Below are 46743 nucleotides of genomic sequence, written 5' to 3' on the forward strand. Positions count from 1 at the left end.
GTGGTGGCGAGCATGAGGGCGAGAGGGATCGCGAGGCGGCGCACGCCGGTTTCCTTCCAGAGGGACGAACGGGGGCGGATCATGCTTTCGGACCCCTGTCGGCCGGTCAAGTCGGGTGCGGGATTGTTATGGGAGGCTTGCCGCCATGCGCGTTGACGTCCCCGACACCCCCGCCTGCCGCCGCTCCTACGAGATCGCGGCGGAGTACCACTCGCCCTCGCTGCTCAACCACTCCGTGCGCGCCTACCTGTTCGCGGCGGCGTACGCGGACGAGCGCGGCATCGCCTTCGACGCCGAACTCCTGTACGTCGCCGCGATGCTGCACGACCTCGGCCTGACCAGGGAGTTCGACAACCACAGCCTCGGTTACGAGACGGCGGCCGGGCACGTGGCCTGGGCCTTCGCCGCCGGCGCCGGTTGGCCCGTGGCGCGCAGGGAGCGGGTGGCCGAGGTGATCGTCCGCCACATGTGGGCCGAGGTGGACCTCGCCGAGGACCCGGAGGGTCACCTGCTGGAGCTGTCCACCGCCATGGACATCTCCGGCCGGTCCACCGACCTGATCCCGCCCGCCGTCCGTGAGGAGACCCTCGCCCGTTACCCGCGCCTGGACCTCGCGGCCGAGTTCACCGCGTGCGTGCTCGACCAGGGCGCGCGCAAGCCGGACAGCTTCGCGGCCGGGTTCGTCCGGTCGGGCATCGCCGACCGGATCGCCGCGAACCCGCTGAACGCCTAGACCGCGCCTAGATCTGGGGGCCCGCGCTCTGGACGACCTCGAAGGACCACAGCGAGGAGTCGGTCGCCGCGGGCCCCTGGCCGTGGCCATGACCGGGGGCGCCCTGCTGGGCCGCCGCCTGGGCGTGGCCGCGCTGGAACGCCTGGCTCTGCTGCCAGTTCTGGAAGTCCTCCTCGCTGCGCCAGCGGGTGTAGACGAGGTACTGGTCGGTGCCCTCCACCGGACGCAGCAACTCGAACCACTCGAAACCATCTGAAGACTCCACCATCCCGGCCCGGTTGGCGAAGCGCGTCTCCAGCGCCGCCCGCATCTCGGCGGGAACGGTCAGCACGTTGATCTTCACAATGGACATGCCGCCAGCCTACGGCGCGACCTGCCCGGGGCGCAGTGTGACCCTCGCGACCGCCGGCACCCGGTCGGTCTCCAGCGCGTCGCGCACATGCGGGATCGCGACCCCGCTCAGTTGCCGCCTGATCTCGCTCATCGGCGTCCGCTCGTCGGCCACCAGGCGCAGCCGTACCGTCGGATGACGGGGCGAACCACCCAGGTCGGCGCTGGCCCCGAGTACGGCGGGGCTCGCGGCCACCTCCGCCGCGACGGCCTGCGCGACGCCGCCCGCCGCGACCTCCGTGCCGCCGCCCGGCCCGTGCCCCAGCCGCAGCGTGCTCAGCCTGGTGCTGCGTCCCTGGGCGTACAGCCAGCACAGCGCCAGCAGCGCCAGGACGATCGCCGCCGCCGCGACCACCCACCAGATCCACGGCGCGAAGCGGTGGAACACCTCGCGCACCGGACCGTTCACCAGCGGCTCGTGTGCGGGCGCGAACTCCTGAGGCAGCGCGCCCAGCCCCCTCACCAGCGTGAATCCGCCGAGCGCCAGCAGCGCCAGGCCGACCACCGCGAGCCAGAACCGGTTCACCGCAGCTCCCTCAGTCTGACCAGCACCTGGTACGGCTCGACCGGGCCGATGTCGGCCAGCCGCCGGTTGACGGCCTCCTCGACGGCCGCGCCGGTGTTCTCGTCGTCCCAGCCGGAGGTGGTCGCGGTGACGGTGACCGTACGGGCGCGTAGTCTCGCCTCCGCCGCGCGTACGCCGGGCACCTCGGAGGCGGCGTGCGCGAGAGCGTCCGCGACGCTCTTGGGGCGCATCCCGATGATCAGCCCCGGATCGCCCGTCGTCACCGGGACCAGCCGGGGACGCCCCGGTTTGACCGCCAGCACCAGCAGGAACAGCCCCGCCAGCGCGATCACGGCCGCGCCCAGCAGCACGGGCGGGCTCTGCCACGACGTCGCCGACGCCCAGTCGAGCATGCGGCCGACCGGCAGCCAGCCGAGCGGGCGGCCGGCCAGCGAGGAGATCACCTGTCCCGCCACCAGCACTCCCAGCAGCAGGAGCAGCAGCGCCACGATCGTCGCGGGGACCGTCCGGCGCGGGCGGAACTCCCGTACCGCAGCCCGGTCGGCCGCGCTCCTCACGTCTCCGCCCCGCGCAACGCCGTGATCACCACGTCCACGTACGCCACCTGGAGCCCGGTCAGCGCGCTCACCCGCTCGGCGACCTGCTCGCGGATGCGGGCGGCGGTCGCGCGCAGCGGCACCGGGTAGGCGGTGGTCACGAACAGCCTGATGCCTACCAGGTCGTGCTCCACGCGCGCGCCCGAGGTGTGCGTCCACGGCAGGCCGTCGCCCTCGCGCAGTTCCACGACCTCGGGCAGTTCGCGCGCCACCCGGCACACGATGCGGGTCGCGGCCCGGTCCGTGACGGCGGTACGGCCCCGCAACTCGGCCAGCGCCGTCATCTCTTCCTCAGCGTCACGTGCGCGAGGTTCACCTCGCCGCCCTCCGCGACGCGGCCCACCACGAAGCCGATCGCGCCGAGCACCAGCACGAGCAGGAACGCCCCGAAGCCGCCGAACGCCCAGGCCAGCCCGAGCACGATGCCGACCGTCATGCCGACCAGCGTCAGCGGTGGGTTGGTGGTCATCAGCTCTCCTCCAGATCCACGTCGTCGATCCTGATGTCGACCAGGCGCTCGCCGGTCAGCTCGGCCACGGCGTGCCGGATCTCCTCGGCCAGCGCGGGCAGCGGGCGGCCGCCGCGCGCCACGATCGCGATCTCGACCTCGTGCTCGCGGACGGCCACGCCCACGAGCCGGTCGCCGGGCAGGTAGGTGGAGACGGTGCCGAACGGCCCGCCGGACAGCGCGGCCACCCCCGGGCACTCGCGCACCTTGCGCGCGATGGCCTGGGCGTCCGTCATTGGACCCGGGGTTCCTTCTCGGTGGCGGCGCCGCCGTCGTCCCGCTTCTGGCCGGGCAGGTGGACGTCGTCCACCTTGATGTTGACCTCGGTGACCTCCAGGCCGCACATGCGCTCGACGGCGCTGATCACGTTCTTGCGCACGGCGCCGGCGAGGTCGGGGATGGCGGTGCCGTACTCGACGACCAGCTCCAGGTCGACGGCGGCCTGCCGTTCGCCGACCTCCACCGACACCCCCTGGTCGATGTTCTTGTCGGCGCCGACGATGCCTCTCACGGTGCCGAGCGCCCGCGCGGCGCCCGCCCCCATGTCGTAGACGCCGGACACCTCCCGCGCGGCCAGGCCCGCGATCTTCGCGACCACCCCGTCGTCGATGGTGGTGGTCCCCATGTCGCTGCTGAGCGCCCCGTCCTGGGCCCGTGTCCTGGGTACGGTCCCCGTGTCCTTGACCATCGTGTCCGCCACGACCGTCACCCCCGGTAGTCGGTGTCACACTCCATAGACTCAATAACCGTCAAACACCAGAAAATGCGTACCGATCACTATAAATGGACAAATCCTGACTTTCGGTGGGCGTCAGCGCAGCCCGAAACGATCGGCGAAGGCGGTCAGCTCCCTGCGCTGCTCGTCCGGCTCGGTGGCTCCGGCGTTGACCACGACGCGGGTCACCCCCTGCGCGGCCATCGCCTCCACCCGGTCGACGGACATGTCGATCGACCCGAAGCGCGTGTACTCCAGCAGATCGGGGTCGCGTCCCGCCTCGGCCGCGCTCTCGCGGACCAGTTCCCACTGCAGGGCCCGCTCGTCCGGGAGGAGGGCGCCGCCGGGGAAGAAACCGTCTCCGCGCCGCCCGGCGCGGCGGGCGGCCGCGCGGCTCGATCCGCCCACGTGGATGGGCAGGCTGGTGGCCTCGTACGGTTTCGGGAAGCTCACCAGGTTCTCGAAGGAGAAGAACTCCCCGGAGAAGCCGACGCCTTCCTCGCCGCCCGCCCACAGCAGGCGCAGCACATCGATCGCCTCGTCGGCGCGGCGGCCTCGGGTGGCGAAGTCGACACCGACCGCGGCGGCCTCGCCGGGCAGGCTGCCGACGCCGACCGTGAGCACGCGCATCCTGCCCTTGGACAGGATGTCCACGGTGGCCAGGCGCTTGGCGAGGATCACCGGGTGGTGGTAGGGCACCAGCAGTACCCCGGTGCCGAGCAGGATCCGCTCGGTCGCCGAGGCGACGAAGGCCAGGCAGTCGAGGGGGTCCAGGTACGGCAGCGACGGCGGCATCTCGTACGGCCCGATCGTCGCACCCGGGTAGAGCGCGATGTGCTCGGGCAGGTGGAACGAATCGAAACCGCACTCCTCGGCGAGCCGGGCGAAGGCCGCCATCCTGTCGGGGGAGGTCCCGTAGTAGGGCGTGTTGTAGCTGATACCGAACCTCATCGCCGAGCCTTCCGTCCACGCGCCTGACATGTCATGACATGGGCGCCAACATCGGGAAAGCCGGATTCCCTTCCCGGTGACCGAAGAAGGGGAGGGGCCGGCAGCAACCCCCGGCGGCGGGCCTCGCCTCCAGGTCCGTGGCGATGCGGCCCCGGACCACGCGTTCCACGACCTCCGGCTAGGACGGGAGTTTCATCGCGGCGGAGAAGTCCTTGAGGAACTCCAGCGCCGACAGCGCGCCGTAGCCGTTGTTCCACAGGTCGTTGCGCACGATCCGCACCCGGTCCTCCTTCACCGCCTTCAGCGCCCGCCACGTGGGCGACGCCTTGGCCTCCTCCAGCGCCGTCTCCGCCTCGGGGTTGAGCGAGCTGATGAAGATGTGGTCGACGTCGATCTCGTCGAGGCGCTCCATGCTCAGCGTCTGGCCGTGGCCGCCCTTCTCGACGTCGACGAGCTGCGGGAACCCGTACCCCATCTCCTTCATGAGCTGCCCGGCCTGCATCCCCCGGTACATCGGCGTCGGCCCGTCCGCGCCCCAGCGGACCAGCACGACCTTGGCGCCCTTGACGTCTCCGGCCGCCTTCTTGACCTCGCCGAGCCGCGCCTCCACCTCGCCGATGAGCCGGGTAGCGACCTCCGGCTTGCCGAACGCGTCGCCGGACTTGGTGATCACCTCGCGCCAGGCCCAGAACTCGGCCGCCGGGTCGCCGACGACGACGGTGGGGGCGATGCGGGTGAGCTCCTGGTAGGCGGCCTGGTCCACGCCACCGGCGGAGCCGACGATCAGGTCGGGCGCGGTCTTGGCCAGCGTCTCGTAGTCGATCTCGCGGATGGCGCCGACGACGGGGATGCCCGCGACCTTGTCGGCGACGTACCGGTTCGGGGTGTTGAGGCCGCGGGTGGTGGTGACGCCGACGGGCTTGATGCCCGCGGCGAGCGCGAAGTCGAGTGTCTCGTCACCGAGTACGGCGATGCGCTGCGGCGCGGCGGGGACCGGGGTGCTGCCGTAGGCGTGGGCGACCTGCCGGGTGGACCCGGCGGTTGCGGCGGGGGAGGCGGCGGATCCGGTGCCGCACGCGCTCAGGGTCAGCGCCGCCAGCGCGGCGGCGGCGGTCAGCCAGGTTCTCATGGTTCTCTCTTTCCGTTCGATGTCCGGGTGGCCAGCAGGTAGATGAGCCAGGGGCCGCCGGCGAGGGCGGTGACGATGCCGACGGGGACGTCCGCGCCCGCCAGCACGTGCCGTCCGGCGAGGTCGGCGGCGGCGGTGAGCAGCGCGCCGAGGATCGCGGCGGTGACCAGGCCGCCGTCGGGCCGCCGTACCAGCCGCCGGGCGAGTTGCGGGGCGACGAGCGCGACGAAGCCGACCGGCCCGGCCACCGCGACGGCGGAGGCGGCCGAGAGGACGCCGACGGCGATCAACGCGAGGCGGGAACGTTCCAGGGTGAGACCGGTGGAGCGGGCCACGTCGTCGCCGAGGGCGAGTGTGCGCAGGCGGGGCGCGAGGCAGGCGGCGAGCGGCAGCACCACCGCCAGTGCGGTGGCGAGCACGCCGACCTGCTCCCAGCCGAGCCCGTTGAAGCTGCCGAGCATCCAGTTGTGGGCGCGCTCCGCGGCGTGGACGTCGGAGAGCATCAACGCGTACGTCGTGGCGGACACCGCGCAGGCGTTGATCCCGATGCCGACGAGGATGAGCCGCACGCCGTTCAGCCCGCTTCGGTAGGCCAGCAGGTAGACGGCCGTGGTCGCGAGTGCGGCCCCGGCGAAGGCCCCGCCGATGAGCGGTGCGGTGGCGGCCACCCCGGACAGCATCATGATCACCGCTGTCAGGGCCGCTCCGGACTCGACGCCGAGGACGTCCGGGCTGGCCAGGACGTTCCTGGCGAGCGTCTGGAAGATCGCGCCGGACAGCCCGAGCAGTGCCCCGACGAGCACGGCGGCGACCGCCCGGGGCAGCCGGAAGCGCTGCACGATGTACGCCTGGCCGCCGGACCCGCCGGTCAGCGCGTCCACGACCTGGCCGAACGCCAGCGGGTAGTCGCCGAAGCAGACCGCCGCGACGAGCAGTGCGAGCAGCCCGAGCAGGGCGGCGGCCGAGACCAGCAGCGCGCGCGGGAAGTACCGGAAGGAGAACCCGGGGCCGCGTACGGCCCGGCCGAGCGCCCGGTTCACAGGGCGTGCACCGCCCTTCTGCGGACGAACCAGATGAAGATCGGCGCCCCGATCGCGGCGGTGATCGCGCCCGCCTGCACCTCGGAGGGGATCGCGACGACCCGCCCGGCGAGGTCGGCGGCGAGCAGCACCAGCGGCCCGAGCAGCGCCGAGTACGGCAGTACCCACCGGTAGTCGGGTCCGGCCAGCGCCCTGGCCACGTGCGGGACGGTCAGGCCGATGAAGCCGATCGGCCCGACGGCGGCGACCGCCGTACCGGACAGCAGGACGACGGCGAGCGCGGCCCCGGCCCTGACCAGGCCGACCCGCTGTCCGAGCGAGCGGGCCAGGTCACCGCCCATGGCCAGCATGTTGAGACCCCTGGTGAGGCCGAAGGCGAGCAGCGCCCCCGCGAGGAGGAACGGCGCGACGGCGGGGAGCAGGCCGCCCTTGACGGCGGCGAGCGAGCCGACGCTCCAGAAGCGGAACTCGTCGAAGGCCGTGGAGTCGGCGAACAGCACGAGCGAGGTGGCCGAGCCGACGAAGGCGCTGACGGCGGCTCCGGCGAGGGCGAGTCTGACCGGTCCGGCGCCGTCGCGGCCGCGTGATCCGATCAGCCAGACGGCGCCGCTGACGAGCGCGGCCCCGGCGAAGGCGAACAGGACGTAGGCGTGAAAGTGCGTGAGCCCGAACCCGTAGACGGCGGCGACGACGCCGAAGGCGGCTCCGGCGTGGACGCCGAGGATGCCGGGGTCGGCGATGGGGTTGCGGGTCAGGCCCTGCATGACGGCGCCGGCCAGGCCGAGTGCCGCGCCGACGAGCAGTCCCGCGGCGGTGCGGGGGATCCGTAGTTCCCACACGACGTTGTCGGCGAATCCGGTTCCGGGGGTGATCAGCGCGCCGATCACGTCGGCAGGGGGGATGAACCGGCTCCCGATTCCGACCGACAGGACGGAGACGGCCGCGACGGAGACGCCGAGAACGACGAGTCCGGAGATCAGCCCGCGTTTGGGCACGCCAAAATCACCCCAATGCACGCAAAAGCGACGAGAAGTAAGGGAAGGCTAGCCTAACTTAAGATCTGAGGGGTATCCGCAGACGCTCGCTTGGCCGGCCCCCGGGTAGGTCACCGTCCACGGAGAGGAGCCCGACATGAGCACCACATGGACCACCGACGAACTCACCAGGATCCAGGGCGCCGACGAACTCCAGATCGCCGCGCGCGGAGACGACGGCGCGCTCCGGGACCCCGTGACGATCTGGGTCGTCCGCGACGGCGACGACCTGTTCGTTCGCTCCTTCAGGGGGAGCGGCGGCCGCTGGTTCCGGGCCGCGAGCGCCAGCCACGCCGGACACGTACAGGCCGGTGGCGTGGACAAGGACGTCACCTTCAGCGAGGAGAACGACCGGGGCGTCAACGAGCGCGTCGACGCCGCCTACCGCGCCAAGTACGGCCGCTACGACGCCGCCTACGTCGACCCCATGGTCGGGCCGGAGGCCCGCGCGACCACCTTGCGCCTCGTGCCGAACTGATGATCAAGGTCTTCCTGGTGGACGACCACGAAGTCGTACGGCGCGGCGTCGCCGCCCTCCTGGAGGCCGAGGACGACATCGAGGTCATCGGCGAGGCGGGCACGGCCGAGTCCGCCGTCGCCCGCATCCCGGCGCTGCGCCCCGACGTCGCCGTCCTGGACGTGCGGCTGCCGGACGGCAGCGGCGTCGAGGTGTGCCGCGAGGTGCGTTCGCGGCTGCCGGACCTCGCCTGCCTCATGCTCACCTCGTACGCCGACGACGACGCCCTGTTCGAGGCCGTGATGGCGGGCGCGGCGGGCTACGTGCTCAAGCAGATCCACGGCTCCGACCTGGTCGGCGCCGTCCGCACGCTGGCCGCCGGGCAGTCGCTGCTCGACCCGCAGACCACCTCCGCGATGCTGGCCCGGCTGCGCGAACAGGCTTCGAAACCGGACCCGCTCGCCGCCCTGTCCGAGCAGGAGCGGCACATTCTGGACCTGATCGGAGAAGGGCTCACCAACCGGCAGATCGGCGAGCGGATGTTCCTGGCGGAGAAGACCGTCAAGAACTACGTCTCCAACCTGCTGGCCAAGCTCGACCTGCGGCGCCGTACCCAGGCCGCGGCCCTTGCCGCACGGCTGCGAAGTAAGGACCAAAGCCTCTAACCGCCGAGCGTGCCGCGCCGGATGCTGGCTGTATGCAACGGGATGCGTCCGGCCTGCAGGTGCTCACGCGTGGGGAATGCCTGGACCTGCTGAGGACGGCGCAGATCGGCCGGATCGTCTTCACCGACCGTGCCCTGCCCGCCGTCCAGCCGGTGAACTACTGCCTGTACGGCGAGCACATCGTGATCCGTACGGCCGGCGACTCCAGGCTGGCGGCGGCGACGCGCCGCAGCGTGGTCGCCTTCGAGACCGACGAGTTCGACCCCGGCGAGCGGACCGGCTGGTCGGTGATGGCGGTCGGGCACGCGCGCGCCTCGCTGGAGCCGGAGGAGCGCGCCCGGCTGGCCCGGCTGCCGCTGTCGCCGTGGACCTCCGGCGGCGACCACTACATCGTGGTGGCGATCGAGATGCTGTCCGGCCGCCGCATCACAGCGGCACTGACCAGCTGAGCCGGGTGCCGCCCGCCGGAGGGGACTCGACCGCGAAGGTGCCGCCGAGCTGGCGTGCCCGATCCTCCAGATTGGCCAGGCCGCTGCGCCTGCCGTCGGGCGAGACGCCCACGCCGTTGTCGGAGACCACCACCGTCACCCGTCCGCCGGACGCCTCGACGGCCACGTCCGCCCGGCTGGCCCTCGCGTGCCTGACGACGTTCGACAGCGCCTCGCGCAGCACCGCCAGCAACTGCTCGGACACGGGCGGCTCGACCACGGTGTCCAGGCCGCCCTCCATCAGCAGGCCGGGACGGAAGCCCAGATGCCCGCCCGCGCTCTCGACGATCTCGGCGATCCGGCCGCGCAGGCTGTCGCCGCCGATGCCCTGGAGGGCGAAGATGCTGGAGCGGATCTGCCTGATCGTCTCGTCCAGCTCGTCCACCGCGTGCCGGATCCGCTCGCCCGCCTCGGGCCGCTCGACCAGCCGCATCGCCCCCATCAGCGTCATCGCCACCGCGAACAGCCGCTGGATGACCACGTCGTGCAGGTCCTTGGCGATCCGGTCGCGATCCTCCAGCAGGCTGAGCCGTTCGGCGTCCATACGCGCCTCGGCCAGCTTCAGCGCGATCGTCGCGTGCCCGGCGAACGCCTCCAGCATGCGCTCGTCGGCGGTGCTGAACGGCAGCCGCCCGGAGCGCCTGGTCATCGCCAGCACCCCGCGTACGGCGGGCGGCGCCCCCAGCGGCACCAGCAGCCGCATGTCTCCCTCGGTCAGCGAGCGCCCCGACGTGAACACCGCACCGGCGGGCGAGGTCCCCACCTCGCACGAGGTGCCGACCAGCGCGCCGGACCGCTGCCCTTCCGCGATCTCCACCACCAGGCGGCCGGCGTCGTCCGGCAGCATCAGCTCGACCACGTCGGCGTCGGTCATCTCCATCGCCCGGCCGGTCAACATGGCCAGCACGTCGTGCGGGTCGGCGCCGGACAGCAGGCTCGTGGTGATCTCGGAGGAGGCCCGCAGCCACATCTCCCGCCGCCGCGTCTGCTCGTACAGGCGGGCGTTCTCCACCGCCACACCCGCCGCCGTCGCCAGGGTGACCACGATCGCCTCGTCGTCCTCGTCGAACTCACCGCCGCCGCGTTTCTCCGTGAGGTACAGGTTGCCGAACACCTCCTCGCGCACCCGGATCGGCACCCCGAGGAAGGTGCCCATCGGGGGATGGCCGGGCGGGAAACCGTAGGAGTCCGGGTGGTCGGCGATCCGGGCCAGGCGAAGCGGCCGGGCGTCCTTGATCAGCGACCCGAGGAGGCCGAGGCCGTGCGGCCAGTGCTCGATCTTGGCGATCTCCTCCTCGGTCAACCCGACCGGGACGAACTCGATCAGCCCGCCGCCGCGGCCGATGACGCCGAGCGCGCCGTAACTGGCGTCCACCAGGTCGGTGGCGGTCTCGACGATGCGCCGCAGCACCGTCTCCAGGTCGAGCTCACTGCCCATCGACACGACGGCGTCGAGCAGCGCGTGCACCCGGTCGCGGGAGGCGACCACCGCGGCCAGCCGCACCTGCAGCTCGGACAGCAGCTCGTCCAGCCTCATACCAGCAGTTTCTGCCCCCCGAGCCGGTACGGCAAAAGCTACAGCAGGGCGGCGAGCGACAGCATGGCGGAAAGGACGACGAACAGGAACAGCAATACGGCCACCCGGTGCCTGCGCACCCAGACGGTGGCCCGCGCCCGGTGCGTCGGTTCCTGAAGGGCCAGGCCGCTGATGGCGTTGACCCGGCGGACGAACGCCGGATCGTCCCGGTTCAGCCCCTCCTCGATGCGGGCCAGGGCGCGCCGTTCACTCCACGTCAGGTCGTCCATAGCCGTCACCGCCTCCTCTCTTCCGAGGAGCCACCTACTCCGACCGTAAACCCGCAGGTACCCGGTGGTGAAGGGCCGGAAGGTCCGTGACCGGTGGGACGAAGGTCCCTGCCCGTCCGGAAGGCGGGGAAATAGGGACCTTCGACCCTGGCAGCTGCGATCCGGCCGGGCCTGCAATGGGAGGACGAGCCACAGGAGGACGTCATGCACACCAAGCAATGGACCGTTCAGGTCATCATCAACGAGGACGACGAGGGCAGGACCTCGGCCCGCGCGGTGCTGTCGGCTCCGGGCAGCAGATGGCACGAGAGCGAGGGCGTCGCCAGACGGCATCCGGACGACATGTCCATCCCGGAGATCGGCGACGAACTGGCCGCCGGCCGGGCGCTCATGGCCCTGGCGCAGGAACTGCTGTCCGATGCCGCCAGCGACGTCGCCATGGGCGGTGCGGGGCAGTGGGCCGGGCGGGTGTGACGCTCACCCGGCGTGGATCCGCCGGCCGCTGACCCGGTGGGGGACGATCGTGACGTAAAGGTCGCGCTCGCCGCCCGCCCACGGGGTGATCTCGATCTCGGGCGCCTCGGTCAGGTGGTGGGCCGGACCCTGGACGAGCACGCTCCAGCCCTGCCTGTGCGCCTCGTCGAACCGGTCGACCTCGAAGGCGATCATCACGTCCACGCCTTCGAGGCCGGACCGCAGCTCACTGTCCATCGGCCCGCCGTCGGCCGTCCTGAACACGATCGTGCCCGCGTCCAGCCGGTAGTTCACCGGCAGCACCGTGACGCCGCGCAGCCCCTCGTAGGCGATGCGCCCGATGCCACCCGGCTCGATCAGCCGCAGGCACTCCTCCTTCTCAAGCTTCTCCAGCACGGGGTGCGCCATCGCGGGGGCGCCGCCCGGCGGACGGTCGCCGCCACCGCCGAGCAGGTCCTCGACCGTCGTCCGCAGGGCGCCCGCGAGCCGCGTCAGCGACGCACAGCTCGGCGTGCCCGTCTGCTCCTCCAGATAGCGCAGGTATCCGGGCGACATACCGGCCAGCTCGGCGACCTCCTCGTGGGTGAGCCCGAGTCTCTCGCGGTGGTGGATGATGCGGCGTCCCAGATCGCTACCGGCTGTCATGATGTGTCACTCCTCGTTCAGGCCCGTACGACGGCGACCGCGCAGTGGGCGCGGTGCAACACCCCGTGGCCGACGGAGCCGAGCAGCGCCGAGCGCAGGCCGCCGCGCCCGTGGGAGCCGACCACGACCATGACCGCCGACTCGGAGGCGTCCGTGAGCGCCTCCGCCGGGTTCGCGTTCCGGACGTCCTCGACCACCTTGACGCGGGGATGGGCCAGGCGGAACCGGTCGAGCCGCGCGGTCGCCGCCTCCGTGCGCGCCGAGGTGATGTCGTCGGGGTCGTAGGCGACCTGGGGCGCGTACAGGTGCATGGGCGCCTCCCAGGCGTGCAGCGCGCGCAGGGTGGTGTCGCGCAGTTCGGCCTGGCGGAAGGCGTACTCCAGCGCGGGGTCCGAGGCGGGCGTGTCGTCGAGACCGACCACCACCTCGCCGCTCTGCGAGTCCTGCTCCGGCCGTACGACGACGACCGGGCAGCGTGCGTGCCCGGCGACGTGCGTGCTCACCGAGCCGACCATCACCCCGGCGAGCGCGCCGGCGCCCCGGCTGCCGAGCACGATCTCGGCGGCGCCCGCGGCCTGGTCGCGCAGCGTCCTGGCGGGCGCCCCCTCGACGACGGCCGTGGTCACCTCGACGCCCGGCTGGCGCTCGACGACCAGTTCCACGGCCTCCTTGACCATGCGCTGGGCGGTGAGCACGGGCAGGTCGGGTTCGAGCGGGTCCAGAGAACGGGAGATCAGGTACGGCTCGCGGTCGAGGACGTGCACGACCAGCAGCGGCTGGGCCATCCGCACCGCGTCGTCGGCCGCCCACACGGCGGCGGCGCGTGCGGCGACGGATCCGTCGACACCCACGACGATCATGGCGGCTCCTTTCCTCCACCTTCCAGGCAAGCGCCCCGGTGGAGGGCGGGCCAAGAGCCGAAGGTCCCGGGTGCCGGGGTCCAACGTCCGGAATCAGGTTTTCCCAGGTGAAAGGCCGGAAATTTACGTAATGGAGAGGCGGGGGATGTGAACGGCGGACGCGAGGGGGAGACCCGCGAGATGCGGGCCGACCGTAACTTCATGGAACTGCTCCAAGGCGCCCGCGTCGCCGTCACCGGCGTCCAGGTGTTGTTCGCCTTCCTGCTCACCGTGCCGTTCTCGGCCGCCTTCCCCCGGCTCGCCACCCTGGACCGCTGGCTGTACTTCACCGCCCTGGTCGCCGCCGCCGTCGCCTCCGTCTGCTACATCGCCCCTGCCGCCCAGCACCGGGTCGTCTTCAGGAGGGGGCTCAAGGAGACGCTGGTCCGTCGCGCCAACCTGTACGCCATCGCCGGGGCGCTGGCCCTGCTCGTGTCCATGACCGCGGCCACCGCACTGGTGGTGAAGTACCTGTTCGGCGGCTGGACGGCGGTGGTCACGGCTGGGGCGGTCGCGCTCCTCGGGCTGTGGACCTGGTTCGGTCAGGCGTTCATGATGCGCCGCCAGGGTCCCTGACCCTGCTCACGCGGCCGAGCGCACCGATCTCCAGCGCCGTCCACAGGGCGCCGTCGAGGCCGAGGGCGATGCCGTGCGGCTGGGAGTCGGGCGTGGGCAGCGGGTGGACCTCGATGTCGCTGTCGGAGCCGATCGAGCCCACCCGGTTGGCGCCCCACTCGGTGAACCACAGGTGGCCGTCGGGGCCGGTGGTGAGCCCGTACGGCCCGCTCTCCGGGCCGCAGAGGCGGTGCTCTTCGATGCGGATGTCGGTCATATATGGTCCCTTCACCAGGCCGGGGCCGATCAAGTCCGGCCGTCCAATGATCACATCGACCGGCGAAGCGGAGCGACCATGGCCGAGGTACTGCTGTTCCACCATGCCCACGGGCTGACCCCCGGGGTCCTGGAGTTCGCCGGGGAGCTCAGGCGGGCCGGGCACGTCGTTCACGCGCCCGATCTGTACGAGGGGCGGGTCTTCGACGTCTTCGAGGAGGGTGTCGCGTATGCCCAGAATGTCGGGTTCGGTGTGCTCGCCGAGCGCGGCAGGGCCGCCGCCGACGGACTTCCGGCGAGCCTGGTCCCCGCCGGGTTCTCGCTCGGCGTGCTGCCCGCGCAACTCCTCGCCCAGACCCGGCCGGGAGCCGGGGGCGCGCTGCTGTTCGAGGCGTGCCTGCCCGTTTCCGAGTTCGGCGACACGTGGCCCGAGGGCCTGCCCGTCCAGATCCACGGCATGGCGGACGACCCGGTCTTCACGGGCGAAGGCGACCTCGACGCGGCCCGCGCGCTCGTCCGTTCGGCCCCCGACGCCGAACTGTTCCTCCACCCCGGAGACCGGCACCTGTTCGCCGACAGCGGCCTGCCCTCCTACGACAAGGAGGCCGCCGAGCGGCTGCTCGGCCACACGCTCGCCTTCCTCGCACGGCTCGCGTAGCGACATCTGACGGGGCGATAGCCTTGTCGGGTGCGTATAGCGAGGTTCTCCACAGGCGAAGGTGTCGCGTTCGGCGTGGTCGAGGGCGGTCCGGGCGAGGAGTTCGTCTCCACGGTCGCCGGCCACCCCTTCAACCAGGTGCAGTTCACCGGTGAGCGCTACCCGCTGGCCGAGGTCAGGCTGCTGTCGCCGATGCTGCCCAGCAAGGTCATCGCCATCGGCCGCAACTACGCGGCGCACGCCGAGGAACTCGGCAACGACGTTCCGGAGGAACCGCTCATCTTCCTCAAGCCGTCCACCTCGGTCATCGGCCACGGCGAGCCCATCGCCTACCCGACGTCGCTGTCCGACCGCGTCGACTTCGAGGGCGAACTGGCCGTCGTCATCGGCCGCCTGTGCCGCGAGGTGCCCGTCGAGCGGGTCAAGGACGTCGTCTTCGGCTACACGTGCGCCAACGACGTCACCGCCCGCGACCTCCAGAAGAAGGACGTGCAGTTCACCCGGGCCAAGGGGTTCGACACCTTCTGCCCGCTCGGTCCCTGGATCCAGACCGACCTCGACCCGAGCGACCTCGCGCTGACCACGACGGTCAACGGCGAGGTCCGCCAGAGCGGGCGCACCAGCCAGCTCATCAACGACATCCCCGCGCTGGTGGCCTACGTCAGCGCGGTCATGACGCTGATCCCCGGCGACGTCATCCTCACCGGCACCCCGGCGGGCGTGGGCCCGCTGCAGGTCGGTGACGAGGTCGGCGTCACGGTCGAGGGGATCGGCACTCTTACCAACAAGGTGGTTTCCCGTGACTGAGCCAGACGCCGTCAGGGTGCGTTTCGCGCCCTCGCCCACCGGCATGTTCCACGTGGGCAGCGCCCGCGCGGCGCTGTTCAACTGGGCGCTCGCCGAGCAGTCCGGCGGCCGGTTCATCCTGCGCATCGAGGACACCGACACCACGCGCAACCGGCCGGAGTGGACCGAGGGCATCATCGCCGCCCTCGACTGGATCGGCGTCAACGGCACCAACCCGGCGTTCGAGGGCCCCTACTTCCAGTCGGCCTTTGAGCCGCAGCACCGCGAGGCGGTCGGCAAGCTGCTCGCCGACGGCCGGGCCTACTTCTGCGACTGCACCCGCGAGGACGTCCAGGCCCGCACCGGCTCCGAGCACAAGGGCTACGACGGCCACTGCCGCAGCCGGGGCCTGAGCGCGGGCGCGGTCCGCTTCCGCATGCCGGACGAGGGCCTCACCGTGATCGACGACCTGGTACGCGGCCGCGTCGAGTTCCCCAACGACGCGCAGGAGGACTTCGTCATCGCGCGCTCGGACGGTTCGCCGCTCTACGTGCTCGCCAACGCCGTCGACGACATCACGCAGGCCGTCACCCACGTGGCCAGGGGCGAGGAGCACCTGCCCAACGCGGTCAGGCAGCAGCACCTGTGGCCCGCCCTCGGGGCCCGTCCGCCGGTGTGGGCACACCTGCCGGTGATCGTCAACGAGCAGCGCAAGAAGCTGTCCAAGCGCCGCGACAAGGTCGCCCTGGAGGGCTACCGCGCCGAGGGCTACCTGCCCGAGGCCATGGTCAACTACCTGATGCTGCTGGGCTGGGGTCCGGGCGACGACCGCGAGATCATGCCGTGGTCGGAGATGGTGCCGCTGTTCCGGTTGGAGGACGTCAACTCCGCCAACGCCTTCTTCGACGAGAAGAAGCTGCGCGCCTTCAACGGCGAGTACATCCGCGCGCTGCCGCTCGACACCTTCGAGGAGCGCTGCGCCCCCTACCTCGACCCGGCCTGGGACCGCGAGACCTTCAGCAAGGTCGCGGCGCTGGCCCAGACCCGCATCGGGGTGCTGTCGGAGATCCGGCAGAACGTCGACTTCCTCTTCCTCGACGAGCCTGACTTCGACCAGGGCTCGTGGGACAAGGCGATGAAGAACTCGCCGGAGGAGATCCTCGACGGCTATCTCGGCCGGCTGGAGCTCCTCAACTGGGACACCGACTCGCTCAAGACCGCCCTGGAGGAGGTCGGCGCCCAGTACGGACTCAAGCTCGGCAAGGCGCAGGCGCCCGTACGCGTGGCGCTCACCGGCCGCACGGTCGGGCTGCCGCTGTTCGAGTCGATCGAGGTCCTCGGCCGCGAGCGCACCCAGGACCGCATCCGCGCGGCCCTGGCCCGCCTGCGGGGCTGATCACCGGGTCAGGGCCCGCCCGTCGCGGGCCCTGACCGGGCTGCTCACACCAGGCCCCGGCGCTCCAGGAGCGGCCGGATGCTCGGCTCCCGGCCCCGGAAGTTGCGGAACAGCGTCAGCGCGTCGAGGCTGCCGCCCTTCGACAGCAGCTCCCTGCGGAAGTGGTCGCCGTTCTCGCGCTTGAGGCCGCCGTTCTCCTTGAACCACTCGACGCTCTCGGCGTCGAGGACCTCGCTCCAGATGTAGGAGTAGTAGCCGGCGCTGTAGCCGCCCGCGAAGATGTGGGCGAAGTAGTTGGTACGGTAACGCGGCCGGACGAGCCTGACGGCGATCTGGGCGGCTTCGAGGGCCTTGGTCTCGAACGCCTCGGCGTCCTCCACGCTCTCGCCCGGGGCGAGCCGGTGCCAGGCCCAGTCGAGCAGGGTCGCGGCGAGGTACTCGACGGTGATGAAGCCCTGGTTGAACTTCTCCGTCGCCTTCATCTTCTCGACCAGTTCGGCGGGCATCGGCTCGCCGCTCTCGTGGTGCTTGGCGTAGTTGGCCAGGATCTCCGGCCAGGTCGCCCACATCTCGTTGACCTGTGAGGGGTACTCGACGAAGTCGCGCGGCACGTTGGTGCCGGACACGCGGGGGAACCGTACCTCGGAGAACAGGCCGTGCAGGGCGTGGCCGAACTCGTGGAAGGCGGTGTTGACCTCGTCGAAGGTCAGCAGCGTCGGGCCGTCGGCGGGCTTGGTGACGTTCAGGTTGTTCATCACGACGGGCCGCTCGCCGAACAGGTACGACTGGTCGACCAGGTTGTTCATCCACGCGCCGCCGCGCTTGGTCGGCCGCGCGTACGGGTCGAGGACGAACAGCCCCAGCTCGGAGCCGTCCTCGTTGCGCACCTCCCAGACCGAGACGTCGTCGAGGTAGCCCCGCAGGTCGGAGCGGCGGGTGAAACTGAGGCCGTACAGCCGCTCGGCGGCGTGGAAGATGCCGTCGCGGAAGACCCGGTCGAGCTCGAAGTAGGGGCGCATGGCGTCGGCGTCGAAGTCGTAGGCCGCCTGGCGCACCTTCTCGGTGTAGAAGGACCAGTCCCACGGCTCGATCTCGAACCCGGCCTGCTCGGCCAGCGCCCGCGCCTCCTTGTCCGCGTTGCGTACGGCGGGGCCGACGAGTTGCCCGAGCATCTCCTCGACGGCGGCCACGGTCTTGGCCGTCTGGTCGGCGACGCTGTAGGCGGCGTGGTCGGGGAAACCGAGCAGCGCGGCCCGCTCGGCGCGCAGCGTCGCCATCGTGGCGGCGAGCTCGAAGTTGGCCGACGCGCGTTCGACGGACAGCGCGTAGAGCCTGCGCCGCGTCTCGCGGTCGGTGAGCTGGGCCAGGGCGGGCTGGTTGGTGAAGTTGAGCAGCGGCAGCACGTAGGTGCCGTCCTCCTGCTTGAGCGCCTTCACGCGGGCCGCGTCGAGCCCGGCGAGCTCGGCGGGGTCGTGCACCACCAGGGCGGACTCGGTGCTCGCCTTGAGGAGGTTCTGGGCGAAGTCGGTGGAGAGGGTGGACAGCCTCTCGTTGAGCTCCCGAAGGCGCGCCTGGTCGCTCTCCGACAGGTCCGCGCCGGCGCGGACGAAGTCCTCGCGGTACTTCTCCAGCAGCCACGACTCCTCGGCGTCCGAGGTGTCGACCTGCTTGATGCGGGCCCACAGCGCGCGGTTGAGACGGATCTCGTCGCTGTGCTTGGTGAGCCTGGGGGAGATCTCCTTCTCGATGGCCATGATGCCGTCGGTGGAGTCGGAGGCGGCGATGCTGAAGAAGACGGAGCTGACGCGGGAGAGGATCCGTCCCGAGCGCTCCAGCGCCGCGACGGTGTTGCCGAAGGTGGGCGCCTCGGTGCTCGCCGCGATGGCCTCGGCCTCGGCCAGGTGCTCGGTCATGCCGCGTTCGAAGGCGGGCAGGTAGTGCTCCTCCTTGATCGCCGCGAAGTCGGGAAGCTGGTACGGCAGAGTGCTCGGCGAATAGAACGGGTTCCCAGCCAACGGGTGACTCCTCATGCGATGGTTTGTCCCCTTAGCTTGGCATGGCGCGATGGTTTCCGCGCAGGTTGGCGGCGGTTCGGGTAATCGTTTTGGTGCTCACCCCGAAGCTGGGCTATTCTTTCGGACGTCGCCAGGTGAGCCCTGAGGGGTCCACTTCGGTGGGGTATGGTGTAATTGGCAGCACGACTGATTCTGGTTCAGTTAGTCTAGGTTCGAGTCCTGGTACCCCAGCTTTCAAGGATGTCCGAATGATCGGGCATCCTTTTTCGCGTTCACCGGGTGTGAGATCCACGCGGCCGGGGTAAGCGGTTTGGTTGTGCTCGTCAGGGTGCGGTAGAGTTACCTGCGTCGCCGGGGGAACCCGGCGCCTCACTTGTGGTCAGGGTCCCGTCGTCTAGTGGCCCAGGACGCCGCCCTCTCAAGGCGGTAGCGCCGGTTCGAATCCGGTCGGGACTACCACTGCCACAGGTGCCGCTCAGGTCCCGTCGTCTAGTGGCCCAGGACGCCGCCCTCTCAAGGCGGTAGCGCCGGTTCGAATCCGGTCGGGACTACATCTCTTTGTGCGGAACTCTCCGCTTTTCTTCCTTTTACGGCAGAGCCGCCCACCACCACTCGCCGCCGTCGGCGCACGGCCGTTCTCCACGCTTCTGACCCGCGTCACTTTCTCACCGTGACGTCGTCCGTGCCGGCGAAAGCGGGGCATCCGCCCTTGCCGGTGAAATCGTGATGTCGTCCGAGCGCGTGTAGCCGTGGCACGCGAGTGAGCTGTAGCGAGGCCCGTGCGTCTGAGAACTGTCGGCGTGCGCTGTCAGACTGCCCCGCGACGAGACCCCCGACGCGAAGGCATCGACGTGAGCGCTCCTCCGCTGCTGAACGAGTACCGCATGCCCGACCTCCTGCCGCCGGATCCTGTGGAGCCGGTTCCCGAGCAGGTCGGCGACGCCTTGAGCCACTACCGGGCGGGTGCGGTCGCGCAGGCCGGTGAGAGACTCACCGGCCTGGCCGAGTCCGGCCGACTTCACAGACGTCGGGAGTGTTCTGCTCGGCCAGTTGCTCCTGTCCGATGGTGAACCGGAAGCGGCAGAAGGGGCGCTGACCGCCGCTGGGGGCAGTGGATCCGGGGTGATCAGCGGCTACGCCGGACACCTGCGCGGCCACATCCTGATCGGCAGGGAAGACCTCGACCCGGCCGCCGACCTGCTGGAGGCGGCGGCCTCCACGATGAACGCCTGACGGGCTGGAAGCCGTCGGTGCGGCCGGCTTCCAGCCGTGGGCGAGCCCGCTGAGCGGGCTGTGAACAACGCCCGCTACGAGGCCGCTGAGCGGGCTTTGAACAGCGCCCGCTTGGCGGCCTTGGCCACCTGCTTGTCCGGGTGGACCTGAGAGATCAGTTCCAGCAGTTCCTCGACGTGCGCGTGCGGGATCTTCCAGACGACCTCCAGCAGGTCGCCGAGCATGTCGTCGCCGATGTCGCGCAGGCTGCCGAGGAACTCCGAGCGGCCCAGTCCGGCTGAGATCGTCCACATGTCGAGGATCAGCCAGTTGGTGTCGTCCTGGGTGGGCTTCGGGGCGTCGGGCACGTTGCGGCGGCTCAGGTGCGTGGCCGCGTACGGACGCAGCGACGGCACCTCCAGCGCCTCCTGCCAGGCCGGGACGGCGTCGTCGCCGAGCGTGTCGACCACGCTGGTCGCCTGGACGCGGATGAGCGCGTCGCCGGCGTCCTCGGCCGCCGCCTCCAGCAGCTCCTTGGCGGCCTGGGCGGGCTCGCGCAGTCGCATCCAGGCGGCGAACTCGGTGTTGGCCTCCTCCTCCGGCAGTTCGGCGCTGAGCATGAGCAGGTCGAGGGCGCTCATCGACTCGATGGCCGGACGTGCGTCGACCTCGATGTCGGCGTCGTCGGCCAGGTGGACGACGCCCTCGACGCCGAGCGAGGTCAGCTCGACGCCGTCGCCGGAGACCGCGACCAGGCCGTAGCCGATCAGCCAGTCGAGCACCGGCGCCAGCGGGTCGCCGTAGTGGTCGCGGGCCGCCGCCCACGCCTCACCGCCGAGTTCGTCGACGTCGGCCGCGGCTTCGCCGAGTTCCTCGCGCAGCCCGTTGAGCTCGCGCCCGCCGCCCGCCAGCAGCAGCCGGATCAGCAGGCCCCGGGTGAGCCCGGCCAGGGCCAGGGTGAGGTCCTCGTCCTCAAGCTCGGGATCGCCGTAGTCGACCGAGCGCACGCCGAGCATCCAGGCGTCGAGGACGTCCTCGTCGTCGTCGAAGGGCCACTCGGAGGTGTCCTCCTGGGCGCTGACGGTGTCGTCGCCGGACGGTTCGATGAACTCGAGGTCGACGGCGAGGTTCCAGATGTTCCACAGCTGTGGGACGTCCTCGCCGTGCGCGGGCCTCGGCAGGCCGACCACGTCGAGGGCCTCGGCGACCTCCTCGGGAGACAGCAGGGTCTCCTCGCCGACGCGGCGGGCGGTGCCGACCCAGACCGACAGGTCGCGGGCCTTGGCGATCAGCGGGACGGCCCGCGCGTGCTCGGCCAGCACCGCGTCGGGCTGCAGCCTGATCGTGTCGAGTTCGGCGAGCTCGTCGGCGAACGGCTCGAAGTCGCCGAGGTCGCCGCCCTCGTCGCCGCCCGCTTCCTCGTCGTCCTCCTCGTCGCCGATGAGGTCCTCCATGCGCTCGACGAACTCGTCCTCGATGTCGCCGAGTTCGTCGAGCAGGTCGGACAGGGAGTCGGACTGCTGGGTCAGCCGGCCGGTCTTCGACAGGAACGTGAGATACGCGTCGAGCGCCGGGACCATGCCGTCGGCTGCAGCATCGGGGTCGTCGACCACCTTGGGCATCTGGTCGAGCAGGACTTCCCGCAGGCCGGCGCGCTTCCAGGTGCCGACGTGGGAAGAGAAGGAGATGCGGTGCCACAGTGCGGCGGGCCCCACCAGTTCGGCGGAGCTGCCGGGCGCGTTGGTGCGAGCCCAGACGATGAACTCTTCGAGCAAGGGTCGCAGCTCAGTGGCAGCTACCTCGATGCGATCTGTCACCCACTCAGGCTAGTGCTCCCGGGACGCGCTCGGCTCCCCAAATAGACGGTTTAGCTGATCATGACGACCTGCGCATGGACTCGGTGATCCGTTCGGCCGCCGCCATCACCGGTACGGCGTGCAACCGCCCCGGCGCCCGGGTGAGCCGTTCGATGGGGCCGGAGACCGAGACCGCCGCGACGACCTTGCCGCCGTTGCCCCTGATCGGGGCCGAGACGCTGGCCACGCCCTGCTCGCGCTCGCCCACACTGTGCGCCCAGCCCCTGCGCCGCACGCTGGCCAGCGTCGCCGCGGTGAACTTGGCGCCGCGCAACCCCCTGTGCAGGCGGTCGGGCTCCTCCCAGGCCAGCAGGATCTGCGCGGCGGAGCCCGCGCCCATCGGCAGCGCCGAGCCCACGGGAACGGTGTCGCGCAGGCCGCTGGCCCGCTCGGCCGCCGCAACGCAGACCCGTTCGTCGCCCTGGCGGCGATAGAGCTGGGCGCTCTCACCCGTCAGGTCGCGCAACTGGGTCAGCACGGGGGCCGCGACGGCGAGCAACCGGTCCTCACCCGCCGCCGTGGACAACTCGGAAAGCCTCGGGCCGAGGACGAAACGGCCCTGTGTGTCACGGGTGACGATGCGGTGGTGCTCAAGGGCGACGGCCAGGCGGTGGGCCGTGGGGCGGGCCAGGCCGGTGGCCTGGACGAGCTGGGCGAGGGAGGCCGGGCCCGCTTCGAGGGCATTGAGCACGAGAACGGCCTTGTCCAGTACGCCGACTCCGCTAGAGTTGTCCATAAGCCGATACTGCCGTCTCGGCATATGAGAAGGCAAGTCGGTACAACCCGCGCGGGCACGCGAGGGGAAAGCCCGGGACAACGGCGACCGAGCCGCGGTGCGCAGCGCCGCAGAACGTCATAAGGAGATCGGAATGGGCCGCACACTGGCCGAGAAGGTCTGGGAGCGACACGTCGTACGGCGTGCGGAGGGCGAACCCGACCTGCTCTTCATCGACCTGCACCTGATCCACGAGGTGACCAGCCCCCAGGCCTTCGACGGCCTGCGCATGGCCGGACGCAAGCTGCGCAGACCCGATCTCACCATCGCCACCGAGGACCACAACGTGCCGACGGTGCTCGGCCCCATCTCGGACCCGGTCTCGAAGACGCAGGTCGAGACGCTGCGCAAGAACGCCGCCGAGTTCGGCGTCCGCCTGCACCCGATGGGCGACGCCGGCCAGGGCGTGGTGCACATCATCGGCCCGCAGTTCGGCCTCACCCAGCCCGGCATGACCATTGTGTGTGGTGATTCTCACACCTCCACCCACGGCGCCTTCGGCGGCATCGCCTTCGGCATCGGCACCTCCGAGGTCGAGCACGTGCTCGCCACCCAGACCCTGCCCGCCTACCGGCCGAAGACGATGGCCATCGAGGTCGCCGGCGAACTGCCCGCCGGAGTCACCGCCAAGGACCTGATCCTGGCCATCATCGCCAAGATCGGCACCGGCGGCGGCCAGGGCTACATCGTGGAGTACCGGGGCGAGGCCGTCCGCAAGCTCTCCATGGAGGGCCGGATGACCGTCTGCAACATGTCCATCGAGGCCGGGGCCCGCGCGGGCATGATCGCCCCCGACGAGACCACCTTCGCCTACCTCAAGGGCCGCACGCACGCGCCGCAGGGGGCGGCGTGGGAGCAGGCCGTCGAGTACTGGAAGACGCTGAAGACCGACGACGACGCGGTCTTCGACAAGGTCGTGGAGATCGACGCGTCCACGCTGACGCCGTTCGTCACCTGGGGCACCAACCCCGGGCAGGGGCTGCCGCTGGGCGAGGCCGTGCCCGACCCCGGCCGCATCGCCGACGCCACCGAGCGGGCCGCCGCCGAGCGCGCGCTCGAGTACATGGGCCTCACGGCGGGCACCCCGCTGCGCGAGATCGAGGTCGACACCGTCTTCGTCGGCTCGTGCACCAACGGCCGCATCGAGGACCTGCGCGCCGCCGCCGAGATCCTGCGCGGGCGCAAGGTCAGGACCCGCACGCTGATCGTCCCCGGCTCCATGCTGGTCAAGCTGGAGGCCGAGAAGGAGGGCCTGGACAAGGTCTTCGAGGCCGCCGGAGCCGAGTGGCGCCAGGCGGGCTGCTCGATGTGCCTCGGCATGAACCCCGACACCCTCCAGCCCGGCGAGCGCAGCGCCTCCACCTCCAACCGCAACTTCGAGGGCCGCCAGGGCAAGGGCGGACGCACCCACCTGGTCTCGCCGCAGGTCGCCGCCGCGACCGCCGTCACCGGCCGCCTGACCGCCCCCGCCGACCTCTAGGAGCAGCACCATGGACGCCTTCACCACGCACACCGGTACGGCGGTGCCGCTGCGCCGCAGCAACGTCGACACCGACCAGATCATCCCGGCCGTCTGGCTCAAGCAGGTCAGCCGCACGGGCTTCGAGAAGGGCCTGTTCTCCGCCTGGCGCGAGGACCCGTCCTTCGTCCTCAACGACCCCGCCTACGGCGGCGCCACGATCCTGCTGGCGGGCCCCGACTTCGGCACCGGCTCCTCGCGCGAGCACGCCGTCTGGGCCATCCAGCAGTACGGCTTCCGCGTCGTGATCGCCCCCCGCTTCGGCGACATCTTCCGCAACAACTCCACGAAGATGGGCCTGCTGCCCGTCGTCCTCGACGCCGACGTGGTCGAGAGCCTGCACGACCAGGTCGAGGCCGACCCGACGCTGGAGATCACCGTCGACCTCGCCGCGCGCGAGGTCCGCGCCGCGGGCCGGAGCTGGACCTTCGAGATCGACGACTACACGCGCTGGCGGCTGCTGGAGGGCCTCGACGACATCGGGCTGACCCTGCGTCACGCCGACGACATCAGCGCGTACGAGAATGGTCGGCAGCCATGGCTGCCGACGACCGTCTAGAAGACGAAGCGCTGGAAGGCGACGCATTGGCGCGGCGGCTGCGCGAGGCGCACCGCCGCGTCCGCGCGTCGCCGCGCGCCGAGAAAGAGCGACTGGCCCGCAAATATCTGGCGATCTGCGACCTCGCCAAACGCGATCCGGAGCGGGCGGCGGCACGTCTCGACGCCTTCCTGGAAGCACTCGGCGACACGCCACGCGGTCACGAAAACACGGGTGGTGATTGAGTTCCCTCGGAAAGCCCCTTAATTTCGAGTCGCGTAAGGGGTTTCTACGTGAGGCGAGTGTTGCTGGAACCCCGAGCCATAACAGGGGGATAGATGAACAAGCGGGAACTCGTCGACGCCATCGCAGATCGGGTGGGCGACAAGAAGACGGCCACCGAGGCCGTCAACGCGATAATCGATGCCGTCCAGAAGGCGGTCGCGAACGGAGACAAGGTCTCGATCACGGGCTTCGGCGCGTTCGAGATGGTCCACAAGCCTGCGCGCACGGCAAGGAACCCGTCGACCGGCGCGGAGATCAAGGTCGCCGAGAGCTGGGCGCCGAAGTTCCGTCCGGGCTCCGACTTCAAGGAGCTGGTGAACGACGGCGGCAAGAGGGCGAAGAAGAAGTAACCAGCGCGGCATGAGCGCCCGGGCCCTTTGCGAGGGGTCCGGGCGGTCCTGTTTTCAGGACGGCAGCGGGAACGTGGACAGCGTGATGAAGGTGATCTCCTCGCCGGACACCGCGATGTTGACCCGCTGACCGGACCGCAGCAGCAGCAACGGGCCCGCGTCGAAGGCCCGCGCGGGGAAAGCGAGCACGGTGCCGTCGTCGAGGAAGACCGTGCCGGAGCGGGTCGCCGGGTCGTAGGTGCGCACTGTCGCCTGCACCCGCCCAGCGTAAATCGTTTGCCCGCCGCGAGCCACCCGGGTCACGATCACCGGCATGCGGTCTGATTTCGCCCGTTTCGCCACGGCGAACGCGATCACCCAGCTCGGCACCCAGGTCACCCTGATCGCGTTGCCGCTGGCCGCGGTCCTCACCCTCGGGGCGGACCCGTTCGAGCTCGGCCTGCTCACCGCCGCCGAGACGGCCGCCTTCCTCCTCGTCGGGCTGCCCGCCGGAGTCTGGGTGGACCGGCTGCGCAGGCGCCCTGTGCTCATCTGGGCCGACGTGGTGCGCGGCCTCGCGCTGCTGACGGTGCCCGTCGCCGCCTGGTACGGGGTCCTGTCGCTGTGGCAGCTCTACGCCGTCGCGCTCGTCATCGGCTTCGGCACGGTCTTCTTCGACATCGCCCACATGAGCTTCCTGCCCGCCGTCGTCGGCCGCGACCGCCTCGAAGGCGGCAACAGCGTCCTGGAGGTCACCGGCAGGACCGCGACCCTGGCCGGTCCCGGCATCGGCGGCGCGCTCGTGCAGTGGCTCACCGCGCCCGTCGCGCTGTTCCTCGACGCCGTCAGCTATCTGCTGTCCGGGCTGCTGCTGTCCCGGGTCCGCGCGGAGGAGAGCCCGGCAGAGGGCGGACGCGGGCACCTGCGCCGCGAGATCGCCGAGGGCATCGCCTACGTACGGCGCGAGCCGGTGCTGCGCACGGTCGCCGTGCTCGGCGCGCTCGTGCAGCTCGGCAACGGCATGTGGGCGGTCGGCGCCCCGTTGTTCCTGGTCGGGGAGCTGGAGCTGGGCGCGGGAGCGTACGGGCTGATGTTGTCGATCAGCGCGCTGGGCGGGCTCGCGGGCGCGGCGCTCGCCCCACGCGCCGTCGCGCGGTACGGCACCGGCCGGACCATGGCGGCGAGCGCGGGAGCGACTTGCGTGCTCTACCCGCCGATCGCGCTGACCGGCGGGGACTGGCGGCTGGGGCTGTTCCCGGTGTTCCTGACGGCGGTCGCGCTCAGCTCCGTCGTCTTCGGCATCACGCAGCTCAGCTACCGCCAGCGCACCACGCCGGAGCACCTGCTCGGGCGGGTCAACGCGAGCATGCGCTTCCTGATGTGGAGCGCGCTGCCGCTCGGCGGGCTGGCCGGGGGCGCGCTCGGCGAATGGGCGGGCGCGCAGGCCGTCTTCGTGGCGGCCACGCTGGTGTGCGGGCTCGCCTACCTGCCCGCCGCCTGGTCGCGGGCGGTCAGGAAGCTGGATCCGGCCACAGATCGCTGACGACCGCCGCCGTGTGCCGGCCGAGGCCGAGCGCGAGGGCCGCGCGCAGGTCGTCGGGGGTGTCCACGTCGCGGCGCACCGAGTCGACGCCGGGCAGGAGCAGTTCCTTGGCGCCGCCCGCCAGGTGCCTGGCCCGCGACTCGCCGCCGAAGCGCGGGGTGAACGGGACGCCGGGCCGTACCCCGTAGAAGGTCGTGCCGACGTCGAGCGCGTCGGGCACGAACGACTGGTCGAACTCGGCCGCCGCCGCCAGCACCTCGGCCAGTTCGGCCGGGCGCAGCGCGGGCAGGTCCGCCTGGAGCGCGCCCACGGCGTGGCCGGGCTCCAGCCGTACGGCGTGGGCGGCCCCGGTGCGCAGCGCGGTGTTCAGGCCGAGGTCGGGATCGGGCACCACCTCGGCGCCGAGGGCGCCGAGCGGACCGGCGGCGGCGGGATCGGCCGTCACCACGATCGCCCGCGCGACCAGCGGGCAGGCGAGTACGGCGGAGACGGTGTCGCACGCCACGGCCACCGCGAGCCGGGTGCGGTGCGGACCCGTCGCCTCGGCCAGGCGGGTCTTGGCGGCGACCAGTGTCTTGACCGGAACGACCAGTGACCAGCGGATGCTCATAGGGTTAAGTCTCCTGCCTCGACATCCCGCGCGGGCAACCGGGAGACTTGGGGTGCAAGCCGTACCCGTTGGAGGAGACCATGAGCCGCCCCGTGCGACCATCCCGATTCTGGGAGACCCTGGCGGTGGTCATCGTGAAACCGCTGTCGTGGCTCCTGGTGAAGAAGGACTGGCGGCACGGTGAGCGCCTGCCGCGCGCGGGCGGCGTGATCATCGTGGCCAACCACCTGTCGTGGGTGGATCCGCTGCTGGTCTCGCACTTCCTCTACAACAACGGGCGCTGGCCGGTGATTCTCGCCAAGGCGGGCCTCTTCCGGGTGCCGTTCCTCGGCGCGGCCGTGCGCGGGCTGCTGGCCATCCCCGTCGAACGCGGCAGCGACGAGGCCATCAGGTCGCTGAAGGCGGCCGAGGGGCGGCTCGCCGACGGCGCGGCCGTGTTCTTCTACCCCGAGGGCACCTGCACCCGCGACCCCGCCCTGTGGCCCATGGTCGGCAAGACCGGCGCCGCCAGGCTCGCGCTGGAGAGCGGCGCCCCGGTCATCCCGGTGGCCCACTGGGGGGCTCAGGACGTGCTGCCGTACGGTGAGAAGAAGCCCAGGCTGTTCCCGCGCAAGACGTTCCGGGTCAGCGTGGGACGGCCAGTGGACCTGTCCGGGTACGCTGGGCGGTCGCCGCACGCCGACGTGCTGCGCGAGGCCACCGCCGACATCATGGCGGCCATCACGGCGCAACTCGCCGAACTCAGAGGCGGGAAGGCCCCGGAGACCCCCTACGACCCGGCCGGACGGTGAGCGCATGACCAGGATCGCGGTATTCGGCACCGGCTCGTGGGGCACCACGTTCGCCATGATCCTCGCCGAGGTCGGCAACCAGGTCACCCTGTGGGGGCGGCGGCCGGAACTCGTGCAGGCGATCAATGACGGCAAGGGCAACCCCGACTACCTTCCCGGGATCGAGCTGCCCCGGGGGCTGCGGGCCACGACCTCCCCCGCCGAGGCGCTCGACGGGGCCGAGTTCGTGGTGCTCGCCGTCCCGTCGCAGACCCTGCGCGGCAACCTGGCCGCCTGGCGCGAGCACATCCCGGAGCGGGCGGTGCTCGTCAGCCTCATGAAGGGCATCGAGGTCGGCACCACCAAGCGGATGAGCGAGGTCATCCGCGAGGTCGCCGGCGTGCCGGAGGCGCGGGTCGCGGTCGTCTCCGGGCCCAATCTCGCCCCGGAGATCGCCCAGCGGCAGCCCGCCGCCACCGTCGTCGCCTGCACGGACGAGGGTGTCGCCAACCGGCTCCAGCAGGCGTGCCACCTGCCGCCGTGGTTCCGGCCGTACACGAACCTCGACGTAGTCGGCGTCGAACTCGGCGGCGCCGTCAAGAACGTGATCGCGCTCGCCGTCGGCGTGGCCGTCGGCATGGGCATGGGCGACAACGTCTCCGCCATGCTCATCACCCGGGGACTGGCCGAGATCTCCCGGCTCGGCACCGCGCTCGGCGCCGACCCGCACACCTTCTCCGGCCTCGCCGGGATGGGCGACCTGGTCGCCTCCTGCACCTCGCCGCTGGCGCGCAACCGCACCTTCGGCGAGAACCTCGGGCGCGGCATGACGCTGGCCGAGGTGACGGCCGCCACCCGGCAGACCGTCGAAGGCGTCAAGTCGTGCGAATCGGTGCTCGAACTCGCCCGCAAGCACGACGTCGAGATGCCCATCACCGAGGTGGTCGTCGGTGTCGTCCACGACGGCATGTCGCCGAAGGAGGCGGGGATGCTGCTCATGTCCCGCACCCCCAAACCCGAGCGTTACGGTGTCTGACCGGTTGTCTCCGGTAGATTCGGACACCATGAGCAAGCCACGCGTCGCCGTCGTTTTCGGAGGTCGCAACTCAGAACACGCCGTATCCCTCATGGGGGCCGGCAGTGTGCTGGACGCGATCGACAGGGACAAGTACGAAGTGATCCCGATCGGGATCGCGCGGGACGGCCGCTGGGTGATCGCCTCCGCGGCCCAGAGCTACGCCATCGAGGCGGGACGGCTGCCCGAGGTCGACGCCTCGGGCACCGCGCTCGCGCTGCCCGCCGACGGCGGCTCGCTGATGGCCTACGACGCCGGGACCATCCCGGTCGAGCTCGGCGCGGTGGACGTGGTCTTCCCGGTCATGCACGGACCCTTCGCCGAGGACGGCACCATCCAGGGGCTGCTGGAGATGGCGGGCGTCCGCTACGTCGGCTCCGGGGTGCTCGCCAGCGCCGTCGGCATGGACAAGGCGCACATGAAGACCGTCATGGCCGCCGCCGGGTTGCCCATCGGCCCGTACGTGGTGGTGCGCGAGCGCGACTGGCGGCTCGACCGCGAACGTGTGATCAAGGAGGCCGAGTCGCTCGGCTACCCCGTCTTCGTCAAGCCCGCCCGTGCGGGGTCCTCCCAGGGCATCAGCAGGGCCACCGACCGGGCCTCCCTGGAGGCGGCCGTCGAGCTGGCCCGCGAGCACGATCCCAAGGTGCTCGTCGAGGCCGCCGTCGCCGGGCGGGAGATCGAGTGCGCGGTGCTGGAGTCGCTCGGCGACGAGCCGCCCGCCGCCTCGCAGCCGGGGGAGGTGCGGGTCGAGGGCGGGCAGGACTTCTTCGACTTCGAGGCGAAGTACTACCCGGACCAGATGTCGCTCGACGTACCCGCCGACCTGCCCGCCGACGTGGCCGAGAGGGTGCGGGCGATGGCGGTGCTGGCCTTCCAGACGCTGGAGTGCGAGGGGCTGTCCAGGGTCGACTTCTTCTACACGCCGGACGGCGGGATCGTCTTCAACGAGATCAACACCATGCCGGGGTTCACGTCGCTGTCGGTGGCGCCGCAGTTGTGGGCCGCCTCCGGGCTGAGCTACCCGCAGCTCGTGGACCGGCTGGTGCAACTCGCCCTGAGCCGCTCACCCGGCCTGCGCTGACGCCGCTCACCCGGCCTGTGCCTGTTTGCCTGGCCTGTGCTGGTTACCCGGCCTGTGCGGTCGCCTGGGCGATCGGGCGGGACAGGTCGGCGAGCACCTCGGGGGCGACGCGGGTGGCGGCGACCGTCACCTCCACGTAGGCGAGGTCCGTCACCGCTGTGAACAGGGTGGGGCGGTCGGGGTCGGTGAACCAGCCGACGCCGCCGATCTCGTCGAGCCGGTCGGTGGGCGCCATCCGGGCCGGGCGCGGGACGCCGCACCGCAGCGCGATCTCACCCTCGCCCCACACCGTGACATAGGGGGATTCGGGCGTGGACGCGGTCCGCCCCGCGCCGTCCAGCTCCTGAGGCAGGAGCGGGGCGAGCCGCGTACACGCCTCGACCGCCGTGCCCTCGGGCACGGGCGGCTCCATCTGTACGGCACCGCCGCAGCCGGAGAGCAGGAGCAGTGTGACGAGGACGGCCGCGGCGCGCATTGACAACTCTCAGATGTGGACGATGGGACACGTAAGAGTACGTGTGATGCCCTCCACCGCCTGAATCTGGGCGACCACCAGCTTGCCGAGTTCATCGACGTTGTTGGCCTCGGCACGCACGATCACATCGTAGGGACCGGTCACGTCCTCCGCCTGTGTGACACCGGTGATCCCGGCGATCTGGCCGGCGACGGTCGCGGCCTTGCCGACCTCGGTCTGGATGAGAATGTAGGCCTGCACCATGACGTCCTCCCGGGCGAATTGGATCAGCGCCGAAGGGCCACCGTACCCCCTCACCATCCTGGTACGGGAGGGCGCCCCCTGGGTCGTTCGGGTGTCGTCTCTGGATCGGGATACCCCGGTCTGCCGGGGTGGCAGTCTTCGGCATACGGTGTTTGGACGGGAGGTGCACCATCAGAGTCGGAAATTTTGGAGAATTTGGGGTTATTTCTCGAATCTCTGGGCGGTTGTCGCAAGGGGCGGACGTGCTCCTCGGGCCCGGGGACGACGCCGCCGTGGTCGCCGCCCAGGACGGCCGGGTGGTCGTCTCGACCGACCTGCTCGTCGAGGGGCGCCATTTCCGCCTCGACTGGTCCACGGCCTACGACATCGGGCGCAAGGCCGCCGCGCAGAACCTCGCGGACATCGCCGCGATGGGCGCCCGTCCCACGGCGCTGGTCGTGGGGCTCGGCATGCCCGCCGACACGGCGCTGTCCTGGGTGGACGGCCTGACCGAGGGGCTGAGGGACGAATGCGCGCTGGTGGGCGCCTCCGTGGCCGGTGGCGACCTCGCGTCGGCCGATTTCGTGGTGCTGGGGGTGACGGCACTCGGCTCCCTGGACGGCGCGGCCCCGGTCACGCGCGCGGGCGCCCGTCCGGGTCAGGTGGTCGCCGTCGCGGGCCACCTCGGCTACTCCGCCGCCGGCCTGGCCCTCCTCCTGGCCACCGACAGCGGCTCCGAGCAGGCTGCGGCCAGGGGGTCCGAGCGTTCCGGGCGGCCTCTGGCGGAGGGGTCGCCCTGGGCGTCCTCCTCCGCGCGGGTTTCCACGGCGCTGGAGGAAGTGGTGAGCGCGCATCGGAGGCCGAGGCCGCCGTACGCGTGCGGGCCCGAGGCCGCGAGGCTGGGGGCGAGCGCCATGATGGACGTCAGCGACGGGCTCCTCCAGGACCTCGGCCACATCGCCGGGGCCAGTGGGGTGCGGATCGTCCTCGACCCCCGGGCCTTCGCCGTCGATGAACCGGTCGCCCTCGCGGCCAAGGAGGTGGGGGCCGATCCGATGGACTGGGTGCTCGCGGGAGGAGAGGACCACGCGCTCGTCGCGGTGTTCCCCGAGGGTGTACGGCTGCCGCCGCACTGGACAGTCGTGGGCCGGGTCGAGACAGGCGAGGGTGTAACCGTCACAGAGCGTGACATAAGGGTGGGCGGATGGGACCACTTCCGTGGGTGATTTGTCCCGATATGAGTAAAAATCACAGTGATTAATCTGGTACTAACGTGAAAGCTGTGACAAGGGCGTATCGAAGGTGTTATGAAGATTGGCGGCCACTGTAACCGGCAGAAAGGGCAGCCATGGGCCGCCACGGCACAGGTGGATCCGATGCGCATGAACGGGGGATGGGTGGGTCCGACGACTCTCGGGACGAGGACCTCCGATACAGCACCGATCCAGCCGCAGCCTGGTCCATAGCCCCCGACCCGACCGCCACGAGCTCATTCTTCGCTACGGACAGTGACGAACCCGGCTGGCCGGAGCTTCCTGACGGCCCGGACGCGACGAGCAAGCGGGCTCCCAAGTCCAAGCGCGCCGAGTCACCTTCCGACGCCTCGGACCCCACCCAGATCGCGAACCTGCCGTCTCAGGGCGGCGCCATTCCGCCCCAGGGTGAGGCCATGCCGCCCCGGAGCGGCGGCCTGCCGCCTCAGGGCGGCGGTATGACACCCCAGAGTGGGGGCCCGCGACCGCAGGGCGGCGACAGGCCACCGCAGCGCGGGGGTCTTCCCGCGCAGGACGCGAGCTTCCCCTCTCGGAGCGGCGGCCTGCCGTCCCAGGGTGGCGGCCTGCCACCGCAGAACGCGGGCCCGCCGACGCCGGGCGCGCCCCAGGGTCCGGAGAGCGGCAGCCTGCCGACTCGGGGGGCGGGTATGCCGTCCCAGGGCGCGGGTGCATCGTCCCAGGGCGCGCCGCCGTCGGCCGGGGCGGTGCCGTACGAGACCGGTGCCTTCGTCGCGCAGCCGCCGCCGGAGTCCGATCCGCTAGGGTCCGATCCGCTCCGGGCCGACTCGCTCGGATACGGCTCTGACCATCAGGTCGGCGGCGAGTACCGGGTGGCGGGGTCCGACCGGCACCTGGCCGTCCCCGATCCCCAGACGCCGCACCCCGATTCGCGGACGCCCGATTCCCGGACGCCGCACTCCGATCCCCTGGCCGCGCACCCGTTGGGCGCCGACCGGGCAGGGGCCGGATCCTTCGACGGCCCGGAGACGGGCTTCTTCGACAGCCAGGCGCTGAGCGCTTACGAGCACGCGAGCAGAAGCGGGTCCGACCAGGACGGTCCGGCCCCGTTCGGCGACGATTCCGGATCCGGCCGTGGACGGGCAGGGGTCACGCCGCCGCCGGACGCGTTCGCCGACGACCGGCCCGGTGGGGCCGTACCCGGTGGAGCCGCGCGCACGGGCCCCAGACCGGGAGAAGACGCGCTCGGACCTGAGGGCCCGGACTTCGACGGCCCGGTGACGGGCGCCTTCGACATGCCGGTGACCGGCATGTTCGAACGCCCGGAGGCCGGCTCCTTCGAGCGCTCTGAGGCCGATCCTTCCGAGCACTCGGAGACCGGTCGTTTCGAACGTCCTGAACCCGGCGGGTTCGAGCGCCCCGAAGCAGGCGCCTCCCGTGACTCCGGTCCCTTCGCGCGCTCCGGCGGCGTCGGGTCCGGCTCCGACGCCTTCAGGCGGCCCGAGGCCGGTTCCCGCGACCAACGGGACCCGCAGGCCGGGCCGTACGAGCGGGATGGCCTGACCTCTCCCGACGCGACCCAGGTGCTCGGCATCGGCGCCGCGCACGCCGTCCAGGGCGCGGGCGACGCGCTGGGACCGGCGGGGGACCTGTTCCAGCAGGGCGGAGCACACCACCAGAACCCGGGCGGCGCGGAGCCGTTCGGGCAGAGCGGGACCGATCCGTTCGGCCAGGTCACCGGCGAGCCGCGCGAGGGCGTCGGGCGGCCTGACGAGCCGGTCGGTGCCCCGAACGGCGGGCATCCGCCCGCGCCGGGCGACATCAAGGTGGCCGGGACGCCGACGGCCGTCTCACCGACGCCCGCCTGGGCCGACAGCAACGAGACGTTCACGGACACCGGCTGGGCGCCGGAGGAGTTCGAGGACGACTCGCGCCGCCGCAAGGGCCGCCGCCGAGGCGGAGGCGGCGACGGCTTCGACGACGAGAACTCCGGCGGCGGCGGCCGGATCCGGGTGGCGCTGCTGTCGGTGGCGGCGGTGGCCGTCGTCCTCGGCGGTACGGTCGCCGGGGTCAAGCTGATGGGCGCCTCCGGCGAGGCCGAATGCCCCGGTGGCAAGTGCACCGCGGTCCAGGGCGGCACCAGTTCGCCGCCGCCGACCGTGGCGACCAGCGAGCCCGCCCCCGCTGAGGAGGAGGAGCCCACGGAGGAGCCGGAGCCGTCGCGGACGAAGACCAAGACGCCCAGGCCCACGACCAGCAGCCCGGTGGCGCAGCCGCCACGCCGTACGGTCGCCCCTCCACGCCCCACCCCCACCAAGACGCGGACCAACACCCCCAAACCACCGGAGAGGACCACCCGCCCGCCGAGGACTCCCGCCCCCTCCGAGGAGCCGACCGGCGGGCTGCAGAACACCGGCGACCCGAGCACGGGCACGATCGAGAGCGGCGGCCCGATCCCGACGACCGGTTCCACGTCGGGCTTCGGACACAACGGCGGCATCACCGGCGGCGGCAGCGCGGGCCCGTCCGTGGACGTGGACTACGAGGTGACCGAGCGGAACGGCAGGACGTACACGGCCGGCGTCTCGGTGCTCAACTCCTCGGCGCAGCAGTTGAACGGGATCACGCTCTCGCTGCCCGTCACCGGCCGCGTGCTCGACGTGACCGGCGCCGACTGGACCCAGGACGGTCAGCTACTGATCATCGACGTGGCCGGCCTGCTGTCGGCCGGGGCGTCGAAGAACCTCACGATCTCCGCGACGGGCACGGGCGCGCAGCCGCAGAACTGCGGTCTGGTCGGCGGTGACTGCTCGCTGACCTAGTGGCAGGGGGCGCGTCGTCCCGTGTGAGATGGCGTGCCCCTGAGTGGTTGGATGGGGGATATGACCCCTTTGACGCCTCCTCGTGTGCTCACCGTCGCCGGATCGGACTCCGGAGGCGGCGCGGGCATCCAGGCCGACCTGAAGACCATGCTCGCCCTCGGCGTCCACGGCATGAGTGTCATCGCCGCCGTGACCGCGCAGAACTCCCTCGGCGTCAAGGGCTACTGGGAGCTGCCGGAGGAAGCGGTGCGCGCGCAGCTGGACGCGGTGCTCGGCGACATCGGCGCCCAGGCGGTCAAGACCGGCATGCTGGCCTCGCCCACGCTCGTGGAGACCGTCTCCGAGGTCCTGGGCGCCTACCCGGCCCCGCTCGTCGTCGACCCGGTCGGCGTCTCCAAGCACGGCGACTCCCTGCTGGCCCCCGAGGCGGTCGAGACGATCAGGACCCGGCTGATGCCGGTCGCCACCGTGGTGACGCCGAACCTGTGGGAGGTCGAGCAGCTCACGTCCGTCGTCGTGGAGGACGAGAAGGACCTGCGGCGCGCGGCGGAGGCCGTACTCGGGCTGGGCCCCAGGTGGGCGCTGATCAAGGGCGGGCACCTGCCGGGCGAGCCGGTCGACCTGCTGACCGACGGCACCTCTGAGTACCTGTTCAGGGCCGAGCGCCACGACAACCGTCACACCCACGGGACGGGCTGCACGCTGGCCTCCGCCGTAGCCTCCCACCTGGCGCTGGGCGCCGACGTGCCGACGGCCGTGGAGAAGGCGAAGGAGTACGTCACGGGCGCCATCGCGCACGGCTTCCCGCTCGGCGGGGGCATCGGCCCCGTCGACCACGCCTGGCGCTGGAGGTCCTGACCGGCCGCGAACGCCGAAAGCCCGGCGCTCCAGGGGATGCGCCGGGCTCGGACCAAGACTGTGACTAGCGGGTGACCTTGCCCGCCTTGATGCACGAGGTGCACACGTTCAGCTTCTTCGGGGTGCCGCCGATGACCGCGCGGACCGTCTGGATGTTGGGGTTCCAACGACGACGGGTGCGGCGGTGAGAGTGGGACACGTTGTTGCCGAAGGTCGGCCCCTTGCGGCAGACATCGCAGACGGAAGCCACGGTATCGCTCCTTAAAACAGTCGATGTAGCCCTGTCCGCTGTCAACGACCGGGCGGAGGGCATGCCGGGACGACCGGCCAGCCAGACGAGAATATCCGATCCTCACCACCGGGTGCGAATCCAGCTCTGGACGCTCCGACCAACCGGGACATTCTCCACCGTCAACAGTAGCGCACGCGGGGAGGTCGGCGTGCCCGCGTGAGGAACGCCGCGAGGTCCCGGAGCCGAGGGCGAGCAGGCGTCCACCCGTTCCTCGGCGGTGTCGAAATCGGTGTCGAACGATTCCTGTCGGTCACACGCGGTAGAACTGTTGTCCGTGAGTCGTTTCGACGAGCCTCTGACCAAGGCGCTCGATCCCAAGACCGCCAAACTGCTGCACGACGTGCTCGACCTGCAGACGGTCGGCGACCTGCTGCGCCACTATCCGCGCAGATACGCCGAACGCGGCGAGCTCACCTCCCTCGACATGCTGGAGGTGGACGAGCACGCCACGATCGTGGGCGAGGTCACCCGCGCGATGCGCAAGCCCATGCGCAACCGGGGCGGCACCTGGCTGGAGGTCGAGGTCGTCGACGGCACCGGCAAGAAGATCTACCTGTCGTTCTTCGGCAAGGGCTCCCACGTCGCCGAGTCGCGCCTCAAGCCCGGCTCGCGCGGCATGTTCGCGGGCAAGGTGAGCCTGTTCGGCTCGCGCGGCACTCCGCGCTGGCAGCTCGCCCATCCCGAGTTCGAGCTGTTCGACGAGACCGAGACCAGCGCCGAGGAGTTCTCGACCGCGCCGGTGCCGATCTACCCGGCGGGCAAGGACGTCACGCCGTGGGCCATCAGGCGGGCCGTCGGCGTCGTCCTCGACACGCTCGGGCCGCTCGACGACCCGCTGCCCGGCGAGCTGCGCCGCCGTCACAAGCTGCAGGGGCTGGCCGAGGCGCTGGAATCGATCCACCGGCCCAAGGACTTCGCCGAGATCGGCCGGGCCAGGCACCGGCTGAAGTTCGACGAGGCGTTCGTGCTGCAGGCGGTCCTGCTCCAGCGCAGGCAGGCGGCGACGGCCTGGCCCGCCCAGGCCAGGCCGGTCCGGTCCGGGGGGCTGCTCGACGACTTCGACGCCCGCCTCCCGTTCGCGCTCACCGAGGGGCAGAGCACGGTCGGCGCCGAGATCGCCGCCGACCTCGCGCTCACCCACCCGATGCACCGGCTGTTGCAGGGCGAGGTCGGCGCGGGCAAGACCGTCGTGGCGCTGCGGGCGATGCTCCAGGTCGTCGACGCGGGCGGGCAGGCCGTCCTCCTCGCCCCCACCGAGGTGCTCGCCCAGCAGCACCACCGCTCGATCACCGCCATGCTGGGCGACCTCGCGGCGGGCGGCATGTTCGGCGGCACCGCCGTCACGCTGCTGACCGGGTCGATGGGCGCGGCCGCGCGGCGCGGCGCGCTGCTCGACGCGGCCTCCGGCACCGCGGGCATCGTCGTCGGCACCCACGCGCTGCTGCAGGAGCACGTGCAGTTCGCCGACCTGGGCCTGGTCGTGGTCGACGAGCAGCACCGCTTCGGCGTCGAGCAGCGCGACGCGCTCAGGGAGAAGGTCGCGGGCGGACGGCCCCACGTGCTCGTCATGACCGCCACGCCGATCCCGCGCACGGTCGCGATGACCGTCTTCGGCGATCTGGAGATCTCGACGCTGTCGCAACTGCCGTCCGGACGGGCGCCCATCACGACCCACGTGGTGCCCGCCGCCGAGAAGCCCCACTATCTCGACCGCACCTGGGAGCGGGTGCGCGAGGAGGTCGGCCTCGGCAGGCAGGCGTACATCGTCTGCCCGCGCATCGGCGACCTCGAAGGCGACGAGGGCGACCTGGCGCCGTCCTTCGACGCCGAGCCCGAGGCCAAGCGGCCGAAGGACGGCGCCGAGGAGCGCAGGCAGCCGCTGGCGGTCCTCGACGTGGCCGAACTCCTCACCGCCGGACCGTTGCACGGGCTGCGGGTGGCGGTACTCCACGGGAAGCTGGCGCCCGAGGAGAAGGACGCGGTCATGCGGGCCTTCAGCCGGGGCGAGGTCGACGTCCTGGTGGCCACCACCGTGATCGAGGTCGGGGTCGACGTGCCCAACTCCTCCGTCATGGTCATCATGGACGCCGACCGCTTCGGCGTCTCCCAGCTCCACCAGTTGCGCGGCCGGGTCGGGCGCGGCGGGCTGCCCGGACTGTGCCTGCTGGTGTCGGAGTTCGCCGAGGGGACACCCGCCCGGGCGCGGCTCGACGCGGTGGCGGCCACGCTCGACGGGTTCGAGCTGTCGCGAGTCGACCTGGAGCAGCGCCGCGAGGGCGACGTCCTGGGAGCGGCCCAGTCCGGGAAGCGCTCGTCGCTGAAGCTGCTGCAGTTGCTGCGCGACGAGGAGGTCATCGAGGCGGCCCGCGCCGACGCCGCCGCGCTCCTGGAGTCAGACCCCGGCCTCGACACGCACCCGGGCCTGAGGGCCGAGATCACCCGCCTCCTGGCCGACGAGAAGGCCGACTTCCTGGAGAAGACCTGAGGCATGACGTTCCCGCAGGCAGACGGCCGGTAACCAGGAGGCCGACCTCCTGGAGAAGACCTGAGGTCCGAGGGTAAAGGTCTCGGGGAAACAGAAGACTCCCAGAGCGTCGCTCTGAGAGTCTGAGATCCCAGCGGCGGGGACGGCCTCCCCCCGAATGCCGTCCCCGGCTGGGCCCACCCTCGGGTCAGGTGCCGAGGGACCCGGCGTGCGGAAGGGCTCACGATCACGCCGGTCGGCCTCCATTTGGGTCATCTCGAAGGCCGCAGACATCATCATGCTGACCTCGCCCCCCGATGTGAACGACCCTTGCGCAGTCGAGGCCGACACTTGTCCACTCTTGACCTGCGGTGACATGGGGGACAATAGCCGTCATGACTCGGATCATCGCGGGGCGCGCGGGTGGGCGCCGCCTGGCCGTCCCGTCGGGCCGCGGGACGCGACCTACCAGTGACAGGGCAAGGGAAGGGATCTTCTCTACCCTCGGTTCACTCGGCGACCTGGACGGGGCCCGGGTGGCGGACCTGTACGCGGGTTCCGGGGCCGTGGGCCTGGAGGCGCTGTCGCGGGGGGCGGCGCACGCGCTGCTCGTCGAGTCGGACCCGAAGGCCGTGCGCACGATCAGGGCCAACGCCGCCTCCCTCGGGTTGCCCGGCGCACAGGTGGTGCCCGACCGGGTGGAGCGGCTGCTGGGCAAGGAGCCGGACGGGGGACCGTACGACGTGGTCTTCGCGGACCCGCCGTACGCGGTCACGGACGAGGACGTGACGCTGGTCCTGGAGCGGCTGCGCGACAACGGTTGGCTGGTGGAGGAGGCTGTTGTGGCGATTGAACGGGAAAGCAGGGGAAAGGCCCTGGTGTGGCCGGAAGGGTATGCGGAGGAGAGGGTCCGTCGCTATGGCGAAGCGTCCGTTTGGTACGGTCGCGCCGCCAGTAACCCATGAGCACGGGAGGGCGTCTTGCGGCGCGTTGTCTGCCCGGGATCGTTTGATCCCATCACCAACGGCCACCTCGACATCATCGGCCGGGCCGCCCGACTCTACGACGAGGTCACCGTCGCGGTGCTCGTCAACATCGAGAAGAGCAGTCTGTTCACGGTCGACGAGCGGATCGAGATCCTGCAGGCCGTGACCAAGGAGTACCCCAACGTCCGGGTGCGGAAGTTCCACGGCCTGCTGGTCGACTTCTGCCGCGACAACGACATCCCCGCCATCGTCAAGGGCATCCGGGTCGTCAGCGACTTCGACTACGAGTTGCAGATGGCCCAGCTCAACTACCGGCTGTCCGGGGTGGAGACGCTGTTCATGCCGACGAACCCCGAATACTCCTTCCTGTCCTCCAGCCGGGTCAAGGAGATCGCGCGTTACGGCGGCGACGTCTCGGGCCTGGTGCCGGACCTGGTGCACACCCTGCTCATAGCGCGGCTCAGGGGCTGACCCGGGCCTGGTATTCTTTCTGTTCGGCCTTGTACGACGGCGACACCTCCGCCATGCCTAGCGAGAGCAAGGATGACTAAGCACCTCGACCCCCGCTCCCCGTGGGTGATCTCCACCCATGACCTGGGTAAGCGTCCGGGTACGATGCTCCGGCGTTCCTTCTCTCTCCCGGCACCGGCGGATCTCGGCGTCGAAATGATCGGTGTCCCCAAGGACGCCGATGTCGAGCTCGATCTCAGGTTCGAAGCAGTGATGGAAGGCGTGCTCGTCAGCGGCACCGCCCGCGCCCCGCTCGCCGGGGAGTGCGTGCGATGCCTCGAACCGCTCGCCTCCGGACTGGAGGTCGATCTCCAGGAGCTGTTCTTCTACTCCGACGAGGACGCCTCCGAAGAAGACTCCCTGCTCGACGGGGAACTGCTCGACCTCGAACCGACGTTCCGCGACGCGGCGGTGCTCGCACTGCCGTTGAGTCCCGTCTGCGGTGACGACTGCCAGGGACTCTGCACGGAATGCGGGATCAGGCTGGCCGAGGCCGGCTCCGATCACCGGCACGAGAAGATCGACGCCCGTTGGGCGTCGTTGCAAGGTCTGAAAACCGAGAACGATAACGATCAGGAGAAGTGACGTGGCCGTCCCGAAGCGAAAGATGTCGCGGAGCAACACCCGCGCCCGTCGCTCCCAGTGGAAGACGACTGCTGTCGCGCTGGTGAGCTGCCCGCAGTGCCGTTCGCCCAAGCAGCCGCACATCGCCTGCCCCAGCTGCGGCACCTACAACCGTCGTCAGGTCATCGAGCCGTCCGCCTGATTTCGCAGAGTTGACGTGATGCCGACCGGGTGCCATTGTGCCCCGGTCGGCGTTAACGTTTGAGATGCGTGCGGTGGCGGTTCGCCCGCGGCCGTGGTGGACGCCGGGGCACACCCCGACGCCCACCACGTTTTCGGGCATCCTCCGGGAGCCATCGCGCCATGTGAACGATGTCCGAGGAGGAACACATGGGCGCAGGTCCTAAGCCGGTGGCCGTCGAGGTCGCCCGCGACGAGCTGGAGCGGGTGCTTGCCGTCCGGCTGGATTCCGGCATCCTTGAGCGGGGCCTGACGCACCGCTCGTACGCCTACGAGAACGGTGGCCTGCCCACCAACGAGCGCCTGGAGTTCCTGGGCGACTCGGTGCTGGGCCTGGTGGTCACCGACACCCTCTACCGCAACCACCCCGACCTGCCCGAAGGGCAGCTCGCCAAGCTGCGGGCCGCGGTGGTCAACATGCGCGCGCTGGCCGACGTGGCCCGTTCGCTCGGCCTGGGCCGCTTCCTGCGGCTCGGCAGGGGCGAGGAGGGCACGGGAGGCCGCGACAAGTCCTCGATCCTGGCCGACACGCTGGAGGCGCTGATCGGCGCCGTCTACGTCGACAAGGGCCTCGACGAGGCGTTCCGGGTCGTGCACCTGCTGTTCGACCCGCTGATCGTGCGCTCCGCCTCGCTGGGCGCCGGGCTCGACTGGAAGACCTCGCTGCAGGAACTGACCGCCTCCGAGGCGCTCGGCGTCCCCGAGTACCACGTCGAGGAGAGCGGCCCCGACCACGCCAAGTCCTTCACCGCAGTGGTCCGCCTGGGCGGCGAGTCCTACGGCTCCGGCACCGGCCGCAGCAAGAAGGAAGCCGAGCAGCAGGCGGCCGAGGCGGCGTGGACCCGCATCAAGACGCGCCGCGAGCAGCGTGAGAGCCAGCCGGCAGGCTGAGGATGCCGGAACTACCCGAGGTCGAGGTCGTCCGCCGGGGGCTGGCCGAATGGATCACCGGCCGCGAGATCGCCGGGGCCGAGGTGCTGCACCCGAGGGCGGTCAGGCGCCACACGCTCGGCGCGGAGGAGTTCGCCGCGCGGCTCAAGGGCCGCACGGTCGAACTCGCCGCGCGCCGGGGCAAGTACCTGTGGCTGCCGCTGGGCGGCGGCGAGGCGCTGCTGGCCCATCTGGGCATGAGCGGGCAGATGCTCGTCGTCCCGGCCGACTCGCCGGTTGAGCGGCATCTACGGGTACGGCTGACCTTCACCGACGGCGGCCCCGACCTGCGCTTCGTCGACCAGCGCACGTTCGGCCACGTCATGGTGGCCCCGCTGTCCGGCCAGGTGCCGGAGCCGATCGCGCACATCGCCCCCGACCCGTTCGAGTCCGCCTTCGACGACGAGGTCTTCGCCCGCAGGCTGCGCACCAAGCGCACCGAGGTCAAGCGGGCGCTGCTCGACCAGTCGCTGATCAGCGGCGTCGGCAACATCTACGCCGACGAGGCGTTGTGGCGGGCCCGGCTGCACTGGGCGCGGGCGACCGACACGCTCACCCGGCCCAAGATCGGTGAACTGCTCGCCGGGGTGCGCGAGGTCATGAGCTCGGCGCTGGAGCAGGGCGGCACCTCGTTCGACAGCCTGTACGTGAACGTCAACGGGGAGAGCGGCTACTTCGAGCGCTCCCTTGAGGCGTACGGGCGGCGGGATCTGCCCTGCTCCCGCTGCGGCACCCCGATCAGGCGCGACGCGTTCATGAACCGTTCGTCGTACTCCTGCCCGACATGCCAGCGTAAGCCGCGCTGAGCAGGGCGAGCGCGGCGGCCAGCCACATCACGGCGGTCACCGAGACGCCGTCCACGACCATCCCGCCGATGAACGCGCCGGCCGAGATGGCGGCGTTGAAGATCGACGACAGCAGCGCCGTGCCCGCCTCCCCGCCGCCGGCGCCGAGGATCCACATGCTGCACGAGACGGCGACGCCGCCGTAGACGAGGCCCCAGAGGGCGACCAGCAGGATCGGGGCGTCGATCAGCGGCAGCAGGGCGGTGGCGACCGCGATGGTCAGGGCGATCCCGGCGAAGACCCGGCGGGGGGAGCCGAGCGCCCCTGCGCCGAAGTTGCCGACGACGCCGGCGAGGCCGAACACGAGGAGGGTGAGCGTGACCGGGGCGTCGGCGCGCTCCAGGAACGGCCGGATGTAGGTGTAGGCGGCGAAGTGGCCGATCACGAGCAGCGCGGTCGTGAAGAGCACGGGGCGGGCGGCCGGGTTGGCCCACACCCCGCGCAGCCGCATGACCGTCGTGGGGGCCACGGCGGGCAGCAGGGCGGCCAGCGCGACGAGTACGGCCAGCGCCAGTACCGCCATGATGCCGAAGGCCCACCGCCAGCTCGCCAGCGAGGAGATCAGGGTGCCGGTGGGGACGCCCACGACGGAGGCCACGCTGACGCCGCCGGTGATGAGCGAGGCGGCCCGGCCCGCTCCCGCCGCAGGGACCAGTCGCATGCCCAGCGCGGCGGCGAAGGCCCAGAAGCCGCCGATGGACACACCGGCCAGCACCCGCGCGATCACCATGACCGTGAAGTTCGGCGCCAGCGCGGCCAGCAGGTTGGCCGCCACGAGCAGGAGCATCAACGCGGCCATCAGCGGGCGGCGGTCCACACGGCGGGTGGCGACCACCAGGGTGGGCGCGGCCAGGGCGGCGGTGATGGCCGGTGCGGTCATCGTCAGCCCTGCGGTCCCGTCGGACACGCCGAGGTCGCGGCCGATGGGGGTGAGCAGGCCGACGGCCAGCATCTCGCTGGTCACCACGGTGAAGGTGCCGGCCGCGATGGCGGCCACGGCGCCCCAATGCCCCCGGGAGGTATCGATCGTCATATGAACCCACCTTGTCGGCGGATCCGAGCAGGAACAATGACGAGTCGCGAAGCCTTGGTTTAGGTGAGCTAAGGGGTGAGATGGAATACCGGCAATTGGAGACCTTCGTCGTACTGAGTGAGGAACTGCACTTCGCGCGGGCGGCGGAGCGCCTGTACTTGTCGCCCGGCCGGGTCAGCCAGCTCGTGCGGGCGCTGGAGAGCGCGATCGGCGGGCGGCTGTTCGAGCGCACCAGCCGCAGGGTGCGGCTGACGCCGCTGGGCGAGCGGTTCCTGGCCGACCTGCGCCCGTCCTACGAGGGCGTGCACGGGGCGGTCGAGCGGGCCAAGGCCGCCGCGAGGAACGTGTACGGCGTGCTGCGCGTCGGCTTCCTCGGCACCCCGTCGGCGCTGGTGACCCGGGCGGTCTGCGCGTTCGAGGGCGCCAACCCGGAGTGCGCGATCGAGCTGGTCGAGGTGCCACTGGCCGACCCGTTCACCAAGGTGCGGGCGGGAGTCGTGGACGTGGCCTTCACGCTGCTGCCGGTCGAGGAGCCCGACCTGGCGACCGGGCACGCGCTCAACAACCTGCGGATGAAGCTGGCGCTGTGGAAGAACCACCCGCTCGCGGCCCGGGAGTCGATCGACGTGGAGGAACTCGCCGAGATCCCGCTGGTGGGCCTGACCGGCCCGGCTCCGCGCCGCTGGCGCGAGCTGATCAGGCCGCTCGCCACACCGGCCGGGCGGCCGATCCCGGCCGCCTCGGACGTCGCCACCAGCCAGGAGGGGATCACCCAGGTCGCGCTGAACCGGGGTGGCATGCTTTTCTGCACGTCGACGGCCGCTTATCACAGCAAAGAGGATGTGATTTTCGTCCCAGTGGACGGTCTGCCGCTGTCCAGGCTCGGACTGGTGTGGTTGCGCGGCGGGGAAACCGGAGCCATTCGCGCTTTCCGCGAGATCACTGTGCAGAATGCGGAAATCGTGGAACGGAGTGTGAACACCTCATGGACGACACCGTACGGCTCACCGCCTGGGTGAGAGGCCGGGTGCAGGGCGTCGGATTCCGCTGGTGGACCCGCGCGAGGGCCCTGGAACTCGGCCTGGCGGGCTGGGCGAGGAACACGGCCGACGGCCGGGTGGAGGTGGTGGCGGAGGGCGCGCGCGACGGCTGCGCCAGGCTGCTCGACCTGCTCCGGGGTTGCGACACGCCGGGGCAGGTGGATGGAGTGGTGGAGCGCTGGAGCGAAGCCCGAGGTAGTTTGACGGGGTTCACGGAGCGGTAGCCCCTTTCGTTAAACCCCGAAAATAGTGTATATTTGTGTGTCGAGAGTGTCCACGGGTAGGCAGCAGCGGTGCGTTCGACTTGACCGCCATCACTGCCGGTGCGACTCTTGTTAAGTACCACGCGCACCCCTCCCGCGGAACAGAAGTGCGCGAACCAGTCTGGTCACTCAGCGTGGAGGACCCTTAACCATGGCGAAGGCTCTACTCGGCCACGTCGGCGGTCCTGACCCTCGTATGGTCTCGGAGATGCGCCGTCTGCAGCAGCGTATTCGGGACCTGGAGGCAGAACTCATCCGACTCCAGGCCCAGAACGACGCTCTTGCGGCGCAGACCCGTGACGAGGCTCGGGGCCGTTTGCAGGAGCGCGAGCCGGCACTCACCTGAGTGATCGGAGCGCAACGTCCAGGGACGTCTCGTAGAGGCGTCCCCTGTCATTTTCCCAAGCGTGCGTCGTTGCCGCCTGCCTGAAGCCGGAGACCAGTAGGCTTTCCCCCTACATGGTCGAAGGGGGCGGGCTTGTATCTGAAAACGCTGACCCTGCGCGGATTCAAGTCGTTCGCCTCGGCCACCGCCCTGCGCTTCGAGCCGGGCATCACCTGCGTGGTCGGGCCCAACGGCTCGGGTAAGTCCAACGTCGTCGACGCCCTGGCCTGGGTCATGGGCGAGCACAGCGCCAAGTCGCTGCGCGGCGGCAAGATGGAGGACGTCATCTTCGCGGGCACCTCCTCCCGGCCGCCGCTCGGCCGGGCCGAGGTGACCCTCACGATCGACAACACCGACGGTGCGCTGCCGATCGACTACACCGAGGTGACGATCAGCCGCCTGATGTTCCGATCGGGCCAGAGCGAGTACGCGATCAACGGCGACACCTGCCGCCTGCTCGACATCCAGGAACTGCTGTCGGACTCCGGCATCGGCCGTGAGATGCACGTCATCGTCGGCCAGGGCCAGCTCGACGCGGTGCTTCACGCGGGCCCTGAGGACCGCAGGGCCTTCATCGAGGAGGCCGCCGGGGTCCTCAAGCACCGCAAGCGCAAGGAGAAGGCCCTGCGCAAGCTCGACGCGATGCAGGCCAATCTCACCCGCGTACAAGACCTCACCACCGAGCTGCGGCGCCAGCTCAAGCCGCTCGGCCGCCAGGCGGAGATCGCCCGCAAGGCCGCCGTCATCCAGGCCGACCTGCGCGACGCCCGACTGCGCCTGCTCGCCGACGACGTCTGCATCCTGCGGGCGACGCTGCGGCGCGAGGCCGAGGACGAGGCCGCGATCCAGGCCAGGCGCACCCAGGTCGAGACCGAACTCGCCGAGGGCCAGCAGCGCGAGGCCGCGCTGGAGGCCGCCGAGACCGAGGCCCAGCCCCGGCTCTCGGCCGCCCAGGAGACCTATTTCCGGCTCTCGTCGCTGCGCGAGCGCATCACCGGCCTCGAACAACTCGCCGCCGAGCGCCACCGCCACGCCCTCGACGCCGCCGCCATCGAACGGCGCGGCCGCGACCCGGAGGACCTCGAACGCGAGGCCGCCGAGGTCCGCGAACGCGAACTCATCCTGGCCGCCGAGCTCGAACACGCCCAGGACCTGCTGGAGGACTCCGTCCAGCGGCGCGGCGACGCCGAGTCCGCCCTGCGCGCGGAGGAGCAGCGCCTGGCCATGGCCGCCCGCGCCGCCGT

The 46743-nt window shown here is 71.1% G+C and carries 58 protein-coding genes and 3 tRNA genes (1 of these 61 only partly in view); 35 read left to right on the forward strand and 26 right to left on the reverse strand.

What is annotated here, in order from left to right:
• Positions 1-44, reverse strand: partial view of a heparinase II/III family protein gene (locus tag ABD120_RS10365; protein ID WP_343949541.1) — the 5' end (the start) only. Its footprint begins 1576 nt before the window's first position; 44 of the gene's 1620 nt are visible here — the first part of the coding sequence; the start codon lies at positions 42-44; the stop codon falls past the left edge of the window.
• Between the two features lie 101 nt (positions 45-145).
• On the opposite strand from ABD120_RS10365, the gene ABD120_RS10370 reads away from it, so the two are divergent.
• Complete coding sequence (locus ABD120_RS10370) at positions 146-733, forward strand: HD domain-containing protein (RefSeq protein ID WP_343949542.1); 588 nt, start codon at positions 146-148, stop codon at positions 731-733.
• A 7-nt stretch (positions 734-740) separates the two neighbouring features.
• Here the strand turns inward: ABD120_RS10370 and ABD120_RS10375 are convergent, their stop codons facing one another.
• The 11 genes from ABD120_RS10375 to ABD120_RS10425 all read right to left on the reverse strand — a co-directional run bounded on the left by ABD120_RS10375 (position 741) and on the right by ABD120_RS10425 (position 7583).
• Positions 741-1085, reverse strand: coding sequence for an antibiotic biosynthesis monooxygenase family protein (locus tag ABD120_RS10375; RefSeq protein WP_343949543.1), 345 nt, complete (start codon positions 1083-1085; stop codon positions 741-743).
• Between the two features lie 9 nt (positions 1086-1094).
• The gene (locus tag ABD120_RS10380; RefSeq protein ID WP_343949544.1) at positions 1095-1649 is read right to left on the reverse strand and encodes an alkaline shock response membrane anchor protein AmaP; all 555 of its coding nucleotides are present in this window, start codon (positions 1647-1649) and stop codon (positions 1095-1097) included.
• Positions 1646-2206, reverse strand: a complete 561-nt coding sequence (locus tag ABD120_RS10385) for a DUF6286 domain-containing protein (RefSeq protein WP_343949545.1) — start codon at positions 2204-2206, stop codon at positions 1646-1648. Before ABD120_RS10385 ends, ABD120_RS10380 begins: the two co-directional genes overlap by 4 nt.
• Positions 2203-2529, reverse strand: coding sequence for an Asp23/Gls24 family envelope stress response protein (locus tag ABD120_RS10390; protein ID WP_343949546.1), 327 nt, complete (start codon positions 2527-2529; stop codon positions 2203-2205). The genes ABD120_RS10385 and ABD120_RS10390 overlap by 4 nt, the downstream gene beginning before the upstream one ends.
• The gene (locus tag ABD120_RS10395; RefSeq protein WP_343949547.1) at positions 2526-2714 is read right to left on the reverse strand and encodes a hypothetical protein; all 189 of its coding nucleotides are present in this window, start codon (positions 2712-2714) and stop codon (positions 2526-2528) included. Before ABD120_RS10395 ends, ABD120_RS10390 begins: the two co-directional genes overlap by 4 nt.
• Positions 2714-2989 (reverse strand): Asp23/Gls24 family envelope stress response protein, encoded by a 276-nt coding sequence (locus tag ABD120_RS10400; RefSeq protein WP_343949548.1) that lies wholly within the window; start codon positions 2987-2989, stop codon positions 2714-2716. Before ABD120_RS10400 ends, ABD120_RS10395 begins: the two co-directional genes overlap by 1 nt.
• Positions 2986-3441: an Asp23/Gls24 family envelope stress response protein gene (locus ABD120_RS10405; RefSeq protein WP_343949675.1), complete on the reverse strand. Its 456-nt coding sequence runs from the start codon at positions 3439-3441 to the stop codon at positions 2986-2988. Before ABD120_RS10405 ends, ABD120_RS10400 begins: the two co-directional genes overlap by 4 nt.
• 123 nt (positions 3442-3564) lie before the next feature.
• Positions 3565-4419 (reverse strand): TIGR03619 family F420-dependent LLM class oxidoreductase, encoded by an 855-nt coding sequence (locus ABD120_RS10410; RefSeq protein ID WP_343949549.1) that lies wholly within the window; start codon positions 4417-4419, stop codon positions 3565-3567.
• Positions 4420-4597: 178 nt separating this feature from the next.
• Positions 4598-5548 (reverse strand): ABC transporter substrate-binding protein, encoded by a 951-nt coding sequence (locus tag ABD120_RS10415; RefSeq protein ID WP_343949550.1) that lies wholly within the window; start codon positions 5546-5548, stop codon positions 4598-4600.
• The gene (locus ABD120_RS10420; protein WP_343949551.1) at positions 5545-6588 is read right to left on the reverse strand and encodes a FecCD family ABC transporter permease; all 1044 of its coding nucleotides are present in this window, start codon (positions 6586-6588) and stop codon (positions 5545-5547) included. The genes ABD120_RS10415 and ABD120_RS10420 overlap by 4 nt, the downstream gene beginning before the upstream one ends.
• Positions 6585-7583, reverse strand: coding sequence for a FecCD family ABC transporter permease (locus tag ABD120_RS10425; RefSeq protein WP_343949552.1), 999 nt, complete (start codon positions 7581-7583; stop codon positions 6585-6587). The genes ABD120_RS10420 and ABD120_RS10425 overlap by 4 nt, the downstream gene beginning before the upstream one ends.
• A gap of 136 nt (positions 7584-7719) precedes the next feature.
• On the opposite strand from ABD120_RS10425, the gene ABD120_RS10430 reads away from it, so the two are divergent.
• The 3 genes from ABD120_RS10430 to ABD120_RS10440 are packed head-to-tail and all read left to right on the forward strand — an operon-like array spanning position 7720 to position 9193.
• On the forward strand, positions 7720-8100 hold the full coding sequence (locus tag ABD120_RS10430) for a DUF2255 family protein (protein ID WP_343949553.1): 381 nt from the start codon (positions 7720-7722) through the stop codon (positions 8098-8100).
• On the forward strand, positions 8100-8744 hold the full coding sequence (locus ABD120_RS10435; protein WP_343949554.1) for a response regulator transcription factor: 645 nt from the start codon (positions 8100-8102) through the stop codon (positions 8742-8744). Before ABD120_RS10430 ends, ABD120_RS10435 begins: the two co-directional genes overlap by 1 nt.
• A gap of 32 nt (positions 8745-8776) precedes the next feature.
• On the forward strand, positions 8777-9193 hold the full coding sequence (locus tag ABD120_RS10440; protein ID WP_343949555.1) for a pyridoxamine 5'-phosphate oxidase family protein: 417 nt from the start codon (positions 8777-8779) through the stop codon (positions 9191-9193).
• Here the strand turns inward: ABD120_RS10440 and ABD120_RS10445 are convergent.
• On the reverse strand, positions 9171-10769 hold the full coding sequence (locus ABD120_RS10445) for a sensor histidine kinase (RefSeq protein ID WP_343949556.1): 1599 nt from the start codon (positions 10767-10769) through the stop codon (positions 9171-9173). The genes ABD120_RS10440 and ABD120_RS10445 overlap by 23 nt on opposite strands.
• A 38-nt stretch (positions 10770-10807) precedes the next feature.
• Complete coding sequence (locus ABD120_RS10450) at positions 10808-11038, reverse strand: DUF3040 domain-containing protein (protein ID WP_343949557.1); 231 nt, start codon at positions 11036-11038, stop codon at positions 10808-10810.
• 204 nt (positions 11039-11242) lie between these two features.
• On the opposite strand from ABD120_RS10450, the gene ABD120_RS10455 reads away from it, so the two are divergent.
• Positions 11243-11512, forward strand: a complete 270-nt coding sequence (locus ABD120_RS10455) for a dsRBD fold-containing protein (RefSeq protein WP_343949558.1) — start codon at positions 11243-11245, stop codon at positions 11510-11512.
• 3 nt (positions 11513-11515) lie between these two features.
• Here ABD120_RS10455 and ABD120_RS10460 read toward each other — a convergent pair whose 3' ends face one another.
• A complete protein-coding gene (locus ABD120_RS10460) occupies positions 11516-12157 on the reverse strand; it encodes a pyridoxamine 5'-phosphate oxidase family protein (RefSeq protein ID WP_343949559.1) in 642 nt (213 codons plus the stop codon).
• Between the two features lie 17 nt (positions 12158-12174).
• A complete protein-coding gene (locus tag ABD120_RS10465; protein ID WP_343949560.1) occupies positions 12175-13017 on the reverse strand; it encodes a universal stress protein in 843 nt (280 codons plus the stop codon).
• A gap of 147 nt (positions 13018-13164) precedes the next feature.
• On the opposite strand from ABD120_RS10465, the gene ABD120_RS10470 reads away from it, so the two are divergent.
• The gene (locus ABD120_RS10470) at positions 13165-13632 is read left to right on the forward strand and encodes a DUF6328 family protein (protein ID WP_343949562.1); all 468 of its coding nucleotides are present in this window, start codon (positions 13165-13167) and stop codon (positions 13630-13632) included.
• Here the strand turns inward: ABD120_RS10470 and ABD120_RS10475 are convergent.
• Entirely contained in the window at positions 13607-13888 is a 282-nt protein-coding gene (locus ABD120_RS10475) for a virginiamycin B lyase family protein (RefSeq protein WP_343949563.1), read from the reverse strand. The genes ABD120_RS10470 and ABD120_RS10475 overlap by 26 nt on opposite strands.
• Before the next feature lie 78 nt (positions 13889-13966).
• Between ABD120_RS10475 and ABD120_RS10480 the strand changes: the two genes are divergently transcribed.
• From ABD120_RS10480 to gltX, 3 genes are read left to right on the forward strand one after another with little or no spacing between them, the layout of a single operon-like run.
• Positions 13967-14545, forward strand: coding sequence for a dienelactone hydrolase family protein (locus ABD120_RS10480; protein WP_343949564.1), 579 nt, complete (start codon positions 13967-13969; stop codon positions 14543-14545).
• 30 nt (positions 14546-14575) lie between these two features.
• Entirely contained in the window at positions 14576-15352 is a 777-nt protein-coding gene (locus ABD120_RS10485; protein WP_343949565.1) for a fumarylacetoacetate hydrolase family protein, read from the forward strand.
• 43 nt (positions 15353-15395) lie between these two features.
• Positions 15396-16727 (forward strand): glutamate--tRNA ligase, encoded by a 1332-nt coding sequence (gene gltX / locus ABD120_RS10490; RefSeq protein WP_425563956.1) that lies wholly within the window; start codon positions 15396-15398, stop codon positions 16725-16727.
• A gap of 44 nt (positions 16728-16771) precedes the next feature.
• On the opposite strand, the gene ABD120_RS10495 is transcribed toward gltX, so the two are convergent.
• Positions 16772-18742 (reverse strand): M3 family metallopeptidase, encoded by a 1971-nt coding sequence (locus ABD120_RS10495; RefSeq protein WP_343949567.1) that lies wholly within the window; start codon positions 18740-18742, stop codon positions 16772-16774.
• Between the two features lie 159 nt (positions 18743-18901).
• On the opposite strand from ABD120_RS10495, the gene ABD120_RS10500 reads away from it, so the two are divergent.
• The 4 genes from ABD120_RS10500 to ABD120_RS10515 all read left to right on the forward strand — a co-directional run bounded on the left by ABD120_RS10500 (position 18902) and on the right by ABD120_RS10515 (position 19975).
• Positions 18902-18973: transfer RNA gene (locus ABD120_RS10500), tRNA-Gln, on the forward strand.
• Positions 18974-19125: 152 nt separating this feature from the next.
• Positions 19126-19201, forward strand: a tRNA-Glu gene (locus ABD120_RS10505).
• Between the two features lie 19 nt (positions 19202-19220).
• Positions 19221-19293 (forward strand) — tRNA-Glu (locus ABD120_RS10510).
• Between the two features lie 499 nt (positions 19294-19792).
• The gene (locus ABD120_RS10515; RefSeq protein WP_343949568.1) at positions 19793-19975 is read left to right on the forward strand and encodes a hypothetical protein; all 183 of its coding nucleotides are present in this window, start codon (positions 19793-19795) and stop codon (positions 19973-19975) included.
• Between the two features lie 74 nt (positions 19976-20049).
• On the opposite strand, the gene ABD120_RS10520 is transcribed toward ABD120_RS10515, so the two are convergent.
• Together ABD120_RS10520 and ABD120_RS10525 are read right to left on the reverse strand one after the other, a co-directional pair.
• Positions 20050-21771, reverse strand: a complete 1722-nt coding sequence (locus ABD120_RS10520) for a hypothetical protein (protein WP_343949569.1) — start codon at positions 21769-21771, stop codon at positions 20050-20052.
• A 58-nt stretch (positions 21772-21829) separates the two neighbouring features.
• The gene (locus ABD120_RS10525) at positions 21830-22546 is read right to left on the reverse strand and encodes an IclR family transcriptional regulator (RefSeq protein ID WP_343949570.1); all 717 of its coding nucleotides are present in this window, start codon (positions 22544-22546) and stop codon (positions 21830-21832) included.
• Positions 22547-22679: 133 nt separating this feature from the next.
• Between ABD120_RS10525 and leuC the strand changes: the two genes are divergently transcribed.
• The 4 genes from leuC to ABD120_RS10545 all read left to right on the forward strand — a co-directional run bounded on the left by leuC (position 22680) and on the right by ABD120_RS10545 (position 25277).
• On the forward strand, positions 22680-24065 hold the full coding sequence (gene leuC / locus ABD120_RS10530; RefSeq protein WP_343949571.1) for a 3-isopropylmalate dehydratase large subunit: 1386 nt from the start codon (positions 22680-22682) through the stop codon (positions 24063-24065).
• Between the two features lie 10 nt (positions 24066-24075).
• Positions 24076-24663 carry a 3-isopropylmalate dehydratase small subunit gene (gene leuD / locus ABD120_RS10535; protein ID WP_343949572.1) on the forward strand — a complete coding sequence of 196 codons (588 nt, stop codon included), beginning with the start codon at positions 24076-24078 and terminating at the stop codon, positions 24661-24663.
• Positions 24642-24887 (forward strand): SCO5555 family protein, encoded by a 246-nt coding sequence (locus ABD120_RS10540; protein WP_343949573.1) that lies wholly within the window; start codon positions 24642-24644, stop codon positions 24885-24887. The genes leuD and ABD120_RS10540 overlap by 22 nt, the downstream gene beginning before the upstream one ends.
• A gap of 93 nt (positions 24888-24980) precedes the next feature.
• On the forward strand, positions 24981-25277 hold the full coding sequence (locus tag ABD120_RS10545) for an HU family DNA-binding protein (protein WP_343949574.1): 297 nt from the start codon (positions 24981-24983) through the stop codon (positions 25275-25277).
• A gap of 54 nt (positions 25278-25331) precedes the next feature.
• On the opposite strand, the gene ABD120_RS10550 is transcribed toward ABD120_RS10545, so the two are convergent.
• Complete coding sequence (locus ABD120_RS10550; RefSeq protein WP_343949575.1) at positions 25332-25535, reverse strand: hypothetical protein; 204 nt, start codon at positions 25533-25535, stop codon at positions 25332-25334.
• Positions 25536-25590: 55 nt separating this feature from the next.
• Here ABD120_RS10550 and ABD120_RS10555 point away from each other — a divergent pair, with 55 nt between their 5' ends.
• Positions 25591-26799, forward strand: coding sequence for an MFS transporter (locus ABD120_RS10555; protein ID WP_343949576.1), 1209 nt, complete (start codon positions 25591-25593; stop codon positions 26797-26799).
• On the opposite strand, the gene cofC is transcribed toward ABD120_RS10555, so the two are convergent.
• Entirely contained in the window at positions 26768-27409 is a 642-nt protein-coding gene (gene cofC, locus ABD120_RS10560) for a 2-phospho-L-lactate guanylyltransferase (protein WP_343949577.1), read from the reverse strand. The two genes, ABD120_RS10555 and cofC, sit on opposite strands and share 32 nt — an antisense overlap.
• Positions 27410-27489: 80 nt before the next feature.
• Here cofC and ABD120_RS10565 point away from each other — a divergent pair, with 80 nt between their 5' ends.
• The 3 genes from ABD120_RS10565 to ABD120_RS10575 are packed head-to-tail and all read left to right on the forward strand — an operon-like array spanning position 27490 to position 30338.
• A complete protein-coding gene (locus ABD120_RS10565; RefSeq protein WP_343949578.1) occupies positions 27490-28200 on the forward strand; it encodes a lysophospholipid acyltransferase family protein in 711 nt (236 codons plus the stop codon).
• A 4-nt stretch (positions 28201-28204) separates the two neighbouring features.
• Positions 28205-29215, forward strand: coding sequence for an NAD(P)H-dependent glycerol-3-phosphate dehydrogenase (locus ABD120_RS10570; protein WP_343949579.1), 1011 nt, complete (start codon positions 28205-28207; stop codon positions 29213-29215).
• 28 nt (positions 29216-29243) lie between these two features.
• Complete coding sequence (locus tag ABD120_RS10575; protein WP_343949580.1) at positions 29244-30338, forward strand: D-alanine--D-alanine ligase family protein; 1095 nt, start codon at positions 29244-29246, stop codon at positions 30336-30338.
• A 43-nt stretch (positions 30339-30381) separates the two neighbouring features.
• Here ABD120_RS10575 and ABD120_RS10580 read toward each other — a convergent pair whose 3' ends face one another.
• Together ABD120_RS10580 and ABD120_RS10585 are read right to left on the reverse strand one after the other, a co-directional pair.
• Complete coding sequence (locus ABD120_RS10580; RefSeq protein ID WP_343949581.1) at positions 30382-30813, reverse strand: DUF3515 family protein; 432 nt, start codon at positions 30811-30813, stop codon at positions 30382-30384.
• Between the two features lie 9 nt (positions 30814-30822).
• Positions 30823-31056 (reverse strand): Lrp/AsnC family transcriptional regulator, encoded by a 234-nt coding sequence (locus ABD120_RS10585; protein WP_343949582.1) that lies wholly within the window; start codon positions 31054-31056, stop codon positions 30823-30825.
• 152 nt (positions 31057-31208) lie between these two features.
• On the opposite strand from ABD120_RS10585, the gene ABD120_RS10590 reads away from it, so the two are divergent.
• From ABD120_RS10590 to thiD, 3 genes are all read left to right on the forward strand, one after another.
• The gene (locus ABD120_RS10590) at positions 31209-32261 is read left to right on the forward strand and encodes a thiamine-phosphate kinase (protein ID WP_425563957.1); all 1053 of its coding nucleotides are present in this window, start codon (positions 31209-31211) and stop codon (positions 32259-32261) included.
• Between the two features lie 695 nt (positions 32262-32956).
• A complete protein-coding gene (locus tag ABD120_RS10595; RefSeq protein ID WP_343949584.1) occupies positions 32957-35089 on the forward strand; it encodes a hypothetical protein in 2133 nt (710 codons plus the stop codon).
• Between the two features lie 51 nt (positions 35090-35140).
• The gene (thiD, locus tag ABD120_RS10600; protein WP_343949585.1) at positions 35141-35947 is read left to right on the forward strand and encodes a bifunctional hydroxymethylpyrimidine kinase/phosphomethylpyrimidine kinase; all 807 of its coding nucleotides are present in this window, start codon (positions 35141-35143) and stop codon (positions 35945-35947) included.
• Positions 35948-36011: 64 nt separating this feature from the next.
• Here thiD and rpmB read toward each other — a convergent pair whose 3' ends face one another.
• Positions 36012-36197: a 50S ribosomal protein L28 gene (gene rpmB, locus ABD120_RS10605; protein WP_049556934.1), complete on the reverse strand. Its 186-nt coding sequence runs from the start codon at positions 36195-36197 to the stop codon at positions 36012-36014.
• A gap of 316 nt (positions 36198-36513) precedes the next feature.
• On the opposite strand from rpmB, the gene recG reads away from it, so the two are divergent.
• The 7 genes from recG (at position 36514) to mutM (ending at position 42739) form a co-directional block, all read left to right on the forward strand.
• On the forward strand, positions 36514-38724 hold the full coding sequence (gene recG, locus ABD120_RS10610) for an ATP-dependent DNA helicase RecG (RefSeq protein ID WP_343949586.1): 2211 nt from the start codon (positions 36514-36516) through the stop codon (positions 38722-38724).
• 374 nt (positions 38725-39098) lie between these two features.
• Positions 39099-39668, forward strand: coding sequence for a 16S rRNA (guanine(966)-N(2))-methyltransferase RsmD (gene rsmD / locus ABD120_RS10615; RefSeq protein ID WP_343949587.1), 570 nt, complete (start codon positions 39099-39101; stop codon positions 39666-39668).
• 15 nt (positions 39669-39683) lie between these two features.
• Positions 39684-40160 carry a pantetheine-phosphate adenylyltransferase gene (coaD, locus tag ABD120_RS10620; RefSeq protein WP_343949588.1) on the forward strand — a complete coding sequence of 159 codons (477 nt, stop codon included), beginning with the start codon at positions 39684-39686 and terminating at the stop codon, positions 40158-40160.
• Between the two features lie 72 nt (positions 40161-40232).
• Positions 40233-40784: a YceD family protein gene (locus ABD120_RS10625; RefSeq protein ID WP_343949589.1), complete on the forward strand. Its 552-nt coding sequence runs from the start codon at positions 40233-40235 to the stop codon at positions 40782-40784.
• A gap of 1 nt (position 40785) precedes the next feature.
• Positions 40786-40965 carry a 50S ribosomal protein L32 gene (rpmF, locus tag ABD120_RS10630; RefSeq protein ID WP_157250905.1) on the forward strand — a complete coding sequence of 60 codons (180 nt, stop codon included), beginning with the start codon at positions 40786-40788 and terminating at the stop codon, positions 40963-40965.
• A gap of 188 nt (positions 40966-41153) precedes the next feature.
• The gene (gene rnc, locus ABD120_RS10635; protein WP_425563951.1) at positions 41154-41894 is read left to right on the forward strand and encodes a ribonuclease III; all 741 of its coding nucleotides are present in this window, start codon (positions 41154-41156) and stop codon (positions 41892-41894) included.
• A 2-nt stretch (positions 41895-41896) separates the two neighbouring features.
• Complete coding sequence (mutM, locus tag ABD120_RS10640) at positions 41897-42739, forward strand: bifunctional DNA-formamidopyrimidine glycosylase/DNA-(apurinic or apyrimidinic site) lyase (RefSeq protein WP_343949590.1); 843 nt, start codon at positions 41897-41899, stop codon at positions 42737-42739.
• Here mutM and ABD120_RS10645 read toward each other — a convergent pair.
• Positions 42687-43811 carry an MFS transporter gene (locus ABD120_RS10645; RefSeq protein WP_343949591.1) on the reverse strand — a complete coding sequence of 375 codons (1125 nt, stop codon included), beginning with the start codon at positions 43809-43811 and terminating at the stop codon, positions 42687-42689. The two genes, mutM and ABD120_RS10645, sit on opposite strands and share 53 nt — an antisense overlap.
• A gap of 80 nt (positions 43812-43891) precedes the next feature.
• Between ABD120_RS10645 and ABD120_RS10650 the strand changes: the two genes are divergently transcribed.
• From ABD120_RS10650 to ABD120_RS10665, 4 genes are all read left to right on the forward strand, one after another.
• The gene (locus ABD120_RS10650) at positions 43892-44830 is read left to right on the forward strand and encodes a LysR family transcriptional regulator (RefSeq protein WP_343949592.1); all 939 of its coding nucleotides are present in this window, start codon (positions 43892-43894) and stop codon (positions 44828-44830) included.
• Positions 44797-45075, forward strand: coding sequence for an acylphosphatase (locus tag ABD120_RS10655; RefSeq protein WP_343949593.1), 279 nt, complete (start codon positions 44797-44799; stop codon positions 45073-45075). Before ABD120_RS10650 ends, ABD120_RS10655 begins: the two co-directional genes overlap by 34 nt.
• Before the next feature lie 190 nt (positions 45076-45265).
• A complete protein-coding gene (locus ABD120_RS10660) occupies positions 45266-45460 on the forward strand; it encodes a hypothetical protein (RefSeq protein ID WP_221340212.1) in 195 nt (64 codons plus the stop codon).
• 132 nt (positions 45461-45592) lie between these two features.
• A partial coding sequence (locus tag ABD120_RS10665; RefSeq protein ID WP_343949594.1) for a chromosome segregation SMC family protein occupies positions 45593-46743 on the forward strand: 1151 nt, incomplete at its 3' end.

Origin of the sequence: Nonomuraea longicatena (genome assembly GCF_039525605.1) — a bacterium.
Taxonomy (GTDB): Bacteria; Actinomycetota; Actinomycetes; order Streptosporangiales; family Streptosporangiaceae; genus Nonomuraea; species Nonomuraea longicatena.

What these genes read in the sequence shown, in the direction of transcription:
- ABD120_RS10370 (WP_343949542.1), top strand. Translation starts at nt 146, where the DNA reads ATGCGCGTTGACGTCCCCGACACCCCCGCCTGCCGCCGCTCCTACGAG.
- ABD120_RS10375 (WP_343949543.1), bottom strand. Translation starts at nt 1,085, where the DNA reads ATGTCCATTGTGAAGATCAACGTGCTGACCGTTCCCGCCGAGATGCGG.
- ABD120_RS10390 (WP_343949546.1), bottom strand. Translation starts at nt 2,529, where the DNA reads ATGACGGCGCTGGCCGAGTTGCGGGGCCGTACCGCCGTCACGGACCGG.
- ABD120_RS10395 (WP_343949547.1), bottom strand. Translation starts at nt 2,714, where the DNA reads ATGACCACCAACCCACCGCTGACGCTGGTCGGCATGACGGTCGGCATC.
- ABD120_RS10400 (WP_343949548.1), bottom strand. Translation starts at nt 2,989, where the DNA reads ATGACGGACGCCCAGGCCATCGCGCGCAAGGTGCGCGAGTGCCCGGGG.
- ABD120_RS10405 (WP_343949675.1), bottom strand. Translation starts at nt 3,441, where the DNA reads ATGGTCAAGGACACGGGGACCGTACCCAGGACACGGGCCCAGGACGGG.
- ABD120_RS10410 (WP_343949549.1), bottom strand. Translation starts at nt 4,419, where the DNA reads ATGAGGTTCGGTATCAGCTACAACACGCCCTACTACGGGACCTCCCCC.
- ABD120_RS10415 (WP_343949550.1), bottom strand. Translation starts at nt 5,548, where the DNA reads ATGAGAACCTGGCTGACCGCCGCCGCCGCGCTGGCGGCGCTGACCCTG.
- ABD120_RS10430 (WP_343949553.1), top strand. Translation starts at nt 7,720, where the DNA reads ATGAGCACCACATGGACCACCGACGAACTCACCAGGATCCAGGGCGCC.
- ABD120_RS10435 (WP_343949554.1), top strand. Translation starts at nt 8,100, where the DNA reads ATGATCAAGGTCTTCCTGGTGGACGACCACGAAGTCGTACGGCGCGGC.
- ABD120_RS10440 (WP_343949555.1), top strand. Translation starts at nt 8,777, where the DNA reads ATGCAACGGGATGCGTCCGGCCTGCAGGTGCTCACGCGTGGGGAATGC.
- ABD120_RS10445 (WP_343949556.1), bottom strand. Translation starts at nt 10,769, where the DNA reads ATGAGGCTGGACGAGCTGCTGTCCGAGCTGCAGGTGCGGCTGGCCGCG.
- ABD120_RS10450 (WP_343949557.1), bottom strand. Translation starts at nt 11,038, where the DNA reads ATGGACGACCTGACGTGGAGTGAACGGCGCGCCCTGGCCCGCATCGAG.
- ABD120_RS10455 (WP_343949558.1), top strand. Translation starts at nt 11,243, where the DNA reads ATGCACACCAAGCAATGGACCGTTCAGGTCATCATCAACGAGGACGAC.
- ABD120_RS10460 (WP_343949559.1), bottom strand. Translation starts at nt 12,157, where the DNA reads ATGACAGCCGGTAGCGATCTGGGACGCCGCATCATCCACCACCGCGAG.
- ABD120_RS10465 (WP_343949560.1), bottom strand. Translation starts at nt 13,017, where the DNA reads ATGATCGTCGTGGGTGTCGACGGATCCGTCGCCGCACGCGCCGCCGCC.
- ABD120_RS10475 (WP_343949563.1), bottom strand. Translation starts at nt 13,888, where the DNA reads ATGACCGACATCCGCATCGAAGAGCACCGCCTCTGCGGCCCGGAGAGC.
- ABD120_RS10480 (WP_343949564.1), top strand. Translation starts at nt 13,967, where the DNA reads ATGGCCGAGGTACTGCTGTTCCACCATGCCCACGGGCTGACCCCCGGG.
- gltX (WP_425563956.1), top strand. Translation starts at nt 15,396, where the DNA reads ATGTTCCACGTGGGCAGCGCCCGCGCGGCGCTGTTCAACTGGGCGCTC.
- ABD120_RS10525 (WP_343949570.1), bottom strand. Translation starts at nt 22,546, where the DNA reads ATGGACAACTCTAGCGGAGTCGGCGTACTGGACAAGGCCGTTCTCGTG.
- leuC (WP_343949571.1), top strand. Translation starts at nt 22,680, where the DNA reads ATGGGCCGCACACTGGCCGAGAAGGTCTGGGAGCGACACGTCGTACGG.
- leuD (WP_343949572.1), top strand. Translation starts at nt 24,076, where the DNA reads ATGGACGCCTTCACCACGCACACCGGTACGGCGGTGCCGCTGCGCCGC.
- ABD120_RS10540 (WP_343949573.1), top strand. Translation starts at nt 24,642, where the DNA reads ATGGCTGCCGACGACCGTCTAGAAGACGAAGCGCTGGAAGGCGACGCA.
- ABD120_RS10545 (WP_343949574.1), top strand. Translation starts at nt 24,981, where the DNA reads ATGAACAAGCGGGAACTCGTCGACGCCATCGCAGATCGGGTGGGCGAC.
- ABD120_RS10555 (WP_343949576.1), top strand. Translation starts at nt 25,591, where the DNA reads ATGCGGTCTGATTTCGCCCGTTTCGCCACGGCGAACGCGATCACCCAG.
- cofC (WP_343949577.1), bottom strand. Translation starts at nt 27,409, where the DNA reads ATGAGCATCCGCTGGTCACTGGTCGTTCCGGTCAAGACACTGGTCGCC.
- ABD120_RS10565 (WP_343949578.1), top strand. Translation starts at nt 27,490, where the DNA reads ATGAGCCGCCCCGTGCGACCATCCCGATTCTGGGAGACCCTGGCGGTG.
- ABD120_RS10570 (WP_343949579.1), top strand. Translation starts at nt 28,205, where the DNA reads ATGACCAGGATCGCGGTATTCGGCACCGGCTCGTGGGGCACCACGTTC.
- ABD120_RS10575 (WP_343949580.1), top strand. Translation starts at nt 29,244, where the DNA reads ATGAGCAAGCCACGCGTCGCCGTCGTTTTCGGAGGTCGCAACTCAGAA.
- ABD120_RS10580 (WP_343949581.1), bottom strand. Translation starts at nt 30,813, where the DNA reads ATGCGCGCCGCGGCCGTCCTCGTCACACTGCTCCTGCTCTCCGGCTGC.
- ABD120_RS10585 (WP_343949582.1), bottom strand. Translation starts at nt 31,056, where the DNA reads ATGGTGCAGGCCTACATTCTCATCCAGACCGAGGTCGGCAAGGCCGCG.
- ABD120_RS10595 (WP_343949584.1), top strand. Translation starts at nt 32,957, where the DNA reads ATGCCGTCCCAGGGCGCGGGTGCATCGTCCCAGGGCGCGCCGCCGTCG.
- thiD (WP_343949585.1), top strand. Translation starts at nt 35,141, where the DNA reads ATGGGGGATATGACCCCTTTGACGCCTCCTCGTGTGCTCACCGTCGCC.
- rsmD (WP_343949587.1), top strand. Translation starts at nt 39,099, where the DNA reads ATGACTCGGATCATCGCGGGGCGCGCGGGTGGGCGCCGCCTGGCCGTC.
- ABD120_RS10625 (WP_343949589.1), top strand. Translation starts at nt 40,233, where the DNA reads ATGACTAAGCACCTCGACCCCCGCTCCCCGTGGGTGATCTCCACCCAT.
- rnc (WP_425563951.1), top strand. Translation starts at nt 41,154, where the DNA reads ATGGGCGCAGGTCCTAAGCCGGTGGCCGTCGAGGTCGCCCGCGACGAG.
- mutM (WP_343949590.1), top strand. Translation starts at nt 41,897, where the DNA reads ATGCCGGAACTACCCGAGGTCGAGGTCGTCCGCCGGGGGCTGGCCGAA.
- ABD120_RS10645 (WP_343949591.1), bottom strand. Translation starts at nt 43,811, where the DNA reads ATGACGATCGATACCTCCCGGGGGCATTGGGGCGCCGTGGCCGCCATC.
- ABD120_RS10650 (WP_343949592.1), top strand. Translation starts at nt 43,892, where the DNA reads ATGGAATACCGGCAATTGGAGACCTTCGTCGTACTGAGTGAGGAACTG.
- ABD120_RS10655 (WP_343949593.1), top strand. Translation starts at nt 44,797, where the DNA reads ATGGACGACACCGTACGGCTCACCGCCTGGGTGAGAGGCCGGGTGCAG.
- ABD120_RS10660 (WP_221340212.1), top strand. Translation starts at nt 45,266, where the DNA reads ATGGCGAAGGCTCTACTCGGCCACGTCGGCGGTCCTGACCCTCGTATG.